Genomic DNA, 57,671 nt, shown 5'->3' with positions numbered 1-57,671 from the left:
ATGTGAGATAGATGAAGATGAGTGCTACTACAGCACTTCCTCCTAATATCAGATTCTTGGATTTTACCTTTTGATTTAAGTAGTAGAACACCAGGAATATCCCTCCAAAATAGGGAATATAAGAATAACGCTCTGCTAAAATTGCGCCCCCTACCGATAAGAATTGGAGTACCAAAAGTATGGTAAAGAAGAAAAAGAAAATGCCAAAGAATACTGCCTTCTGACGTTTATAAGCAAATACTCCCAAGCCCAAAATAATCAATGCCCAGATAGGTGCTGTAATAAACTGAACGGCATTATAATCGCCAGTGCCGGGATAGCTATAGAAGTTATGCTGATTAATAGGTACGAACATTTTAAAGATATACACCAGAAATCCGTAGAAACCGAATTTCAGTTTGGTACCCATATCAAATACATTGGCAATGGCCACATCGGCAGTCATTTTCTCAATTCTTCCGCCCAGGTTACCACCTCCTTGTATATGCACTGCCAAAGCACCAAATATCAAGGCAACAACAAAAAACGGAATTTTTGAAGTAATATTTTTAACCGTGATGAATCCTCTATCGAACCAATAATCTAGTAACAATAACACCAACGGTAGCACTACCGCCATCGCTTTAGATAAACAAGAGAGCACAAAGAAAACAAAGCAATAAATATAGTATTTGCGTTGGTTTTGCTCCAGATACTTTACATACTGAATACAGGCCAGAAAGAAAAACAAAGTATATAATACGTCTTTACGCTCTGATACCCAGGTAACTGATTCTACGTGCATCGGGTGGATACCCCAGAACAAGGCTACCAGAAAACTAACCAGCATATTATCTTTAGTAAGCTGACGCGTAAACTTGAAAATCAATAAAGTATTGGCTAAGTGAATGAGTGTATTGACTACGATAAAAGAACCTGCTGCTTTCCCAAATAAAGCTGAATTCAGCCATAAAGAGGCCATGGTCAATGGGTGGTAGTTCAGGGCACTTTCAACACCTAAGAGACGAATCAGGTTGGCAAAAGTAGGATTTTGCACCATGATGTTTTCTGTTACATACATATTATCATCCCAAAGCACAAAATCATTTGAGAATCCTCCCCAGAAGGCTATTAATACTGCTATTGCAATAATGATAGATGCTACAATCGGATTCAATGTAAAGCCATCACCAGGTGATTGATTCGGAAGAGTTGCCGTAGCTTGATTTGGTTTTGTTGACGGGGTTGGAGTACTAGGTCTAGGTTTTTGTTTATTCTTAGCCATGATAAATACTAATTGGAATCTCGTATTGGTTACCAAAGTAACGAAGATAGCAATTTCTTTGCCAATTCTACAAAACAAAATTGGTGGGCATTGTAACAATACCCACCAGTTTATAATTAAAATCCTTCTTTTTCTGCTTCGGCTTTCTTCTTGGTTTCTTCCTTTTTCTGCGTTTCGTCTTTCGGTACTTGCGCCAGTTTTTTAGGGTCTGTTTTCTTCTTGGCTGTTTCTTTGATACCTCTATAAGTTTCAAGGAACACTTTTCTGAAAAGAATAGCCTCTGAGTAGTCAACGGCAATTACCTGATAACTCTTGTCTTTTTTCTTCTCGCCTTTGGTTACCAAAGCATTGAAGGCATCATCAGAAGAGATAATCCCCATCTCCCCTTCTTTATAACCGAAATAGTACCAGTTTTCTCCTGAGATTTCCAGAAAGATATACATTTCATCGCCACCCACTGGGTTTTTACGAATCTCAACGTAGCCATCTACCATGGCATTGATGTCTGTTTCGCCAATGTTTGAAATACCCAGTTTTCCAACACTTCTGTAGGCATTCTGTTTAGGTTCCCATTGCAGTTTAAGATTACTGAATACCATTGTATTGATGAACTTAGGCGAGAATTTAAATAATGGCACATATTCTTTCGCCGAACGCATCTTGTAATCTTCAATATCTTTATCACCTACAATATGTCCGATTTTCGAGATTAACTCAGGTGAGTTCAATTCTATGGCAGCCTCATTTACGCCTGCATCCAGGTTAGTTTTCACAATCTTGGTAGCCATATTAGCCAGAATAGGTTGTGCAACCGGGAAGTTTACCTGCATCAGGGTATTAAACTCATGCTTAGCGGTATCTAAGCGTAATTTGGCAAAACCTGCCGTTTGCAGATATTGGGCAAGGTCTGGGCTGAGCAAGTTAAATTTACCTTCGAGATTAATTATTCCCTTATCTTCTATCAACTCATATTTATTGCTGATTGACGCTTTTTCACCATCCGGCTTAATGCTGAATAGTTTATTAGGTTCATCGCGGCGTAGCACTCCATTAGTAATGAAAACATCCTGGTCTTCATCTGTTTCTTTAGCAGAAAGGAATGTTGGATACAAGCCATTGCTGGTCGCCGTAGTTCTGAAATGCAGACCTGCAAAAAGCAATGATTCATTGCTTTTCAGATTCTTATCTACAGGAATTGCAACCTCTTCTGATTTATCGCCTTTATAAGGAATCCAATAACCACCCAATTTTGGATATTTTTTCAATACCGGCAATACAAATCCATCCAGACTTAAATTCTTGACAGGCGCCGACATAGCTATTTCTCCCTGATAAATGATTTTTGGTGATAAATACAAACTATCTCTTTCTTTAACCGTTGCATGAGCAAAGGTTGAGACACCTTTTTCTTTGGTTTTCTTGCCATCCGTACCTGTAATCAGGTTCACCTCTCTCAACTCAAAATCGCCCATTTTGATGTTGAATGTATCTTTCTTCACATTTACAAACTGGTAAGAGGCGTCACCGGTAAACTTGTTTTTAGAGACAATCTGAATATTACCATTGCGCAAATTATGATAAGCATTCAAGGTGTCTATTGTTAAACGGGCATTTTTGAAAGGAAGCATTTCTGCATTTCCGCGAATAGCCACCTGTCCTTTATCTGGAAGAATCTTGGCATCAGCTGACCTGATGAAAGGCACACCGCCAATATTGAAAGTCAGTTGCTCAATATCATACATGGCTGAACTACCATTAAATGCCAGTCCTTCTTGTGCTGTATTGGTTGAGGTAAATACCGAGGTAGCTACATCGCCTTTCATACTGATTTGCTTTTTCTTGATATTCCACTCAGCGCGGTCTATATTGGTTTTATAGGCAGCATACGGAAATTCGAAAGACGATTGTTGGGTGCTATCGTTGAAATTGCCTTCGTTGGTGGCAATGTTCACAATGCTTGTATTCACGTTGAAGTTCACATTTACGTTTCTACCTAAAAGCACTGATTTTGACGCCGCCGTTAACGATTTGATACTAAATTGAGACTTATCAGCAATAAAGCCTTCTTTATTAAATTTAAACTGGTCAGATCCCGTTTCAGAATCTGTACGAATCAATTGACCTAAACCGAATAACCCGCCTTTACGCACTAATACTCTTCCTTTTAACAGAGATGAACCTGCATAGAAATTGAATCCTTCTCTGGATGCAATCAGCATCGAATCAGCTTTTGGAATCCATTTTAAGGTATAGTCTTTGATTTCTACTTGCGGAAAATAAGCCGCTCCTGCCTTGTTGGTTTCAATCACTTTTCCTTGTTCTCCTTTAGCTAATAAAGAATCGGTAGAGAAGAAGATTTCTTTGGCAGTAAGAGTTGCGGCTAAGTGCTTAATGTCTCCTTCAGTATGTAAGCCGCTGCCATCCATCACGAGCGGCGAAGCAAATTTAATTGAGGTTTCGTTGCCGAATACAGGATAGGTTCCGGTAGGTGCTTTATGAGAAAAACCAATCGTTGTATCTGGCATGATACGCAGTTTTTCTTTGAAAGGCTTAAATATAGTACCCGAGAAGAACGTTCCGGCAAACTCCATGTCTCTCACGTTCAAGCTATCGAAATCAATCTTAGGTACTTCAAAGCGTACTTCTTTGTTATAAGCTTTTTTGCCTCTGAAATCGTCGTCGAAATACACAATAGTACCTTTGTCTATTTTCAGCATTGGGTATTGTGGTAGCGATTGTTTCCCAGATTTATTGTCAGGTTTATTCAGATACAATACTCCCGGATTATCATACTTGATTCGTCCACCTATTTCTCTTCTTCCGCCTTTAGCATAAACTGCCGGAGGGGTAAAGGTAATTGAGTCTATTTTAGGCAAGGTAAGCATATACTTTTCGTAATCGAACACTAACTCTTGTCCTGAGAAACGATAATTTTTGGCTTTGAACTGCCCGTTGAAAGTAAAGGTTCTGTTTTTGCCGATTTTAATGATTTTATCATAAGGCGCTATAAAAGCCCTTAAAGAGTCGCTTAGATTGAAGCGCTTGATTCCTCTGATTACCAGACTCTTATCGCTCAGATTCAAGGTAGCATTGGCCGTTGAGTCTTTGCTGGTACCATAAATAGAAGGGATTAATATTTCATCAAAATCTTTTTTGCCTGTATTGGCTAATATGTAATGTTGACCTTTAGGGGTTATATTATAGAGGTCGGTAGTTGGGTTATAATAAATAAAGCCCTGTTGTACCGCCACCATCAAGCCTGACTTCAGGACTTGTGGCGTTATTCTGTTATTATTGAACGCCGCAACATCGTCCACACTAAAAACAGGCTTATTATTCTTTTGAGCGAAGTTTGAAGCCACAACCAAAGGATTAAACCCTCCGCCATTGTTCAAACCTTTCAATCTATCAGCATCGAAGAAGTCTAAAGACTCAAATACAGCCGGAATCTGCGTTCTGCCTGATACAATATAGAAATCCATTTTACCCTCAACCAGGCTCCAGCGCATGGCATCACATTTAATGCTCATCTGGTGGTAGCTGTCAGTGAAAGTAGCATCTTTAAATCCACCTGCATCTACTTTATTCAATCTTAAAACACCATCAGCAGGTATGTAATGCAATTTGATAGCTGGGTGATAGATTGAATCTTGCCCAATATAAGTTACAAAGCTAGCCGTCTGTGCACTGATAAAAGCATCGTTGATTTCGAAACGGGTACTGGTAGTTCTAAAAGCAACCTTACCCTCTTGTTTTACAGTGATATTAGAATAACCGTTTTGCACCGAAGAGGAGAAAATACGCTTGCCTATGATAGAAAAACCACCTTTGTATTCAATACTCTTGTCAATATTTTTAATGAAAGCATCACTCTGGTATGACATAAAGCGCGGATAACTAGCCTGTGCATTTTTTGCACGTTTTTCTCCTTTAAATTCTAATATACCTTTAATAGGAGCAGTCAGACGTTCAGCATAAGTAAGGGTAACATCTTCGCCCACAAAACGTGGGTTACGGATTTCGAATGTATAATCACCTAATACCGCTGATATTTGTGGTAAGCCTAGGTTTTCCCAGGTTATAGTTCCACCTTTACCTACAAAAGTTCCCTCTTTCAAGGCAATTGCTCCTGAGGTTTTAGCAATCGTAGCTGAATCGCTGGCGGTTGCCATAATCAGGTCTACATTATTCAATTCTATAACTACGCCTCCTAAAACAGGCATCGGCTTCTTTACAATCGTTTCCAGTGCTTGAACGGCATTCGGTATCTCGGTTGTATTGGGCGTATCCCAACTATCTAATACTTTTGAGGTTTCAGCGGGAGCGGGTGTGGTGCCGTTCGCAGCAGGTTGTTGGGCAGGTGCAGTTTCAGGAGTTTTGTTATCCAAAAATTTGAAATCAAAAGTACCTCCTAAGGCATATAAACGGTTAAAGCCTGAAGCGTAAACCCTTCTTTTTTCCAGAAAATCTTTAATAGTCTCAAAAATCCGGGTAGCTGTTTTTAAATCATAAAGTTCCACCGATTTTTGATTCATGCTTAAGAAATTGTCCAGTTTGGCATCATCGTACTTTTCCTGGTCAATTACCTTATCTATAATCAAAAAGAAATAATAAAACTGAGCCATTTTATGGCCTTTGGTACCCATTTTCTTGGCCGTATTCATCAGAATAGTTTTCTGATTTGCACTAAAACGGCTTGTCCAGTACGACTCAAATTTATTGCCCATCGCAATGGCTATGGCGTTATTATCTGTCGCCATTACTGTTTTTATCTCGCTGATAAAGGTTTGCGGATTATCCGATAACCTGATTGACTGTGCTTTTGCAGAAAATGACAAAAGAATCCCACAACAGAAGATGATAGAAAGATGCCGCATAAGTGAAGGAGCAGCGAGTATTTCGCCTTTTTTAATTACTGATATTTAAAAACGACTGCCGCCCAGTTATTCTTGCTTAATTGGGCTACTTTTTTTAAACCCACAGACTCGGCAACTGTTTGAATATCAGCTATATCTTTTTCATAAAAACCACTCACAATTAATTCACCGCCTTGTTTGAGAAAAGTAACATAGGCAGGTATCTGGCTAATCAGGATATTCCGGTTGATATTAGCCAGCACAATCTCATATATATCTTTGGGTTCGTCCTCAATCGTTCCCTGTCTTACCGTCACATTAGATACATCGTTTAACTGGACGTTTTCAATAGTATTCTCAACCGACCATTCATCAATATCAAAGGCACTGATATGAGAAGCGCCTAGTTTTGAAGCTAATACCGCCAGGATTCCAGTACCTGTACCAACATCAAGCACTTTTTTGTTGGTATGGTCGATATTAAGCTGATGCTCCATCACCATTGAGGTAGTTTCGTGATGGCCTGTACCAAACGACATTTTAGGGGTAATGATAATCTCATATGGGAAAACGGGCTTAGGCTCGTGGAAATCTGCCCGCACATAAATTTGCTCTCCTATCTGGATAGGCTGAAAATTCTTTTCCCATTCTGCATTCCAGTTCTGCCGAACGATTTTCTTGAATTGATAAGAAATAGCTGTGCGTGCGGCATAATCTTCCAGCATTTGCTTGACAGCTATATTATCAAAAATTTCTTCCTGAACATAGGCTTCCAGACCATCTTCTGTTTCAACAAAAGATTCAAAACCTAATTCGCCTAATTCTGCCATTAAAATCTCGACAAAATCGGCATCTATCTGTAGTGTTAATTCTATATAATCCATGCCGTAAAGTTCGGAAATTCTTCCGGAATTACTATCAATGTCTGATCGGCACTTTTACTTCTGTATTTTCCCAACGCAGTATCATATCACTTCCACCTTCGGCAGGTGCAAGATTAATATTAAACTGCTCAATGGTTTCGGCTATTTTGCCTGCAGGTACATCAACTCGCATCACATCTTTTGATTCATCATACATTGTTCCCCACTGGCCTGTTTGCCCGTTAAAAATAATCGTCCATTTATCAGGATTAGGAATCGTCCAAAGGGTATATTTTCCTGCTTTCAATGATTTATCACCAATGGTTATATCTTGTTTGGTATCAAAGATGGTCGCTTCGTTGGCACCTGTACGCCATACTTTTCCATAAGGCACCAATTGCCCAAACACAACACGGTCTTTTTTATAGGGCTGGCAGTAATCTACTTGCACAGATACTCCATTATCATTATAAACAACAGTAGCGGCAGGGCTTTTACTTTTAGTGTAAGTTTTAAAACCAAAAAAGGCAAGGGCTAGAACCACTACACTAATTAGGATAATTTTTACAATTTTATTCATTTTTTATAGGTTTTATAGTTGAAATGCTAACATTGCTGTACAATAAAAAAGTTCGGTACGTATATAAACAAATTGTTTTGAAATCCGGCTCTTTTAAGAATGTTAAAATTAAATGAAATTTTTTGCTGATTTCAGTTCAGAAAACAACAATTTTGCGTTGGGAATATAGGAAGAGCGGTTTTTCAATGATAAATTTGTTATAAACTAAATCCAGAAATTGATAGTTTATTTAATTAGGGCTCAATAGAGCTACTACTGAAATGTCAGACTGATGGAACAAATTCCCTTTGAATTAAGGTTATTTAAGTAAATTTGAGCATTTAAAGGGCAAAAAATTAAGATATGTTAGATATTATTCATTTACTACCAGATTCTATTGCAAACCAGATTGCAGCAGGAGAAGTTGTGCAAAGACCGGCTTCAGTAGTAAAAGAATTATTGGAGAATTCGATTGATGCCCGCGCCAATACTGTTCAGTTGATTGTAAAAGATGCAGGCAGAACACTCATTCAGGTAATTGACGATGGCATAGGGATGTCGGCTACTGATGCTCGCATGAGCTTCGAGAGACACGCCACTTCAAAGATAAGAACGGCAGATGATTTGTTTGCCATTCGTACGATGGGTTTCAGAGGAGAAGCGCTAGCTTCTATTGCTGCGGTAGCACAGGTAGAGCTACGTACACGCAGACTGGTTGACGAGGTAGGTACGTCGATTCGGATTGAGGGTTCTGAATTTAAAAATCAGGAATCAGTTTCGTGTCCTAAAGGCACTAATTTTCAGGTAAAGAACCTATTTTTTAATGTTCCTGCCCGCCGCAACTTCCTGAAATCAAATCCGGTTGAAATGAAGCACGTGTTAGACGAGTTTCAGCGGGTTGCTCTGGCTCATCCGGAAGTTGCTTTCACACTTTACCATAACGATGTAGAGGTTTATAACCTTCCTGCCGGAAAGCTTAGCCGCAGGATTGTTGATATTTTTGGCAAAAACTATCGTGAACAATTAGCCAATTGCGAAGAAGAAACGCCCTTTGTAAATGTAGATGGCTATGTGGGTAAACCCGAATCAGCGAAGAAAGGACGTGGTGAACAGTTTTTCTTTGTAAATAAGCGTTTTATCAAGCACAATTACCTGCATCACGCGGTTCTTAGTGCTTTTGAGGCCACTATTCCTGAGGGAAGTAGCCCATTCTATGTATTGTTTCTGGAGATTGATCCTTCACATATTGATATTAATATCCATCCGACTAAAACTGAGATTAAATTTGACGATGAGCGGGCAGTATATGCAATCATCCGCTCGGCAGTCAGAAGAGCTATTGGAGTTTATAATCTTACTCCTACGATTGATTTTGAGTCAGATATAAATTTTGGTAATATTACCTCTACCAACCGATTCAATGATTTATCTACGCCGATTAATCCGGGTATAGCTGACTTTGAAAAATCTCGTCAGAGTTCGGGTGGCGGTACTGGCTCATCTTTGCCTCCGATAAAAGATGACTCTTTCAGAGATAAATCGAATACAGATAACTGGCGGAAGCTTTTTGAAGGTTTAGATAGTTTCAAACCAAATAATCAGGCTAACCTTGATTTTCATACCCCGGATTCCCCGAGAGATTTCCAGAAAGAAGAACCTCTTACTTTAGGCAGCAAGGCTAATGATATTGTGGATGAAAGCAAGCATCTGGCGGAAATTAAGGATATTAGTGCTATTCAGATTCAGAACAGGTTTATTGTAGCCCAGGCTAAAAGTGGCTTAATGCTGATAGACCAGAGGGCCGCCTATGAGCGAATTCTGTATGAGAAGTATTATAATAATCTAAAGAATAAAAATTCGTTTACGCAACAATTATTGTTTCCTAAAACCCTTGATTTACATCCGGCTGATTTCCAGTTGGTGATACAGATACAGGATGAAATTAAGGCTTTGGGCTTTTCTTTTGAAGAATTCGGGCAAAATACCATCAAAATTACCGGTGTACCACCTGAAGTACAAGAAGAAAATGAGAAAGAAATTTTTGAAGGACTAGTGCAACAATTCAAAACTAACCAAAGCGATTTGCAGCTTGATAGTGTTGAAAATGTGGCTCGTTCGTTCTCAAAAAAATCTTCTGCTAAATATATTGGCGAACTATCGAAAATTGAAATAAATTTACTGATTCATCAACTTTTTGAAACGGCTGTTCCTGGATATACTCCTAATGGTGAACCCATTATGACGATATTGCCGTTGGAGCGATTAGCCGAACTGATTATAAAAAAATAAAAGAAAAAGCTATGTTTTATTTAAGCCCGGTTGCACGTAATTTATTGATTGCCAACGTTGTCATATTTTTTCTATTAAGTTTTTTAAAAAACCAATACATTTTCGATTTATTTGCTTTTTATAATCCGATATTACCAGGAAGCCCCGATTTAATCAATCCAAATTTTAAATTATGGCAGCCTTTCAGCTATATGTTTTTACATGGTAGTTTCAGCCATTTGTTGGGTAATATGTTAGGTTTATTATTTTTTGCACCAGCAATCGAAACATTTTTCGGTTCTAAACGTTTTTTAATTTACTATCTGGTTACTGGCATTGGTGCAAGTTTTATTTATACATTGGCTAATGTTTACGGCATGATGCAATATTTGCCTGAAACAGGCGAGTATTTGCAGTTAGCAATGGGGTCGATGGTAGGAGCATCAGGGGCGATTTTTGCAATTCTGGTCGCATATGCTTATCTTTTCCCAAACAATGAATTGATAATTTTTCCGTTACCAATACCAATAAAAGCAAAGTATTTTGTACTTCTCTATGGGGGTTATCAAATTTACGGCAGTCTTTATGATACCGGTTCGAATGTTGCTTATTTTGCTCATATAGGAGGTTTAATAATAGGGTTCATTTTGTTAAGATTTTTTGGGTTTGGAAAACCTCAGTATTAATTTATTCGTAAATTTGTTTAAGGGAGAAAACGTGAGTGGCAAATTTTTTAGATGACATAAAAAATCCTTTCCGTCGTGGAAATACATTGGTGCAGCTTATGCTCATCAATGCGATAGTTTTTTTGTCTTTAATTGTAACAGGATTTATTTTATCATTTTTTCCGGAGGGGAATGTAATCAATTCTGCTATTACTGATAATATCGTGCTGATTGCTCCTATTAAGGAGTTTATCTGGAAACCCTGGACTCTTCTAACCTACTGTTTTGCTCATTATAGTTTCTGGCATTTATTGTTCAATATGCTTACCTTATTCTGGTTTGGCACATTGGTTCAGGAGTTTATAGGGAGCCGCAAACTGATGAATATCTACATTATCGGTGGTATTGTGAGTGGTTTAGTTTATATTGCTATCTACAATTTACTCTCACTTACGCCACAGGTAAATAATATTAACTCTACGGTTTTAGGTGCTTCTGCTGCAGTTTGTGCGGTTATGTTTGCCGCGGTTACACTCCTACCAGAATATGAGTTCTATTTCTTCGGTCTCTTTCTGATTAAAATCAAATACATTGCCTGGTTCTTTCTGCTTTTATCATTCATTGTGCCAAGTAGTGGTATCTCTCATCTGGGTGGAGCATTAGCCGGATATTCCTATATTTACCTTTTAAGGAAAGGCGTTGATTTAGGTAGTCCCATTGAAACCGTCGGTGATTGGTGGAGCAGTTTGTGGAGACCTAAGCCTAAAATGAAAATTCCTCAAAGAAAATACAGCGAATCTACTGTTTCGAGCAAAGGCAATAGTAGTACTAATCTTGACCCAAATTATTTTCCAGACCAGGATGAAGTGGATGCTATTTTAGATAAAATAGGTAAGTCTGGTTATGAAAGTCTCACTAAGGAAGAAAAGCAAAAGCTTTATAGAGCAAGTCAAAGAAAAGATTAATACGCGGTTACTGTTTTTTTTATACCTTTGTAAGCTTATCTGGCATCATACTTGAAAAGTATGATGTATATTCTGTCCCAGCCTAAAAAAACATAAATATTTTTGATACAATCAAACATTTTGAATTATGTTTGGTTTAGACAGAACCATTGACTTGTAATTTGCTTTAAAGATATGCTCATCACATCCGGCGACCTTCTGGAAAACATCAACGACCCATCCGATCTAAGAAAACTTGACCGATCAAAACTTCCACAAGTTGCCGACGAGCTACGACAGTTTATCATTGATATTGTCTCTGTATATGGCGGACATTTTGGTGCTAGCTTAGGCGTGGTTGAGCTAAGTGTAGCCTTACACTATGTATTTAACACCCCTGACGACCAGTTGGTATGGGACGTAGGCCACCAGGCTTACGGGCATAAGATTCTTACGGGTCGTAGAAAGCAATTTCATACCAATCGTTTCTATGGTGGTATCTCGGGTTTCCCTAAACGCAAAGAAAGCATTTATGATACTTTTGGCGTAGGACATTCGTCTACGTCTATCTCCGCGGCTTTAGGTATGGCCGTTGGCTCTATGCATAATGGAGACAAAAAACGCCAACATATAGCAGTGATAGGCGATGGTTCTATGACCGCTGGAATGGCTTTTGAAGCCATGAATCATGCAGGCTCATTGAAAGATGCGAACCTGCTGATTATTCTGAACGACAACTGCATGGCGATTGACCCGAATGTGGGCGCCTTAAAAGAATACCTGACAGATATTACTACTTCTCAAACCTATAACAGAGCCAAAGATGACATCTGGAAGCTATTAGGTAAAATGAGTAATTTTGGCAAAAGTGCGAGAGAAATTGTGCAAAAGGTAGAAAACGCCATGAAAGGCGCTTTATTGAGCCAAAGTAATTTATTTGAAGCATTAAATCTCCGGTATTTTGGCCCGATAGATGGCCACGACCTTGACCATATGGTGAGTGTATTGGAAGATTTAAAGAATATTCCCGGCCCGAAAATCCTTCATTGTTTAACCGTAAAAGGGAAAGGCTATGCGCCTGCTGAAAAAGACCAGACTAAATGGCATGCACCGGGTCTATTCGATAAGGTAACCGGAGAAATCAAGAAAAAGGTATATGATAAACCGATGCCTCCAAAATATCAGGATGTTTTTGGACATACGATAGTAGAGTTGGCCGAGGTGAATGATAAAATTATGGGGGTTACACCTGCCATGCCATCGGGCTCATCATTGAATATTATGATGAAAGCGATGCCTGACAGAGCATTTGATGTAGGCATTGCCGAGCAACATGCTGTAACATTTTCGGCTGGTATGGCTACTCGGGGCCTGGTAGTATATTGTAATATATACTCAACCTTTATGCAACGCGCCTACGACCAGGTGATTCATGATGTATGTATTCAGGAACTACCGGTTATCTTCTGCCTTGACCGTGCAGGTTTTGCAGGAGCAGATGGCCCTACGCATCATGGTGCTTATGATATTGCCTATATGCGTTGTATCCCGAATATGGTGATAGCTGCACCGATGAACGAAGAGGAACTCCGCAATATGATGTATACCTTCCAACTGGATGAAATACAGCAACTAAAAACGGCGTTCACGATTCGTTATCCACGCGGTGAGGGTGTTTTACCTGATTGGAGAAGACCTTTACGTAAAATGGATATTGGCAAAGGACAAAAGATAAAAGATGGAAGCGACATTGCCATTTTAACGATTGGCCACGTTGGCAACTATGCCGTTCAAGCCTGCGAAATGCTTAGGCAAGATGGTATCAGTGCTGCGCACTACGATTTACGTTTTGTAAAACCACTAGACGAATCCCTGTTACACGAAGTATTCCAACAATTCGATAAAATCATTACTGTAGAAGATGGTTGTGTGAAAGGTGGTATGGGAAGTGCCGTGTTAGAATTTATGGCTGACCACGAATACACTGCCAAAGTAAAACGTCTGGGTATTCCTGATCGTATAGTAGAGCATGGCGAGCAAATTGAATTGCACCGCGAATGTGGTTTTGACCCTGAAGGCATTGCTGATGCGGCAAGGGAAATGGTGAGTCATAAGATTTTGGTATATTAATATTCCGACAAATTTATGCGTATTATATAAGCGGCTACGGCCGCTTAATTCGTTTTATAATAGGAACTACAAGCCTGTATTTTTCGTTATTTTTTAAATAATCTCCCATAAATAGTGAGCGAAAAACAATTGAATGACATTGACCTGACTGGCTATGACCAAATAGAAGTTTTAGGAGCCAGAGAACATAATCTTAAAAATATTGATGTAAATATTCCCCGCAATAAACTGGTAGTTATTACGGGTATTTCGGGTAGCGGGAAATCTTCTTTAGCTTTTGATACCATTTATGCAGAGGGACAAAGACGCTACATGGAGAGCTTCTCTTCTTATGCCAGAAGTTTCATAGGCGACATGGAACGTCCTGACGTTGACAAAATCAATGGGCTATCTCCGGTAATCTCTATTGAGCAGAAAACTACCTCCAAAAACCCTCGTTCTACCGTTGGCACCACTACCGAAATCTACGACTTCCTTCGTCTGTTATTTGCTCGCGCCAGTGAGGCTTTCAGTTATGTGACAGGAGAGAAAATGGTGAAGCAGACACAAGACCAGATTATCGACCAGATTTTACAGCAATTTGAGAATCAGAAAATCACTTTACTAGCTCCTTTGGTAAAAGGTAGAAAAGGGCATTACCGTGAGTTGTTTGTGCAGATTGCCAAGTTGGGTTATAACAAAGTGCGCGTTGATGGCGAGATATTGGAGATTAATCCAAAAATGCAACTCGACCGTTATAAGATTCACGATATTGAGGTAGTAATTGATAGAATTGTTCCTAAATCGGAAGACCGTTATCGTTTGAATCAGTCGGTGAGTACTGCTTTGAAACAAGGTAAAGGCTCTATGATGTTGCTGGATGCGAAAGACAAAACGCAATACTTTTCTCAGAACCTGACAGACCCGCAATCGGGTATCTCTTACGAAGACCCATCGCCTAATAGTTTTTCTTTTAACTCTCCTTATGGAGCCTGCCCTACCTGTAATGGGTTAGGTACTATTGAAGAAATAACTGAGGATTCTATTATTCCTGATAAATCTTTGAGTATCAGCCGTGGAGGTATTGCACCTCTGGGTGAGTATCGTGATTTATGGATTTTTAAGCAGATAGAAATTATTCTGAAAAGCTTTAAGTCTAATATCTCTACGCCTATTGATAAATTACCGCCAGATGCTTTAAGAACTATCTTATATGGTAGTGAAGACCCTGTAGCTGTGCCATCCAAGAAATATCCGGGTACGGAATGGAATACGACTTTTGAGGGAGTGATTACCTTCCTGAAACGTCAGCAGGATTCGGATAACGATAAAATTCAGGAATGGGTACGAGACTTTTTAGTGATAAAAACTTGCCCTGATTGTGGTGGCTTGCGTTTGAAAAAAGAGTCTTTACACTTCAAGATTGACCATAGGAATATTGCCGAGTTGGCCGAGATGGATATTCGGGAAATTGGCGAATGGTTTGAAAATCTGGAAAGTCGAATCTCCGATAGACAGAATACTATTGCCCGTGAGATACTAAAAGAAATACGTAAGCGTATTGGTTTTCTTCTGGGTATAGGGTTGGACTACCTGACTTTGAATCGTCCTCTCAGAACGCTATCAGGTGGGGAATCACAGAGGATTCGTCTGGCTACTCAGATTGGTACGCAGTTGGTAGGTGTATTGTATATCATGGATGAACCGAGTATAGGGCTTCACCAACGAGACAACGTAAAGTTGATTCAGGCTTTAAAAGATTTACGTGATTTAGGCAATACGGTCTTGGTCGTAGAACACGACAAAGACATGATGCTTGAATCTGATTATATATTAGACATTGGCCCCGGCGCAGGTAGACATGGCGGAAGTATTGTGGGAAGAGGTACACCTAAAGAGTTTTTGGAAAACAGAAGTACTACTTCTGATTATTTGAGTGGGAGGTCAAGTATCGAAATTCCAAAAGAACGTAGAAAAGGAAATGGCAAAGCCTTGGTGATTAAAGGAGCGACAGGACATAATTTAAAGAATGTAACGCTGAAACTTCCTTTAGGCAAAATGCTATCTATTACTGGCGTGAGCGGTAGTGGAAAATCTTCTTTGATTCATGAGACCCTGTTCCCTATTCTGAATCGTCATTTTTATAATGCCAAGAGAGAGCCTCTACCTTATAAATCAGTAGAGGGATTAGAAGCCATTGATAAAGTAATTGAGGTAGACCAAAGCCCAATCGGACGTACACCAAGAAGTAACCCTGCAACTTATACAGGTATGTTCTCAGACATCAGAACGCTTTTTGCTGAATTACCTGAATCAAAAATCAGAGGATATAAACCGGGTCGTTTCTCTTTCAATGTAAAAGGTGGTCGTTGCGAAGATTGTGAGGGCGCAGGGATGAAGAAAATTGAAATGGAATTTCTCCCTGATGTACACGTAGCCTGTGAAACTTGTAAAGGTAAACGTTTCAACCGTGAAACATTGGAAGTGCGCTTTAAAGGTAAGTCTATTGCTGATGTACTGGATATGACAGTAGAACAAGCTATAGAATTCTTTGAGTTTCAGCCGAAGATTTTCAGAAGAGTACAAACGCTCTTTGATGTAGGTTTAGGTTATATTACTTTGGGGCAACATGCTACTACCCTATCCGGTGGAGAGGCGCAAAGGGTAAAATTAGCCGAAGAACTCTCTAAGAAAGATACAGGCAAAACACTTTATATTCTTGATGAGCCTACTACGGGTTTACATTTCCAAGATATTCAGAAATTGCTTGAAGTATTGCAGAAACTGGCCGACAAGGGTAATTCAGTGTTGATTATTGAGCATAATCTGGACGTGATAAAAGTATCAGATCATGTGATTGACCTTGGACCGGAGGGTGGCAATAAGGGTGGACAAATCATTGCCGAAGGCACACCCGAACAGGTGGCCAAAGTAAAAGGCAGCTATACAGGATACTTCCTGAAAGAAGAATTAAAATAAAAGTTTATAAGTAAAAAGAGCAATAAACGGGGTTTATTGCTCTTTTTGTTAATGAAACCTAATATTCATCTTCATTAAAGAAAAAGTCGTCTTTGGTCGGATAATCAGGCCAAATCTCCTCGATACTTTCGTACGGTTGTCCGTCGTCTTCTAATTCTTGTAAATTTTCAATAACTTCAATGGGTGCTCCCGAACGAATCGAAAAATCTATCAACTCATCTTTTGTAGCGGGCCACGGTGCATCCTCTAAGTATGACGCAAGTTCGAGTGTCCAATACATAGTTTATTCCTTATTTAATGTTACAAAAAATTTGTGGCTGCAAAAGTATAACAATTTTTAATTTGTCAAGTGTTTTGACCCAAAAATGTATTATCTGTCAAACGTTTTTTTTAGAAAATATTATATATTCTGTAAAAAAATATACAATCTCTATATCAATCTTTTGACTATCAATTATTTACAAAAATAAAAAAAACTCCTATTTAAGCAAATAAAAAGGAGTTTTTTTTATGCGATTGTGTCTAGTCCTGAAATAGTGACATATCATTTAAACAAAAGAGACCGATCTTTCAGAACGGCCTCTTTATTATTTCAGAAGTACTGTACTCTTACTCTCTGGTAATTTTACTAGCCCCGCTAGTATTTGAATTCAGATTTTTCACTCTTCCTAACTCTACGTGACTTGCACCAGTTGCTTCGGCTTTTACCTCATTAATCTCCATTTTTCTGGCGTCAATATGGCAAGCCCCTGTTATATCAATATCCATTTTATCAGCCGCTCCACGAAAATCAGCACTAGCAGCTCCGGTAGCATCTAAATTTACACTACGGGCATCTATATCTATGGCCGCCTTTACAGCACCTGTCAGACTGATGTCGACATCCTGATTTTTATCTTTAAAGCCAATCACTTTTACAGTTGAAGCACCTGACAAATCCAGACCTTCAAGCTTAGGCATAGTGATAATAATTCGGGTTCTTTCATTGCGGCGACTGAATGAGAATTTATCTCTATATTCAATCTCAAGGGTTTCGCCTTTTACATCTATGTCTAGATCGTCGATATTATCCTGGCTATCTGAATCTGCTATTACATTGAATGAGTCTCCCTGACGAACGGTTACAATAAAGGCACCACCTACATCTATTTTGCTGAAGTTACGCTCATCAAATTTTTTCTCAAACTGCCCTTTACCTTCAAATACTTCCATATCAAAAGAGTTGCCGTCTTCGTCATAGTGATCATCTCTATTTCTTAATGCTTCTCTTTCTTCCTGGCTTAGTTTAGGGCAGTCTCTACAAATCATACCAGAATCACGTTTCATCACAAAGGTGTATTTATCAACGTCGTCGCCGTTTACATCAAAGTTTGGATGGTCATTCCAGCGACCACGATACACATCGTAGAAGCTTCGGGTAAGTTTAAAAGGCTTGTCGAAAGGTATGAAGAGCGTCATATCAAGATCCTGGTCACGCAAGCGCGCTTTTTCACCCAAAATCAGATGTCTGTCAAAAACCAATGACGAATCTTTCTGTTTAATATTGTATATCACATTTTTAGCGTTGTTCTCAGCATCAGTTCTCGAACGTCCTGCGGCTCTGAATGTTTGCTCCAATTTTAAATCTGTGCCATCGTACCCTTCTAAATCTACATCTACATTGTCTCTGATAAGCATTCCGTCTTCATCTTCATAATTGTTGTTCGCATCTAGTATCAGAGTTTGGGCTGGTAAAGCAAAGTTTTTAGTTGCCTCTACTTTACCTCGGTTCTTGAAATTCAAGGCGTATTTTGTAGCCAGAATACCTGTGCCCATTAAACCTACTAACCATAGTCCTAGTAAAGAAATCCAGAAATTACGGGTACCTATCCGGCGGTTGGTCATGAATATCAAGCCTACAAACAATAGCGCTAAGAATGGGGTGAAGGCTGCCAGGAAGGCAAAGAAACCTACCATCGGGTTAATATCACCTGCAAAGACTCTGAAAGGCGTGTGGTCAAAGAAGTCGGTTCCTTCAAAACCAGTTACTACTCCAAAGAATGCCGCAACCGAGGCTACTACTGCCACCAACATGGCTAATGCAAAGAACATTAATACAATACCGGCCAGGACTCTGGCAACTGGCCCAAGGTTTTTCAGAATTTCACCTATTCCCTTGATAACGACCGCTACTAAACGGAAAGGGAATAATAAGATTTTGGTTAAAGCGTTTTCGGGTGCACTTTTATCTACTTTCAAGCCTTCTTTGATATTTGTTTCAATATTCGACAGGGTTACAGGCTCGCCTTTCATTTCCATTTTCTGTGTCAAGGTCTGAGCTTTAGGTGCAACGATCCATAGAATAATATAGGCCAGAATCCCTGTTCCAAAAAGCAATACACTGAGTACGAATAGTAAACGAATAACTGTAACATCTGCGCCGAAATAGGCTGCCAAGCCACTACCTACACCACCCAAGACCTTATTATCGTTATCGCGGTAGAATTTCTTGATTTTTTCGTCTTCTGTCAGCGTAGTGCTTGGTGGAAATACTATCCAGCAAATAAAGTATCCTAAGAATACAAAGCCTGAGAATGGCGCTAAATCATCAATCAACGGCGGAATACCTAGGAAGATGAACAGGAAGATGATTCGTATCCAGACAACATCCATATTGAAATAATGTGCCAGACCTGCTAAAACACCACCCAAAGCCTTGCGTTTCACATCGCGATACAGCCGTTTTGGCGGTGCTGTGGTAGTTGTTTGTTCATTGCCAAAGCTGGTTTTTTCTTCGGTTGGTGTTCCGGCAAAACTTGTGCTTTCTGCTTTGGTATGTGCTTTTGTTTTTAAATCTTCTTCTTCTTGAATCGCCTCAAAGTCTGCTACGCTACCCATTGATTTAATGAGGTCGTTTACGCCTTCAAGTGTAATTACCTGTGAAGAAACATCTGATTTATCTTTTGTCCAGAATTTCTCTGCAATCCTTGCTTCAATGTCTGAAACAATCTCCTGGCTCCCTTCATACGAAGCGAAGTACTGCTGAATGGAGCGCAGGTAGTTGCTCAATTTATCGTAGGCATCTTCTTCTATATTGAAAACTACGCCTGCTATATTTATTTGTATTGTCTTTTTCATTGTCTTAAACTGTAAATACCACACGTAAATGCCGTAGTGGCTCAATAAATGAAAGGTAAGTATTCTGTGTTGGTAGGTTATTTGGTTTTCTTACTGATAATCGTTGTTACCGAATCCGAAAGCTCATTCCATGTACTGTTAAGATTATCCAAAAACAACTGCCCTGTCTCGGTCAGCACATAGTATTTTCTTGGCGGTCCTGAGGTTGACTCAACCCATTTATAATCTAAAAGACCTGAGTTTTTGAGTCGGGTCAGCAGTGGGTAGAGTGTACCCTCAACGACCATGATTCTGGCATTGATGAGCTCGTCTAGGATTTCGGAGGCATAAATCTCGCCCCTCGAAATGATGTGTAAGATGCAGTACTCCAATATCCCTTTTCGCATCTGCACTTGGGCGTTTTCTAAATCCATTTGTTATATCGTTTAAAGCATTTCCAGCTGAATTAATGATACAAAGTTAATAAAAGGTACTATGCAATGCAAGATACTTGGCAAAAAAAATACCGTTATTAGGACAAACGGTAAAAAACCATGAGCAAATCGTGGTTTTCAAGGATGAAATTAAGCGAATTTTAACTATTCCTACCGTTTCTATTTGTATTTTTGACCCAATTAAAGATTTGTTGGTGAAAACGCCTGATTTTGAAGTTTTTATTGGCATCACAAAATTGATGCAGGCTTTAGGCTTACCTGACCCGCATTCGCCCGATTTTCAGCTATATAGATTCGAAGAGGCGTTGCGGAGCCGGCCTGTTATGAGCCCTGTATACCGGAGTGATTCTTATATTTTTGCTTTGGTAACAAGTGGGAAACTGGCGTTTAAAGTAGGTATTTCTGATTTTCTGATGCAAGAGGGCACCTTATACTTTCTTAGCCCCTGGCATCTGCATCAATATCATCGGCTGGAGGAATTGACTGGTTATATCTGTTTTTTCAACGAAAGCTTTTTTTCTTCTACACCCGAAAGCTTACAAGCTATTCGTGAGCTACCCATGTTTCAGCTAGAGGGTAGAGCAGTATTTAATTTATCTGCTGATGAGCAACAACCCTTTAAGGATTTATTTGAGTTGATGATTAAAGAGGTAAACAGCTCGTCTGCCTGCCGCTGGGAAATTATGCGACATCTATTGCATATTTATTTCCTGAAAGCTCAGGAAACCTATGAGGCTCATACACATATTTCTACTGAACACGCCAAGAATCCAAGATTAAGCAGGTCTTTTGAACGTTTATTAGAAGAACATTTTCTCTTACTTTCTAAAGGAAGAACAGGCAAAGTATTTACCGTGAATGAGTTTGCCGACCAGTTGAATGTGCATCCTAATCACTTAAGTAATACGTTAAGAAAAGAGCTTGGAAAATCAGCTAAGCAGCTGATCAATGAGCGTTTGATTTTTGAGGCTAAGTCTTTATTACATACAACCGAGCTGTCGGTCACTGAAATTGCTTATCGTCTACGCTTTGATGAGCCGACCAATTTCACCAAATTCTTCAAAAAATCTACAGGAATTCTTCCCAGAGAATACCGTATGCAAACGGCGTAGGCTTGTGTTGGTTATTTATACAAGTCTAGCATCTGTTTTTTAGCTAAAGGCAGTTAATTAATACGAATTATAACTACCATACTAAACCAGAGGTAATTGAACTACGAGACCCGTGGCAGGGATTAAAAAATCACAACACAAAAACATTTCATAATTAATCTTGGCATAATCCTATAATTAATCCTGTTTTAATCCCTGTATCTTCGATTTTTACCATTCTTCCTGCAATACTTACCGTGATTTTCTAACTTGTGAAATAGAACTTTGTAGCGTATTTTACCAATAAAATCTTCATGGAGGTTCTCAACAAACAATTTATTATTGGAGACACGCTGGCCGTCAACCGGATTGGCCTGGGTACCATGCGAGCTACTACAGGTGCCGGATCGTGGGGAGAACCCGCTGACCGACAAGCGGTGATTAAGGTAATAAGAAAAGCCTATGAGTTGGGAGTAAATTTTTTTGATACGGCAGATGCCTATGGGCCGGGTTGTTCGGAACTGATTTTAGCTGAAGCTATTGAACCTTTTAAGAAAGAGGTGATAGTAGCTACTAAAGGAGGCTCGGTTAAATATGCACCCGGAAAGATATTTGCCAGCGGCAAGCCCGGCTATCTGAAAACTACAGTTGAGGCCAGTTTGCGACGCCTGAATCTGGAAACTATTGACTTGTACCAGTTAGACCACGTTGACCCAGAGGTGCCTATTGAAGAATCGGTATGGATGCTGGCCACCCTGAAAAAACAGGGAAAAATCCGTGAGATTGGCTTGTCTAATATCACCCTGGAACAATTAAGGCTGGCACAAGGCATAACAAAAATTGCTTCGGTGCAAAATTCTCTGAGCATTGCCAAACAAGCACATCTGAAATTTGCCCAGACCTGTGCCAACGAAAATATCGCTTTCATAGCTTACTGCCCTACTGCTATGATAGATGCCGATAAAGCACCGAAATACCAACAGAAAGCTGCCGATATGGGTATCACTTTACCGCAATTATCATTGCTTTGGTTGCTCGAAAAGTCGCCCAATATTATTCCTATTCCGGGTACTTCTTCGGAAAAACATTTACATGAAAACTTAGCTGTTTGGAGTATGATGCCCTCGGTATTGAGTTAAGCAGCTATTTAAATATATACTAATACAAAAAACTAAATCATTCTTATGTGGATTGTTCGATTAGCACTCAATCGCCCGTATACCATTGCAGTCATGGCTTTTTTGATGATGCTCGGAGGTGTGATGGCAATCCGTTCCATGCAAACGGATATTTTCCCTAAAATTGACATACCTGTTGTAAATATCGTATGGGCATATCCGGGTCTTTCGGCTGAGGATATGGAGCGTCGGGTAGTAATTAACAACGAACGTGGTATTTCTTCGCAGGTGCAAGGGGTGTCGCGTATCGAATCAAGTTCTATTCCGGGTGTAGGTTTATTACGTGTATACTTTCAGGCAGGTACTGATTTAGGTCAGGCATTAGCCCAGATTTCAGCGGTATCCTCTACGGCTTTACGCCAGATGCCTCCTGGTATGCAGCCTCCGGTATTGCTTCCCTATAATGCCTCGAACTTACCTGTATTGCACATGATTATTTCGAGTGAGACAATGGGTGAAGATGCCGTGGCCGACTATACCAATAACTTCCTGCGCCTTCGCTTATTTACAATACCGGGATTACAGACACCGGGCGTATATGGTGGTAAACAACGTCAGATTAATATTGATATTGATCCTGCTCAACTGACTGCCAAAGGTCTTTCAGCAGCCGATGTTATCTCGGCCTTACAAAGTTCAAACGTTATTCTTCCGGCAGGTACTGCTAAAATGGGAGAAACCGAATACAATATTGCATTGAATGCCAGCCCAAGCTCAGTTGAGCAGTTTTATGATATTCCGATAAAAGTGATTAACGGACAGACAATCAAGGTTGAAGACATCGGTAAAATATCTGACTCTTTTGCAGATCCAACCAATATTGTGCGTATTAATGGCAAACATGCCAGTTATTTGAGTATTCTGCGTAAATCGAGTGCGTCTACTTTAACGATTGTGGAGGCGTCTAAAAACATGATTCCTAAAATCAAGGAAGTAGCGCCAGAAGGATTGGAAATCACAACCGATTTCGACCAAAGTATATTCGTACGTGCAGCGATTGATAACGTATTACACGAGATGGGTCTGGCTATCTTTCTGGTAGGCATCATGATTTTTGGTTTCCTGGGTAACTGGAGAAACGTATTTATCGTAGTAACCTCTATTCCATTAGCTATTCTGACAGCCATTATTGTCTTGCAACTTACTGGTAACTCATTGAATATCATGACGCTGGGGGGATTATCGCTGGCCGTAGGTATGTTGGTTGATGATGCTACGGTGGCCATAGAAAGTATTCACCGCCACCTGAGTATGGGTAAATCGTTGGTACGCTCTATTATTGATGGAGCTGCCGATATTGCCACCCCTGCATTAGTTGCTACATTGTCTATCTGTATCGTGTTTATTCCGGTATTATTTATTACAGGTCCGGCAGGCTACCTATTTGTACCAATGGCATTATCTGTGGTGGTAGCGATGCTTACATCATATATATTATCAAGAACATTGGTTCCTCTGCTATCTCGCCTGATGTTGAAAGCTGGTGCACATGAGGCACATGCCACAAAATTTGACCATTGGAGAGACCGCCAGTTTGAACGCTTACAAAATACATACGCCAGCCGCCTGCGCAAAACGCTGAAACAAAAGGGGCTTGTATTGATTGGGTCTTTGGTGATAGTTATACTAACAGTGGTGTTAGTAACACCACACGTGGGTACGGACTTCTTCCCTACTACTGATACAGGTTTCATGAAACTGCATTTTAGAGCGCCATTCGGTACTCGTATTGAAGAAACTGAAAAATATGTGGAGCGAATAGAGCAGGCTGTTAAGAAAATAGTCCCCCCCGAGGAATTAGGTACAATTAGTGCTAACATAGGTATTCCGATTTTCTTTAACCTGGCCTATGTGCAATCCGATAATGTGAACGGTATGGATGCCGAAATTATGATTTCGTTGAAAAAAGACCATAAACCAACTGAAATTTATCGGAACAAAATACGGGAAGTACTAGATAGCGATTTTCCGGGTACGCAATCTTATTTCCAGACTGCCGACATGGTGGGGCAGGTATTAAACTTTGGTTTGAGCTCCCCTATCGACTTACAGGTAGAGGTAAGTAATTATAACAAAGGTTATGATATGGCGAAGGTATTGAGAGATTCGCTGAAAAAAGTAGCCGGATTAAAAGATGTTACCATCAAACAGGTATTAGATTACCCTACACTTAAAGTGGATGTTGATCGTATCAGAGCTGCGCAAGTTGGTCTAAGCCAGAGAGACGTAGCCAGTAACCTATTGGTAAACTTATCTTCAAGTGGTTTGTTTGCACCCTCATACTTCCTTAACCCGGCCAATAACGTAAATTATACAGTCGTAGTAAAATCGCCATCTAGTAAGATACAATCGGTGAGTGATTTGCTGAATCTGCCATTGACAACCAGTGCCGCTGCCAGCGCTTTGAACAGCAACTCAACATTGCAACCAACAGATGTGCCCCGACAAATTGCACAGACCGTGCGCAATGTATCAGACATAAAACCAACAGTAATGCCAAGCCAGATTAATCACGAGAATATACAACGTGTATTGAATGTTTCGGCTAACGTGGAAGGCAGAGACTTGGGTTCAGTTTCGGCGGATATAGAACGCATTGTGAAAAACATGGGTACTCTACCAAAAGGATTTGCCATTACTGTACGCGGACAAGGGCAGGTAATGAATGAGTCATTTACCAATATGGCACAAGGGCTTGTATTAGCTATTTTGCTGGTATATGTATTGATGGTGGTATTATTCCAGTCATTAAAAGATCCATTGATTGTATTGGTAGCTATTCCAGGTGCGTTAACGGGTATTATCTTATTCCTTTGGGCAACAGGAACTACCATCAACGTAGTGTCATTGATGGGTTCTATCATGGCCGTAGGAATTGCCGCTTCTAATGCTACACTACTGGTAAGTTATGCCAACGATTTACGTGCGGAAGGCTATTCGGTACTGAAAGCTGTGATTGAAGCCGGAAGAACCCGCCTACGTCCTATCCTGATGACAGCGCTTGCTATGGTATTGGGGATGATTCCGATGGCGATTGGCTTAGGAGAAGGCTCTGAACAAAATGCACCTCTGGCACGTGCCGTAATCGGTGGTTTGATTATCGCTACCATTTTTACACTCTTTGTGGTGCCTGCTGTGTATGCAGGTTTATACAAAGGCAAATCGAAAGCCAAGGTAAGCCTATTGGAAGACCAAGAAGAAGATACTCATGTAGTGGCCTAAACGCAAAACCTTAGAAATATAACAGACATTCAAAAACAATTAAATATTATGAAAAATCAACAAAATCTTCGCCGAATCGGATTATTAGCTATAATCGCAGGAGTCGGGATTTTTGTGATAAGCTGTACTGGTGCTGCCGAACCTCCTGCTACAACCAAATCAGAAGGAGTAACGGTGAGTACTACTACCATCAGTCAGCAAAAATCTGGCAAAACCCTGATGCTTTCTGCCGAAGCACGTCCTTATCAGTCAGTAACCCTTTATGCCAAAATAAGCGGTTATCTACAAAAACTCTTTGTCGATAAAGGACAAGATGTAAAGGCAGGCCAAACAATTGCCATCATTGAGTCGCCAGATTTAGAACAAGAGAAACTGGCTTTAGAGGCTGACCTGAAACAGAAGCAAAGCTATCTGCAAAGAATAGAATCATTGCTTTCTAAAAAATATGTAACCGATCAGGAAGCAGATAAAGCCCGTGCAGATGTAGAAATGGCTAAAGCAAGATTAGATGCGCAAAAAGAGAAACTATCTTATACTACCATTAAAGCACCATTTGCCGGAAAGGTATCGGCTCGTTATGCTGATGTAGGCGCTTTGTTACAAGCGGCTACCTCTTCGCAAACCAGTGCTTTGCCCGTGATTACTATCTCACAGGTGAACCGTTTAAGGATTACTATCTTTGTTGAGCAGGCCGATGCAGGAACTGTTCGTCCGGGTACACCTGTCGATATATTGGTACCGGGTTCTTCAGATACATTACACGCGCAAATTACTCGGATGACAGGAGAGTTAGATGCCCGTACTCGTATGATGCTAGCTGAGATTGAGTATAATAATGGCAACAATCAGATATTAGCAGGTAGCTTTCTGAAAGTATTGATTCGTTTACCTGCCCAAGAATTCCTGAGTATTCCGGCACAGGCATTAGTAGTAAAAGGAGATAAATATTTTGCCCCTATCATCAAAGACAATCACATTTATTACCGACCAATTAAGATTGGTGCAGGCGACGGGCTACAATACAGAGTCTATTCAGGCTTGAACGAGGGAGACGTAGTAGCACTAAACGTCGGGAATTCATTGATAGATAGTTCACTTGTAAAAGTGGCAAACAAACCGATAAATAAATAATGAAAAAGGTTATATTGCTTTTAATTATCATGTGCTATGGGCTCAACCTTTTGGCACAGACTAAAGTACTAAGTTTCCAGGAAACCCTACAAATGGCTATTCAGCAGAATGTGGGAATCCGAAAAGCACAGAATATTATTGAGTCGGCTAAGTGGGACGTGTACGGCAGTAAGAATATGTTTTTGCCCAATGCGACTTTCAACGGTGGGTTTACCTTTCAGTCAGGAAATAACTTGCTGACAGTAGCTACGCCTTCATTAGTGGGCAGTACTTATACAAACCTTAACTTTCAGGCCAACAGCAACTATGTGCTAGCTGATGGTGGTGCCAGAAAAGCCCAGGTACAGGTTTCAGAAAAAACCGAACAGGCTGCTAATTCTCAATTGAAATTTACCCGTCAACAAGTAGTAAATGACTTAAGTCTGGCGTTTTTGCAATTATCTCTAGACAGAAGACTGATTGAGATTACTACACAGAACTGGCATCTTTCGCAAGAAAGAGATACTATCCTGACCGATCTGGTAAAAGCAGGTTTAAGATTGCCAAACGAACTCTACCAGCAACAGGCACAGACACGTCTGGATGAGCAACAGGTAATAGCGGCCAAAAATACCTTACAGAATCATAAGATATTTCTGATTCGACGTTTGAACCTACCTGCCGGAGATTATGATTTTCAGGATTTGCCGGAAGAAGGATTGGTTAGTTTTACAAACCAAGACCTAATAGGTTCTGCTTATACCAAGCGTTATGATTTGTTGACTTTAAAACAACAACGTGAGACTGTTGCTCTAAGAACACCAATTATTAAATCTGCTTTAAAACCTCAACTGGTAGCTACGGGAGGTTTTACAACCGCAGGCAGATATTTATTTCAGCAGAATATCAATGGCAATGATGCCCTGAAAACTATTGAGCAACGAAATATTGTCAGACAATTAGGCAATCAGATTAACGTCTATGCAGGTTTAAACTTAGTCTGGAATATCTTTGACCGGAATCAGACCAAAACGGCTTTGGCTAAAAACCGGATTGAAGAAGCTAACCGGGAACTAGATATCATAGACAGACAAGACCAGATACGCGCTGAAATCAATCAGGCCTTGACCGATTACGAAACTGCGCAACAACAATTTACAACGGCACAAGCACAGCTATCAGCCGCACAAGCAGCCTTTGAATTACAGCAAGGTCGCTTCCAGAATGGCTTAGCTCCATTAGTTGATTTATTTGTAGCTCAAAGTGCATTAGCCTCTGCCAAAATCAATGTGGCTCGTGCAAGTATACAGGTACGTTATCAACAGAAACTTATACAGTTCTACGTCGGAGACGGACAGGAATAAGAAAATTGAAGAGGGAAGCGAGGGCTTCCCTTTTTTAATGGCTTTTTGGCTCCTATCCACGCTTTTGTACTTCATGTAGATGCTTTCCCAGATTTCATCAGAATCTCCTACACCTTATCATTTTTTTTCGTTACTTAGTTCTGCAATAGGCACTTACATATTTGTCTTGATAATCCGCATACCTTACAATCTCAGAAAACCAATCAATCTTAATTATTAATTCAAACATGAAAAAAGTTCTTTTTTCGTTGCTACTGGCATCTGCAAATGCGGTAGCACAAAATGTGGCTTCTTCTAAAGAAGGTTTGCCACCTCTGGTAAATTATACCGACCAGCAAATGCGGGAAAACATGATGCAGCAACTGGGCATCAAACGCATGAGGCCCGGCTATAGTGGCAATGAGTCTGACCCGAATCATGCCAATTATGATGAATCAGTGGCTAATCCCTGCCCCAATCTACCTGATGCATTGACGCTTAAAAACGGCAAAAAAGTAACCAGCGCTGATGACTGGTGGAACAAACGACGCCCAGAATTAGTGGAAGACATTGAAAGAGAATTATACGGCAGGATTCCGAAAAATGTCCCCAAAGTATCATGGATAGTTAAAATCACAGATAAGGAAGTTGTAGGCCGAACACCAGTAGTAGCCAAACAATTAATAGGGCATGTAGATAATAGCGAGTATCCCTTGATTAATGTTGATATAAACATGATGCTAGTAGTGCCGACTAATGTAAAAGGTCCTGTTCCGGTGCTGATGATGTTTGGCAGACCGTCCTTTCCTGCTCCTGCGCAACCAAGCCCCGAGCACATGGAAAAACTCAATGCTTCGTTTAAAGATATGATGATTAAACATGACCCTTCGCTGAAAGCTATATTTGATCAATATCCTGCTTATACGCCTATTACTCGTCTACCTGGCCCTAATTTCTTTGCTCCGGCAACCAATGGAGAATCGCCATCAACTGAACAGTTGCTTGCCGCAGGCTGGGGGTATGTAACGATTGACCCTGCAAGTATTCAGGCTGATAATGGAGCCGGATTAACCAAAGGAATCATTGGCTTAGTCAATAAAGGCCAACCCAGAAAACCAGAAGACTGGGGCGCCTTAAGGGCGTGGGCATGGGGAGCAGCTCGTGGACTTGACTATTTAGAAACAGAACCGACTGTGGATGCGAAACGGGTAGGTATTGAAGGTGTATCTCGTTATGGTAAAGCCGCTCTAGTCACTCTTGCTTTTGAGCAACGCTTTGCCATAGGCCTGATTGGTTCTTCCGGTAAAGGAGGTGCGGCTCTTCATCGGAGAGTGTTTGGAGAAGGCGTTGAAAATCTTTCAGGAGGTTTCCATTATTGGATGGGGGGCAATTATATGAAATATGGAGCAGAAGAAGCTGGTTTTGGCAAAAAGACAGGCTGTGACTTACCTGTGGATTCGCATGAACTCATTGCCCTTTGTGCACCTAGACCTACATTTATCAGTTATGGTATACCCGAAAAAGGTGATGCCAAATGGCTTGATCAACAAGGAAGCTATATGGCCACAGTGGCGGCAGGCACGGTATTTAAACTATTAGGTGCTAAAGACATTGGGGTATCTAACGATTACAAGACAGAGAAAATGCCACCTTACAATACCGATATGTTGAATGGACAATTAGCATGGCGACAACATGATGGCGGGCACACCGATGCACCTAATATGCAGCACTTTATTCCGTGGGCTAGTAAAATGCTTAAATATGAGAAGTAATTTATTGAATAGGCTAATCTAATTATGCTACAAATAATCAAACAAAGCCTTTGGAATCAGATGGGTGCAAGCATGGATATGATCGAAGATTCAATTTTGCTATGTCCGGAAAAGGAATGGGATACAGATTGGAAATTCTGGTATCAGGCTTTTCATGCCTTGTTCTTTCTGGACTATTATCTAACTATGGAGCCAAAGAATTTTGTGCCACCCAGTCCATTTACTGAATCAGAGTTTGAAGACAGCATGCCTGAAAGAACCTATACAAAAAAAGAGCTAATTGATTATTTGTCTTTTTGTAGAGAAAAGTGTAGAACTCTAATTGAAAATCTAAGCAAAGAGCAATTGGAGTGTCGTTGGATTAACTCTTCAGGTTCTATGGATTATTCAGTCTATGAAATAATTATCTATAATATGCGGCATTTGCAACACCATGTAGCACAACTCAATTTACACTTGCGCCACACCATTGATAATGCACCTGAATGGGTGTTTCAGGCAAAAAGTAGTGTATAATGGATATCCATTATACACTACTAATCGTATTTCTATGACCAATAAATCAAGCCTTTCTATCAACTTTTATAAAATATTACTCATTCTACCCAAATCTACTCTTGAATAAGTTGAAAATACCCATTTAGCTATGGCACAGTTTTTTACGTTCTTATAAATGTTAAGCGTATACACAATAAGCGTTTAGCTAAAGCTTATTTATTCCACATAATAGTAAAATATAAACTTATGAACCTTAAAAGAACCTTTGGAGCAATACTTACTGTGTTAGGTATAGTTGGGCTTATTTATTCGGCCATTATATTTGTCAATACTTCAGGCGGTGCAAAAAACATTAAATCTCTGATTATCTACGGTATTATCGGCTTTGTCTTTTTTCTTTCAGGTATCAACCTGATTCGTACTACTAAAGATGAAGCTTAGTGGCTCTACAATTGCTTACTAATCTTTTAAATTAAATCCGATTTTAAGTTTACTAAGAAGGTTTCACAATCTGTTAATTGTGAAACCTTCTTTATTTCTACTCTCCTATCTAGTTCTGTCTACACTTCTGCATAATTGTATCAGAATTTCGGCGTATAGTACTATTAATCAGCGTATTCAGATGAGTATTCCTACTTAGTCATTTAATTTGTTTTCGTTTTTAGCGGGCTTAGTTATATTTTATCAGATTCAGCATTGATTTTTCTAAAAATATACTTTATTTGTAGCCCCCAAGTATTTCAAACTGTCATGTGAAGTAAAAAATGAATTCACAAGAATTATACACCAATACGCCAACCGATTCTCAACTCTGGCAACAGTTGAAAAGCGGCAGCGAACTGGCTTTGGGGAAATTGCTCAAAAAATACTTTAATCTTCTTCAAAACTATGGGTATAAGTTTGTCCGCAAAGAAGATTTTGTAAAAGACTGTGTACAAGAAGTCTTTGTAGAAATCTGGACCAGGCGAAATACTATAGCCCAACCTGATAGTGTAAGAGCATATCTGCTAAGTTCAGTTCGTAAGAAAATCCTGCGTGAGAGTGTGCGACAGAAAATTAATCAGGAAAGTGAGATAATTGATATTGAAAACGATTTGAATTTTGTAGAGTTTTCGCCCGAGTTGCAGATTATCGAAGAGGAAAACACACAGGAAAACATCAAAAAGATTTCTACTCTACTCAACTCTCTCCCCAAACGGCAACGAGAAGTAATATATCTGAAGTATTATCAGAATCTGGAACGTGACGAGATTGCCGAGATTATGGGTATTAATTCTCAATCAGTTTCTAATCTTTTACAAGTGGCATTCCAGACGATTCGTGAGAACTGGTCGGGGCTTTTCATCCACTACTTATTTCTGATAAATTTTATTTTATAAAAAATATCACTCGAATACAGTATTTATAATCATCTATTGGCATCTTACAAATATTACTTCCTTTTCGCTGATGAACTTAGAGTACAGAAACTATAACTTTGAAGACTTTAGCCGGGATGAATCATTCCAGCGATGGGTTCTCAATCCAGACAATAAGAGTGAATTATTCTGGACCAATTGGGTGGCCCAGAATCCTGACTGCATTGAACAAATCAATTCAGCCAAGGCATTTCTATTGGCTTTGCGTGAGAAAGATATAGCGTTGGAAGAAGAAGAACTGGATATTATCACAGCTAGAATTATTCAGGAGAATGTAGTTAAGTTACCGTTCTGGAGAACGCAGGTATTCAGAATTGCCGCTTCAATTGTGCTTGTTTTAGGAATTGGATTCGTGGGCATAAGATATTATTCAGAGAAACAGCAAAACGCTTTTCTTGAAAAGATTAACCCAAACCTGACCACTAATTATATTGAAACTGAAAATCAGGATTCAGAAATACAAAAGATAAACCTCGAAGATGGGAGCGTTATTGCGCTTTATCCTAAAAGTAGAATCCGTTATCCAAAACAGTTTTCTGATGCGAAAAGAGAAGTATACCTGATAGGTCAGGCATTTTTTAATATCACTAAAAACCCTAAGCGTCCATTCTGGGTCTACACCAATTATGTTTCTACACAGGTTTTAGGAACCAGTTTTATGGTAAAAGCCTTTGATGATGATAAAAACGTGAAAGTAGAAGTACGGACAGGAAAAGTTTCGGTATATAGCCGTAAAGATCTTGAAAAAGCCAATTTCCAGAAAAATAATGAATTGGCTGGAATCATCCTGACGCCCAACCAGGCCATTGATTATTCTATTGCCGACTCACGCTTACTCAAGTCAATCAGTAAAAAGCCTGAATTATTGATTGCTGAATCTCCTGAAAGTTTTGTTTTTGACGAAGCGCCCATTGCTAAAGTTTTTGAACAACTTGAAAAAGCCTATGGCATCCATATTATCTACGACGAAAAAAACATGGAGAACTGTTATTTAACAGCTTCCCTATCCGACGAATCATTGTTTGAGAAATTAAATCTGATTTGTAAAATTACGCATTCAAGCTACGAAATAGTTGATGCTCAGATAGTTATACATAGCAATGGCTGTTAAGAATGATTTTTTTGCATTATTTCAAAAAAAAATTTAATAAAAACAAGTATCTGCCGAATTTCTCTGCCATCCATAGATAAAACCACAATTATCTATGAATGGCATCCTTTACACTCGTAACCCTTCAAAAATAACATTTGAATTACCCTCAGCTTGCTCGTTGTCGCTATCACTAAGTGTCTTTAGTGGCTAGTTTGCTGTTGATTTTTTCTACAAGAAAAAATAAAATATTTCTATCCATCCTTTGATAAAAAACATTTTAACCCTAAATTTTATCTCATTCTGATGAAAGAGTTTTTCTCTCCCCTATTTTTAAAGAAACTTATGAGGGTTTCATTTGTACAGATAGTATTAAGCTTGATTGGACTAGGTATGTCGTATGCCCACTCGGTTGTTGGACAAGAGGTGCTTGAACAAAGAATTAGTGTCAGAGCATCAAATGATAACCTTAAATCAATGCTCAATTTGATTGAGCATAATGTAAAAGTAAAGTTTGTTTATAACCCCAGAGAAATCAACATTGGTCAGAAAGTTTCTTTTGAAGCAAAGAACGAAACACTGAAAACAGTTTTAGAGAAAATCTGCAAGCCCCTACAAATTGCTTTTGAAGTAAATGGCAAACAGATATTGTTGTACAAAGAAACGATTGGCCTTGTAGAAGAAACTAAATTAATTTTACCAGGCACGCCCACTCCCAGAGAAGAAGAGAAACCCCTGAAGATTGTTTCAGGAAAAGTATCGGACGAAAAGGGAGAAGGTATTCCAGGAGTAAGTATATTAATAAAAGGGACAAATAAGGGTGTTACTACTGATGTGGATGGTGTTTTTCGTTTAGACGTACCAAACGAATCTACCATTCTGGTTTTTAGTTATGTAGGTTATGTTACGAAGGAAATTGTGGTCGGAAACCAGACAATGATTGAGATAAAACTTACGCCTGACGATAAAGCATTAGATGAAGTAGTAGTAGTAGGTTATGGTGAGCAAAAAAAGAGCGATTTAACAGGAGCCGTATCTTCTGTACAATCAAAGGACATTATAAGAGCTAATCCTATTTTGGCCTCAAAAGCTATTCAAGGCCAGGTAGCAGGTGCAACCGTTACAAAAACAGATAACCGTCCGGGTAGTTCGTATAATATCACTATCAGAGGTGAAAATACTATTAATAACTCAACTGCTCCTTTGGTGGTTATAGATGGTTTGATGGGTGGCGATATTAATAACCTGAACCCAAACGACATCCAATCGATGGATATATTAAAAGACGCTTCCTCTACTGCTATTTATGGGGCCAGAGGTGCTAATGGAGTAGTAATTATCACTACTAAAAAAGGTTTATCAGGTAAGCCAAGAGTGAGCTATGACAGCTACGTAGGTGTAAAGATTCCTGCGCACTTACCTAAATTGATGAATAGTGAGGAGTTTTATAAGGCTACTTATACCGACAGAATTCTAGAAGGCGCAGCAGAAACGAAGTTTACTACAATAGAATTAGATAATATCAAGAATGGCCGTACCACAGACTGGGTTGACTTAATTACAGCGCCGGGTGTGCAAACCAGTCAGAATTTAAGTTTAGCGGGAGGTAACGATAAAACGACTTACCGTTTTGCAGGTGGTTTTCTGAATGAAGATGGTAACGTATTAAGCACCAATTTCAAGAGATATAATCTGAATGCTGGTCTTGACAGCAAACTAGGCGATCACTTTAAAGTTGGCTTTACTTCGTATGCTACTTACTCAATCCAGAATCTGGGCTCTCAGGAATCTTTAAGAGGGGCTTATCGCGCCAGACCTACCGGAGTTGCTTACTTTAAAGACTTACCAAATCCGTCTGAAAACCAGGATTTTGATGTCAATGGGACAGCTTTCTGGATGGGTATTAATGATAAACAGGTACCTAATCCTTTAAGCGATGTTGACCCTAACCAATCGAAATTACAAACGACGGTTTCGAGCATTATGGCCAATGCTTATGTAGAGTACTCACCTATTAAAGGTCTGAGTATCCGTTCTTCTTTATCGACTAATTACGCTACAACAAAGGTTGGAGATTTCAGAGGAACCTGGACTAAATCTCAGATTGGTGCAAAACCAAGAGCGCAGCTAGATAACCGCCTTCTGGGAAGTTATACACTTGATAATATCATTACCTATAACCTGAATTTAGGTCAGCATAAAATCAATATTACAGGTTTACAAAGTGCGTTTTATCAACGCAATGAAGCCTCTTCTATTGCAGCCAAAGACTTACCATTTGATTCAGATTGGTACGCCCTCAATACCGGAACAGTTACAGCGTATAGTAGTTCGTTAATTGAGCGTTCGTTGTCCTCTTATATGGGTCGATTGAATTATACTTTCCGGGACAAATACTTCTTAACCTTAACGGGCCGTTCAGACGGAGCATCTCAGTTAGCGGCGGGTAATAAATGGGCGTTCTTCCCTTCAGTAGCTTTAGCTTGGAGATTAATTGACGAATCATTTGTGCAACGTGCCAAAGTTCTTTCAAACCTTAAATTAAGACTGAGCTATGGCGAAGTGGGTAACTCAACGGTTGCACCATATAGCACACAAGCCGGACTTTTGAACACAGGATATGATTTTGATGGTACGGCTGCTTATGGTTTTGCTCCTTCTAACCTCGGCAATAAAGACTTACGCTGGGAAAGAAGTAGAGAACTAAACCTTGGTTTAGATTTTGGTTTATTTGGCAATCGCATTTCTGGGAGTGTAGAATTATATGACAGAAAAACAAATGATTTGATTCTGAACCAAAAAATCCCAACTACTTCTGGTTTCTCTCAGGTAACTTCAAACGTAGGTAAAATCCAGAATAAAGGGATTGAAATTTTATTGAATACCGTCAATATAGCGACATCTGATTTCTCATGGAATACTACGCTGACCTTTACCAAAAATAATAACAAGTTACTCGAATTATATGGCAACGGACAAATGGCCGATAAAGGAAATAACCTTTTTGTAGGCTATCCAATCAGAGCCAATTTCGATTATAAATTTAACGGTATATGGCAAACAGCTGATAAAGATTTAGCAGCTAAATATGGACAGGTTCCAGGTTCGGTGAGAGTAGTAGATCAGAATAATGATGGTAAAATCTCTTCTACTGATGGCATTGACGACAGAGTTTATCTGGGTTCTGAATTACCTAAATTTATTATGGGTATGACTAACCGTTTCAGATATAAAAGTTTCGATCTATCATTCTTCGCTTATTATAGAAACGGAACTTTGTATAATAACAAAACCTTATCGGGCACGTTCGGTGAACTTACGGCACAACGCTACAATAAATTGGCTGATTTGGATTACTGGACAAGCGAAAACCCATCCAATACATATTTCGGTGTAGCTGCAGCTAATCCATATCGCAGTGCTATTAATTATCAGGATGCGAGTTTCTTGCGCATTTCAGACATCACTTTAGGATATACCATTCCTAAAGGCTTGATGGATAAATGGAAACTCTACAACGCAAGAGTATATACTCAGGTAACTAACCCGATTATTACTTCAAAATTTGTTGGATTTGACCCTGAATTCAATTCAGCAATTTATCAGGACGACGTTCCGTCTGTGACTATCAGTCTGGGAGTTAACCTTAGTTTCTAATCTTTTTTATTCGAACTACAATGAACGCTATATATTCAAAAACTAAATTTTTGCTTGTCGCAGGTTTATTACTTGTTTCGATGAGTTGTAAAGATTCTTTTCTGGACGAAAAGCCTAAATCGACCCTTACCACAGACGTTTATTATAAAACGGAAGCAGGTTTTGAAGATTTGATAAGAGCTTGTTATCCTTTACTAAGAAATATTCACCAGAACAGAGTATTGGGGCTGAATGGTACTGACCTCTTCTCTTCACAAAGTGGCTGGAATCCTTCGGCAGTGAATGGCAAAGAAACCCCAACAAGCTTATATGATGTATATGATAATCGTTTCAATGCCACATTGCCCGAACTCCAAAGTCTTTGGGCTATGCTATATGCCGAAATTGCTCGTACAAATACTGCTATCAGCCGTGCCGATGGTATTACAACAATGGCTGCTGCCTTGAAAGACACCAGAGTTGCAGAAGCCAAGTTTTTAAGAGCCTTGTGTTTCTTTTACGCAGTACAGAACTGGGGTGATATTCCGATGCCTTTAGCTGAAATCACTACGCCACAGAAAAATTTCCCAAGAGTAGCATCTGCCGAAGTTTATAAACAAATCATTGCCGATTTGCTTGATTGTGAAGCTAAATTACCTGCAGTTGCTTCAAACTATGGACGTGCTACCAAGGGAGCGGCTCAATTCTTGTTAGCAAGAGTTTATCTAACCAGAGGTTGGAACTTCAACAATGCTTTGGGTGGTACAAGCGCTGACTTTGATGCAGCATTGCAATATGCCGACAAAATTATTGATACGTATCCATTAGCAGCCAGCTATAAGGATTTATTCCCGAAACGCTCGGATAATCCATTGACACAATACACAGGAGCCCAGAACGATAAAAATGCTGAGATTATTTTTTCAGTTCAATACAATGGCGATGTATTGACGAATAAAACTGACCCGGCATTTACACAGGATGCGGCTGGTGGAAATGACCTGCATTCTAAATTCGGACCAAGCGGTGAGGGTTTCATTGGCAGCAAAGGTCGCACAAGTGATTATAATCGTGGTACAGGTATTCATCAAATCAATGCTGCTACCTATCGTATGTTCGATCCCGATATTGATACCCGTTATGCGCATAATTTCGTAAGCGTTGGTTACGCTCTTTCGGCAGTAAAAGACTATAAACCCCTGCCACAAAGCAATCCAAATCTGAAAATCAATTTTAACGTAGGTGATACTGTTTTAGTGAACCGTCCTTGGAACAACCCTACCACTACTTTAGCAGAAAGAGGTGTTGATTTAGGAGGTACTAAAAATTATGCTGTGGTAAATACTTACGAATATGGGGGAGGATATCCGATAGATAATTCAGGTTTGAATGTACAAGGGCCTATGATGTGGAAATTCTGGCAACCAGGTATTCCTTATGGAGATGCTTATGGTACATTTAATGAAGCTGTTTTCAGATCAGCCGAGGCTTACCTGATTGCTGCTGAAGCTATCGTAAAAGGTGCTAAGGGCGGGAAGTTAGGTACAGCAGAAATTTATTACAACAAAGTCCTTGACCGCGCTTTGGGCGCTAAACAAGGTACAGAGCCCAAACGTGCCGCAACTCCTGAAGACCAGAAATCGCTTGATGCTATTTCATATCGTGCCACTGCTGCCACTATAAGCATCGATTTGATTCTGGATGAAAGAGGCCGTGAATTGATGGGCGAATATGGTCGTTGGTTTGACTTGAAAAGAACAGGTAAATTAGTTGAACGTATAAAAAAATATAATCCTTGGGTAAAAGGACAGTCAATCACAGACAAGCACAATCTAAGACCGATTCCTCAATCTGAAATTGACCTTTCTTTCCCTAAGATGACACAAAATCCTGGATATTAACCCCACACCCCAATGGCAGCGGCCGACCGTCCCTCTCTCCAACAGTAAGGAGAGAGGCTTTCCCTCCCTTTCCCACTTTTGGGTCAGACCGCTGATGCGGAAGGGTCGAGGATGGGATTCATCTATTTAACCTAACCACTATGATTCAATTAAGTAAAGTAGCATTCTTCGGAATGCTACTCTTAAATTTCAACTCACAAGCCCAATGGAAAGACCTTTTTAATGGAACAGATTTGAAAGGGTGGACCAAATGCAATGGAACTGCCGAGTATAAAATTGAAAACAAAACAATTATTGGTGTTTCAAGACTAAATACGCCTAATTCATTTATTTGCACAGAGGCTGTATATGGCGATTTTGTATTAGAATTAGAAGTAAAAGCTGAGTTAGGTTTAAACTCCGGTATTCAGATTCGTAGCATTAGTGACCCTAAAATAATGGATGGGAAGGTACATGGCTATCAGGTAGAAATAGACCCGGGCGACCGTGCCTGGAGTGGAGGTATATTTGACGAGTCCAGAAATAACTGGTTGTACCCACTTTCAGTTAATCCACAAGGACGAAAAGCTTTCAGAAATGGACAATGGAATCAATACCATATTGAGGCTATCGGTAATAATATCAGAACCTGGATTAATGGTATCCCTTGTGCAAATCTGTTTGACTCCCAAACAGCCAAAGGACTGATTGCTTTACAGGTTCATAAAATCAAAACCCCAGCACAGGAAGGCTTGACAGTACAATGGAGAAATATCAGAATTGCTACTGAAAACCTAAAAGACGTAGTCTGGAAAACTGAAGCGGCACCAGAAATAAGTTATCTGCATAACCAACTCACTGAAAATGAAATCAGAAAAGGTTGGAGATTACTATGGGATGGCAAGACATCAGCAGGTTGGAAACTAGCCAATGGCAATTCTTTCCCGAAAGCTGGCTGGGCGATAGAAGATGGGGTATTGAAAGTACTGGGCTCTAAAAAAGACAGTGTTCGCAAAGGTGGCGATATAGAGACAGTTCAGGAGTTTTCAGATTTTGAATTGGAATTAGATTTTAAACTGACTACAGGGGCCAATAGTGGTATAAAATACTTTGTTGTAGACGACCCCAAGAAAAAAGAAGGCACAGGCGCTGGTCCTGAATTTCAGTTATTAGATGATAAGGTTCATCCTGATGCTAAAGCAGGGGTAAATGGAAACAGAACCACCGCTTCTTTATATGATTTAATCACATCTGAAAACCTTTCAGAAGGAAGTAGCGACAAAAGAATCAATGGGCCGGGAAAATGGAATAAATTGAGAATTGTCTCTAAAAACGGCCACGTAGAGCATTGGCTTAATAACCTGAAAATGGTAGAATATGACCGTTATTCACAGATATTCCGCAATCTGGTAGCTAAGAGTAAATACGTTACTTATCCCAATTTTGCCCTGGCTCATGCCGGACATATTTTATTCCAGGATCACGGTGATGAAGTACATTTCAGAAGTATAAAAATAAGAGAATTATAAGTTGACACTCCATCAACAAACCCCTAAAAATTAACCCAACTCATGAATAGACGGACATTTGTACATACAGGTTTTCTTTCGGTTTGTTCAGTACCTTTTTTAACAATTAACGCTCACCCTACAAGAATCGAGAGCAAACCGAGCTGGCTGTTGGAATGGATAAAAATACATGACCAGAATTTCCCCAATTTTAAATCGCTTAAAGTAACTGATGCTAAAAGCAAATATTTTGGAGGGTATACAGATCATGTAGAAATACCAAATCCGCATACAACCGCTGGTTTTATTATGGAAGCCTGTATGTTGATGTCCTGTCCTGAATCGACCTATTATCAGTCAAAAGAAGTATTACGAGAAGTGGAAGAAGCAGCTAATGCCATGCTCAAATTCCAACATTCAGATGGCACGATTGATTTATTAGCAACCAATTTCCACTCAACACCAGATACAGCCTTTATCCTGGAGAATATAGTTCCAGCCTATAAATTCCTTAAGCAATCTCAAACCAAAGGTTCTGAGAAAGCATTGAATTCATTACAAATTTTTCTAAAAAATGCGGGTGAGGGGTTAATTGTCGGAGGTATCCATACCCCTAACCATCGTTGGGTAGTATCCGCAGCACTCACCAAATTAAATGAGTTATTTCCTGACAAACGATATATTGCCCGCATCGACCAATGGTTGGCCGAACATATTGATCTTGATCCGGACGGGCAGTATACCGAAAAAAGCACGAATAGTTATTCCCCAATCGTCAACCGCTCCTTGATAATCATGGCGAGAGGCCTCAACAAACCTGAATTATTAGATGCTGTTCTAAAAAATTTAGAGATGACACTTTACTATGTTCATCCGAACGGTGAGGTGGTGACTGAGGCCTCTAATCGCCAGGATAAAGGCACGATTGGCAATATGTATAAATATTACTATTGTTATCGCTTCATGGCCATTCAAAAAAACAATGGCGAAATGGCAGCCATGAGCCGACAAATTGAAAAGACGAGTACCAAAAATGAATTAGCGAGCTATCTGGATTATTTCCTGGAAGACCCATCTTTATGGAAAGAACTACCGGCTGATAAACCCCTGCCAACCAGCTATGCCAAAGCCTTTCCATATTCTGGTGTAGTCAGAATCAGAAGAGGCAATTGGGATTCTACCATCTTATCAAACAATCCCGGCTGGCTTACTTTTCATAAAGGCAATGCCGTTTTGCAAGCCATGCGTGTTGCGGCATCATTCTTCGGTAAAGGTCAGTTTCAATCAGAAAAAATAGAAAAAGAAGGAAATACCTGGGTTTTAAAAAATCATCTGGAAGGACCATATTACCAGCCATTGGATAAAGATAAAATCTCACCTGATGGTGATTTGGATAAAATGCCCCGAACACTCAGGAAGCAAAGCGAGATTCAGAAATTAGATACCGTAGTAAAGATTCAGGAGTCTAATAATGGTATAGAAGTAGAAATTAATATGACAGGCACCGAGGGCGTACCTGTCTCACTCGAATTGATTTTCAGACCAGGAGGTACATTTGCAGGAGTTACCAATCATCCTACTAATACCAAAGCTTTTCTTTTCTCTGGACAAAGTGGTTCGTATGCTTTGGGTGGTGATATTATTCAGTTTTCATCCGGTAGAATCGAGCATAAAAACATCCAGTTAAGAGGCGCCTTACCCGCATCAGACGCTCCAACTGTCTATATCACAGGCTTTACCCCTTTTAAACATACCATTCTGTTATCCTAAAATCTGTTTCCAAACTTAACCTAAGATGAAGAAAATAGCAGCAAAGCTATTTGTGTTTACTTTACTATTCACAAGTGCCATTGCCCAAAGTACAAAAAGTGTTTGGTTAGATGATTTACCCATCAAATCATTTTCAGAAGGCATTCCTGCGGTATTACCTAAAACCAATGCTGCGGGAGATTCGATAAAAATTAATGGGTTGTATTATGTGCATGGTGTAGGTGTCAATTCTACCAGTGTACTCTCATTTTATCTGAATGGTAATGCAACTGAATTTTCAGCAATGGTAGGGGTAGATGATAGAGGAGTAAAGGATTTATCACACAAATTTTATGTAATTGGTGATAAGAAGATTTTGTTTGAAAGTGGAGAAATGAAACTGGGAGATGCGTCTAAATCAGTGAAGGTAAATGTAAGTGGTATTAAACGACTTGGGCTATTAGCCGTAGTTGATATGAGTGTGAATAAAACTTATTCGAATTGGGCAAATGCTCAGATTATAATGAAGAATGAGACACTTCCGCAAACTTTACCAAATAAAGATGAAAAATATATATTAACACCCTTACCAGATAAAAAACCTAAGATCAATTCGGCAAAAATATTTGGCGCAAGACAGGATAATTCATTTCTCTATACAATTGCCGCCACAGGAGAAAGACCCATTTCATTTTCAGCTACAAACCTACCCAATGGACTTTCAGTCAATGAAAAGAACGGAATAATTTCGGGAAAAGTTGACAAAAAAGGCACATATAAAACCATTATAAAAGCGAAAAATGCTTTTGGCGAAGCACAGAAAGAATTAAGAATTGTTATTGGCGATACCATTGCCTTAACCCCTCCTATAGGCTGGAATGGATGGAATTCATGGGCCAGAAACATTGACCAGGAAAAAGTAATAGCTTCGGCTGATGCGATGGTAAAAATGGGTTTGAATCAGCATGGGTGGACATATATCAATATAGATGATGCCTGGCAAGGGAAACGAGGTGGTGAGTTTAAGGCTATCCAGCCCAATGAAAAATTTTCAAAATTTAAAGAGATGATAGATTATATACATGGCCTTGGCTTAAAGGTAGGTGTATACTCTACGCCAATGATTACAAGTTATGCCGGCTACACAGGAGGCTCATCTGATTTTGAAGATGGCAGAATTACGGATTCGATTATCAATAATAAAAGAGCTTTCCGTTATATCGGTAAATACAGATTTGAAGAAAACGATGCCAGACAAATGGCCGCATGGGGTATTGATTATCTGAAATATGACTGGAGGATTGATGTTAGTTCTGCCGAAAGGATGTCAGTTGCTTTAAAAACATCAGGCAGAGATATTATCTATAGTATATCCAATTCTGCACCTTTTTCTAATGCCAGAGATTGGGCAAGACTAACCAATACTTTCCGAACCGGCCCTGATATTCGTGACAGTTGGTTAAGTCTTTATCATTCAGCGTTCACTTTAGATAAATGGGCAGCTTTTGGTGGTCGTGGGCATTGGCTTGACCCAGATATGATGATTTTAGGGAACGTTACCACAGGTTCAACCTTACATCCTACCCGACTTACGCCTGACGAACAATACAGTCACGTAAGCCTTTTCAGTTTACTATCAGCACCTTTACTCATCGGCTGTCCCATTGAGCAGTTGGATGCCTTTACTTTGAATTTATTGACCAACGATGAGGTAATCGAAATTAATCAAGACCCATTGGGAAAACCCGCCAGATTAGTTAAAAAGGAAAATGGCGTGCAAATCTGGCTGAAATCTTTAGAAGACGGCTCTTATGCAGTAGGTATTTTCAATATTGCACACTTTGGCGAAAGTCCACAATCATATTTTCATTGGGGTGATGAAAAAGCCATCAATTATAAGTTTGATTTCAACAAAGTTGGTTTACAAGGCCATTTCAGATTGAGAGATGTATGGCGGCAAAAAGACATTGGTATTTTCAGTCAGTCTTTTCCAACGGAAATCAGACACCACGGAGTCTTATTGTTAAGAATGTTTCCTGTAAAGTAATAGAGAGATTGTAATCATGAAATTAAATAAGCACTTAACCACTATTTTTATATATCTGTCACTAACTACATCCGCTCAAAATACAAGAGCGGTGTGGTTAGATGACTTGTTAATCCAGACATATTCTGAAGGCATACGCCCTGTTCAGGCGAAAAGAAATTATTCAGGAGATACTTTACGCATCAACGGTAAAAAGTTTGAAAGAGGTTTAGGAGCACAATCTCCTTGCGTATTAGCCTTTTTATTGAATGAGAAAGCCAAACATTTCTCGGCATTAATTGGTGTTGATGACTTAGGCAATAAAGATATCCCATTGAATTTTTATGTATTAGGCGATGGTAAAATATTGTTTGAAAAAACTGATATGAAGATCGGTGATGAAGCTATAAAAGTTGAAGTAGACTTAGCGGGCATCAAACAATTAGGCCTTTTAGTAACGGATAAAGTAGGCGGAATCAACAATAAAAGAACCTATTGCGATTGGATAGATGCACAAATCGAAATGATTGCAGATAACATACCGGAACATGTAATAAATGTAGACAAGAAGTATATTTTGACTCCAAAGCCCTCTGCAAAGCCAAAAATCAATTCGGCAAAATTATTTGGAGCAACACCGGGGAATCCGTTTTTATATACTATTGCCGCCACCGGGCAAAAACCTATGAGCTTCTCAGCCGCTAATATGCCAAAAGGATTAAAATTAGATAGCAAAACAGGTATTATTACAGGGAATATCGGCGAAAAAGGCACCTATAAAACAACACTTAAAGCCAGAAACGCGCTTGGTGAAGCGACTAAGGAATTAACTATCAAAATCGGTGATACCATTGCCTTAACTCCACCCATCGGCTGGAACGGATGGAACGCTTGGGAGGCGAATATTGACAGAGAAAAAGTAATCGCTTCAGCTGAGGCAATGGTAAAAACAGGCTTAAAAGACCATGGCTGGACTTATATCAATATTGATGATGCCTGGCAAGGGAAGCGTGGAGGGGCGCATGATGCCCTTCAGCCTAATGAGAAATTTCCAGACATTAAAGGTATGTTTGATTATATCCATTCGCTTGGACTAAAAGTGGGTTTATATTCTACACCTTATATTTCGAGCTATGGGGGGTATACAGGGGCATCTTCTGATTTTGAAAAGGGAGGTGAAACACATGAATCAATTATCGTGAATAGAAGGGCCTTCAACAGAATTGCCAAGTATAGATTTGAAGAAGCAGATGCCAGACAAATGGCAGAATGGGGCGTGGACTTTTTAAAATATGACTGGCGGATAGACGTAAACTCTGCCGAAAGGATGCAAAAAGCATTGAAGCAATCAGGGAGAGATGTTGTCTTTAGTTTATCCAATAATGCTCCTTTTGAAAAAGTGAATGACTGGGTTCGTACTTCAAATATGTATCGCACCGGACCGGATATTAAAGACAGTTGGACAAGCCTTTACCTCACTTCTTTTTCATTAGATAAATGGGTCCCTTACACAGGTCTTGGGCATTGGGCTGATCCTGATATGATGATTGTTGGTAAGGTTTCCATTGGCCCTGTGATGCACGACACCCGTCTCACTGCCGATGAGCAGTATAGTCATGTAAGTATGTTCAGTTTATTAGCAGCACCTCTGCTGATTGGCTGCCCAATTGAGCAATTAGATGCCTTTACGATTAATCTGCTCTCTAATGACGAAGTGATAGAGATTAATCAAGACCCTTTGGGAAAAGGAGGCAGATTGCTTTATAATGAAAATGGTGTTGAAGTATGGCAGAAACCGTTGGAAGATGGCTCTTCGGCCATTGGGTTATTTAATACAGCCGATTTTGGTAAAACACCTCAATCTTATTTCCATTGGGGTAATGAAAAATCAAAGGAGTTCACTCTGGATTTCAATAAAATCGGATTGGAAGGTAAATACAAATTTCGTGATACATGGCGACAAAAAGACCTGGGTGTGTTCGGTAAATCATTCAAAACCGAAATCCGACATCATGGAGTCGTTTTACTTCGTGTGTTTCCAGTTAAATAATAGAAGTAGAAATTCCTTAACCTTAAATCAAGGTCAGATGCAAAAGAAATTTATCAGTTGGTTTGTAATTCTAGTCGGAACGTTGGGCTTTTTATCTATAAAAGCTCAACCGAACGATGCTGTTTATACCCAAAAATATACTTATCAAACGCTCTCTGCCTATCAAAAAAAGCTATTCGACACTTTTCTTGAAAGCGAGATACCCGCGGGCACTGTAACCGAAAATACTTTAACCAATGATGTAAGTTTACGTTCCAAAACCAGAGTAGCGCAAGCCTTACTATTTAGAAATGCGGCAGGAGATAAAGAAAAAGCCATCACTATTCTGAAATGGGTTCTGAAAAACCAGTATCAGGATGAAAACGACAAATGGTATGGTATCTGGAAAACCTCTGTCGATAATGATAGATTTGACCAAAACTGGCGGGAATTTATTGGCTGTGATCTGATAATCATTCTTCATAAATTCAAACCTCTGCTTCCACAATCATTGATTAAAGACATAGAAACAGGTCTTATTCATGCAGCCAAAGGAGCATTTAAAAGAAATGTTGGCGCTGACTATACCAATATTTCCATTATGAGTGCCTTCCTGATGGAGTATGTGGGGACAAGGTTCGGCATTGGATCTCTCAAAAATGCTGGCATTGTCAAAGCAAAACAAGTTTTCAATTTATATCAATCTCATAAAACATTCAGCGAATATAATTCTCCTACCTATTATGGGGTAACACTCATCGGGCTTGCTTTGTGGAGAGAATTGGCTTTCTCTAATGAGATTCAGGAAATGGGAAAAGCACTTGAAAAAGAATTCTGGCATGAAATCGCTAAGTCTTACAACCCCAATCTCAAAAATATGCCTGGCCCTTATTTCAGAGCTTATGGCATGGATATGACCAAATATTTCGCCATCACAGGTATCTGGATTGCATTGGCTTTGGATGACGAAAAAAAGGCACCTTTAGCGCCTGCCAAAGACCCTAAGTATGGAGAAATGAGTAACCTCCCAACTATTCTGAATGTAGGTTTAGTGATTCCGAAAGTCGATTTAAAAGCGCTACAATCATTCTCAAAACCTCAGTTGATTACTGTTGATGTGCCCAATAATTATAAAGGCGATAGTATCAAAAAAGTAAGTATCTACCTCAATAAAGACTGGATGATGGGCGGTTTATGGGGGAATAAACGAGTTTGGGAGCAAATTAAAATCGGCACTATTCATTGGAAAGCCAGTAATGGAGATATAGGCTGGCTAGCCATTCTGGGTGATGGGAATACGAATGTAAAAGTAAATCAATCTTCTCTACTTATTTACACAGGTAGCTCTTCTGCTTATAAACTTGAGGTTTTAGTGTATGCGCCAATGATTGAAAAAGAAGTATTTGAAAAGCAGGTATGGGAATTAGCAGGTATAAAACTAAACACTAAATCCTCTCTTACACCTGCTCAAATTGAAAGAATCAGTAGTAAAGAAGGCAGTAATAAATATGCAATTTCTGATGCTATTCCTTACTTCTATAAAGTAGTATATGAAATTCCGGCTAATTGGAATAGTAACAAACCTTTAATTGAAATATCACCTAACCAATAAATTTAAATACTCTGATAAAAATGAATTCTCGTAGAAATTTTATCAAAAACACAGCTTCTGCCATCGGCGGTTTAGGTCTGATGGAATTTTTGCCATTAGAAGCGCTTGCTTCAATGAGAAAAAAGATTGCGCCCAGCGATAGAATCAATGTAGGTCTGATTGGGGTCAAAAATCAAGGCTTTAATAATATCCGTGCTTTTTTGAAGATTAATGAGGTAAACCTGAAAGCTATCTGCGATGTAGACGATGACCAGTTGGCCAAACGCAAAGCAGATTTAACCAAAGCCGGAGTGCAGAACCTGACTACTTACAAAGATTATCGCAAAATGCTCGAAGACAAAGAGTTGGATGCTATAATAGTAGCCACTCCTGACCATTGGCATTGCTTGCAATTAACCGATACTCTTTCAGCCGGAAAACACGTATATGTCGAAAAACCAATTGCCAATTCTATTGGTGAAGCCAAAGCTATGGTTCGTGCAGTAGAAGCATCGGGCAAGGTAGTTCAGGTAAATCAATGGCAAAGAAGTAATAAGCATTTTCAAGATGCGGTTGCCTTTGTAAAATCTGGCAAACTCGGTACAATTATCAATACCAAAACCTGGATGTATCGTAGCACTCAGCCTTTACCAACCCTCCCTGATACATCAGTTCCAGCAGGAGTCGATTATGATATGTGGCTTGGCCCAGCGACTAAACGCCCATTCAACGCCAATCATTTTCATTATGAATTTCGTTGGTTCTGGGATTATGCCGGAGGTTTGATGTGCGACTGGGGCGTGCATCTGATAGACATTGTTCTTTGGGGAATGGGTGTAAATGAACCACTCTCTGTTTCGTCTGTAGGCGGAAAAAGAATCTTACAAAATGATTCGCGTGAAACACCTGATTATATCAATGTCACTTATGATTTTGGTAGTTTTACTAATACCTGGGAGCACTATATGGGTACTGGAGCCGGACAATATGGCAAAAACCACGGTATAGCTTTTATTGGTACAAAAGGAACGCTGATAGCAACGCGTAATGGCTGGGAAGTAATACCTGAACGAGAAGGGCAAAGTTTCAGAATGGAAGCAGTGCCTCTCATTGAAAAATCAGATATTGGGATGGATTTACATATACAGAATTTTATTGCGGTTATGAAAAACGGTAAACTAGACCAACTAGCCTGCCCTATCCATGCCGGAGCAACTGTGGCACTCAATGCTCATATGGGTAATATCTCGCTCCGAAGTGGAAACAAAATTCATTGGGATGCAGCCAAAGGAAAATTTGACAACAAAACAGCCAATTCATTAATAAAACCGACCTACCATAACGGCTTTGTTTTTCCAAAGGTATAATTTCGGGCATTCGTAATCTGGGTAAAATCCAGATTACGACCCATCTTAATTTTATGAATAAAATTCTTTCAGGCATACTGTTCATCGTATTGTTTTTTGAAGCAAAAAGCCAGGTACCTTTTCGATTACGGTCTGATTTATTACTCAATACTGATCAGGTATATCAAAGTGGGATTCCGACCAGTGAATCACTTGAATCTGCTGTTAATCAAAAGCAGCAATTCCAGTTTGCCTATATCAGCAATAAGCAACCGCACTTTAGTTGGGAAGTGGCTAATGCAACAGTAAGTGCTTATAGAATTTTATTCGCTTCCAATGCCCAGTTATTAGACCAGAACAAAGCAGACCTATGGAATACACAAAAAGTTAAATCAACTAAAAACAAAGCAATATATAATGGTACGCCTTTAACGTCTGGTAAAGTTTATTACTGGAAAGTACAGGTCTGGGATGATAAGGGTCGGACTTCCGGTTTTTCAAAAACTTCCTCTTTTTATCTTGATACACCCAATGAAGCCGAACCCTTTTCCCATCAACCATTATCTGCTGAAATTCAGGAACCTGTTCAAATCATAAAAACGGGGTCAGATGCTCACTTTCTGGATTTTGGGAAAGATGCTTTAGGGCAATTAACCTTGCATCTGACAAGTCCTGAAAGTGATTCTATCTGGATTGAAGTAGGTGAAGCCTTAGAGAGTCCGGCTCATATTCATAAAAATGCCGGGCGCAATATCCGTTATTTAAAACTTCCTCTTTTTATTAAATCGGGTACTCATGATTATGTGATCAATTGGCCAATCAATGAAAAACGTAATACTCGTAATCCGATACTTATGCCCGATTATATTGGTGAAGTTTACCCTTTCAGGTATGTAAGTATTCAGAATTTCAAGGGCATCATTGATAAACAATCTATCAAACGAAAGGCTGTTTTCTATCCTTTTGATGAAATGGCTTCCAGTTTTGCCTCAAGCGACACTGTTCTGAATCAGGTCTGGGATTTATGTAAATATTCGATGAAAGCCACCAGCTTTACAGGCTACTATATTGATGGAGATAGGGAAAGGATTCCTTACGAAGCCGATGCATTGATTAATCAGTTGTCTCATTACGCAGTAGACGCCGAGTACAGCATCGGGCGACGCTCGATGAACTACCTGATTTATCACCCAACCTGGCCGACTGAATGGAGTTTGCAGAATGTTTTGATTGCCTGGAATGACTATCAGTACACAGGTGATACTACCCTCCTGAAAAATTATTACACCCACCTGCGAAACAAAGCATTAATGCCACTAGCGGGAAAAGGAGGTTTAATCAGTACCCGTACCAATAAGCAAACCGATGAGTTTTTAAAGACTATCTATATCACCAAAACTTTCGATAATAGACGGGGTTTACATGATAATGTTGATTGGCCTCAAACCGGAGATTTCATAGGTAATGAAAAAGAATATAAGGGCGAAACCGATGGTTTTGTATTCAATACTTATAATGCAGTTATCAATGCTTATTATTATCGAAACCTTGTTTTTCTGCAAAAAATAGCTCAGATTTTAGAAAAAAAAGAAGATGCGATAGAATATGAGAACAAAGCTAAAGAGGTTAAAAACTCCTTTCTTCAAATATTTCAGGATGCTCAAACGGGTTTAATTAAAGATGGAGATAGTACCAGCCATTCTTCTTTACACGCTAATATGTTTGCGCTGGCATTTGGGTTGATTCCCAAAAAAGATGTAAACAAAGTGGTTGAGTTTATCAAAAGCAGAAAAATGGCTTGTAGTGTCTATGGCTCTCAGTTTCTGATGGATGCCTTATATGAAGCAGGAGAAGCTGATTATGCACTTGAATTGCTCTCATCAACTGCTCAAAGGAGTTGGTATAATATGATTCGTATTGGCTCAACTATATCCCTGGAAGCATGGGATAAGGTCTATAAGCCCAATCTTGACTGGAATCATGCCTGGGGCTCAGTACCCGCTAATATTATTGTCCGGAAATTAATGGGTGTAGAGCCCATCAGTCCCGGCTTTGAGACTTTTCAGATTAAACCACAGCCAGGTAAACTGGCTTTTGCCAACCTTAAAACCCCGACTATTAAAGGTGCAGTTTCGGTTTCTTTTAACAAAGGCAATACCTCTGCAACGATGGAAGTTGTTGTTCCGGGGGGTACGAGTGCTAATATCTATATGCCTGCTGATTATAAAAGCACCAATCTTACTATCAATGGGCAACGCAGCAATATTAAAGTGCAAGACGGCTACTATTTATTACCTGAGGCAAAACCGGGTAAGTATATATTCGTATTGAATTAGTAAAATTGATTATAAAATGCAATAAACATGAAGAAGAAATACATTTTAAGTATTCTCATTTGTTGGAATATTTTCTCGGTAGGGTTTGCTCAGAAAAGACCGAATATTGTTTACATACTGGCCGATGATTTAGGTATCGGCGATGTATCTTCTTATAACCCGAACGGAAAGATACAAACCGAAAACATTGATAAATTAGCAAAGACTGGTATTCGGTTTACAGATGCCCACACTACCTCGGCGGTTTGCACACCTACGCGTTATAGTATTATGACAGGCCGCTATAACTGGCGGACTACCATGAAAAAAGGTGTTTTACATGGCTATGATACGCCGTTAATCGATGTCAGAAGAGAAACTGTGGCTTCGTTTCTGCAAAGACAAGGCTATAAAACAGGGGTGGTAGGAAAATGGCATCTGGGCTGGACGTGGAATAATATTGAAGCCGGAGAGAAAAAAGTAGACTTCTCTAAGCAAGTGACCAATAATCCTAATGCCAAAGGTTTCGATTATTCTTTCTGTATTCCGGCATCGTTGGATATGCCGCCTTATGCCTACGTCGAAAATGGTTTTTGTACCACTATTCCTAAAGATACTTCTGTAGCCAGAAAAGGCATAGAATTATTCAGAGCAGGTATCATTGCCCCTGATTTCCAACCAGAAGAAGTGATTGGCAAGTTTACTGAAAAAGCACTAAGTTTCATTGATCAGAATGCCAATAAAGACAAGCCTTTCTTCTTATATTTTCCGTTGGCAGCGCCACATACGCCTGTTTTACCAATTGGCGAGTTTGTCGGCAAAAGTAAAGTTTCTCCTTATGGCGACTTTGTGTTGATGGTGGATAATGTAGTAAAAAAAGTGGTGGCAACACTTAAGAAAAACGGGATATATGACAATACCATTATTATTTTTACCTCTGATAATGGCTTTGCCAACTCTGCCAATTTACAGGCGCAATTATCCAAAGGGCATAATCCATCAAGCGATTACAGAGGCTTGAAAACCGATATTTTTGAAGGAGGACATCGCGTGCCTTTTATCGTCCATTGGAGTAATGTAATCAAAAAAGGCAAAGTTTCAGAGCAGTTGGTTTGTAGTACAGACTTTTTCAGAACGGTTGTTGAATTGAACAAGGCACAATTGAGCGACAATGTGGCTGAAGATAGCTATAGTTTTTTAAGCCAGTTAACTGATAAAAAATCAAATTTTGAGCAACGCGCTTCTATTATTCATCACTCATCTAATGGATTCTTTGCTATCCGAAAAGGACAATGGAAACTCATTATGTGCTCACATTCGGGTGGAAATGGTAAACCTAAAGAAGAAAGTGAAGAAGCGAAGTCACTCCCTCCCATTCAATTATATGACCTTAAAAACGATATAGCCGAAACTAAGAATGTGTATGCTGAGCATCCTGAAATTGTGAAAGAATTAACGGCATTACTCACGAAACACGTGCAGGATGGCAGAAGCACCAAAGGGAAAATCCAGACCAATGACGGCCCAGCGTATTGGAGCCAGTTGAATTGGCTGGGTAAATAATGTTTTCTATAAATTGAAAATTTGCATGAACAGATTAAAATATTTCATTGGTTATCTCATCAGTTTTTTCATTGTAAGCACCTCTTTTTCTCAAAAACTAAGACCCGTTGATATGGTTTATCCCTGGGTGGATGCGGCGAATTCAAGATGGTTCTTTTTTAACTCGGCCTCTCGTCCATTTGGCATGGTTAATTTGAGTCCTGATACGGGCGTAAATTCTGATTGGGGCTCAGGCTACCGCTATCATTCTGATAGTATCAAGTGCTTTAGCCATTCACATGACTGGCAGTTATCAGGTATTCCTGTTATGCCAACCACTGGTGAATTCAAAGGACATCAGGGGAATGAGAAATACGGCTCTTTGTTTTCTCATAACAAAGAAATCGTGAAGGCGGGTTATCATAAAGTTGTGTTAGATGCTTATCATATCACTGCCGAACTGACCTCTACTACGCGTGTAGGTTTTCATAGATATACTTTCCCAAAATCTGACCAAAGCCATATTTTGTTTGATTTTTCTACTTTCTTAGGGCCTTCAGATACCCAAAAAGGATACGTAAAGAAAATCAATAATCAGGAGATTGAAGGCTATGCCATTATGGCCCCGACTATCCGCCGCCCTAAAGCTTTGACAGTCTTTTTTGTAGCCGTTTTCGATAAACCTTTTGAGACTTTCAAAGGCTGGAGAAAAGGGCAATTAGAGGAAATAAAAGATGCCATTGAGGGTGAAAAAACTGGCGCATACGTCAGCTTTAAAACTAATCAGGGAGAGATAAGAAAAATGAAAGTAGCCATTTCGTTTGTGAGTGAACAACAGGCAAGGCTTAATCTTAAAACTGAATTAGCGCACTGGGATTTCGACAAGGTGGTGACTGATAGTCAGAATGATTGGAATAGCTGGTTAAGCAGAATTGAAATTCAGGGTGGAACACCGACTGAACAAAGCCGCTTCTATACTGATTTATGGCATGCGCTATTAGGGAGAAGAATCATTTCGGATGTCAATGGAAAATACTCAGATATGACTGGCCCTGAACGACTGATTAAACAGATTCCATTAGATGCTACTGGTAAGCCCAAATTCAATTATTATAATTTTGATGCCATGTGGGGTGCACAATGGTCGCTCAATACGCTCTGGCATCTGGTTTACCCAGAAGTAACCGAGTCTTTCATCAATTCCATGTTAGCCATGTATGATGATGGAGGACTTATTCCACGTGGACCTGCCGGAGGCAATTATACGTTTGTGATGACAGGTGCCTCTTCTACCCCATTTATTGTGAGTGCTTATCTGAAAGGCATCAGAGGCTTTGATATTAATAAGGCTTATGAGGGCATGAGGAAAAACCATTTCCCGGGTGGATTGATGAGCAAAGCAGGTTATGAACATAAGACCATGAAAGGTGGTGGAATTGAGTATTATATGGAAAGAGGATATGTTCCTCATCCATTAAGTAGTACGAAATATGGTTTTCATCAGGATGGCTCTACCCAAACACTTGAATATGCCTATCAGGACTATACCTTAGCGCAAATGGCACAGGCATTAGGCAAAACTGACGATTATCAGCTATTTATGAAACGTGCTGAAAATTATAAAAATATCTGGAATCCAGAAATTGGTTGGATGTGGAACAGAACATTGGATGGTAAATGGGCAACACCTGTGGATATTCTACGCTATGATAACGGCTGGGAAGAAGGCAATGCGGCCCAATATACCTGGTTTGTGCCGCATGATGTACAGGGTTTAATCAATCTGATGGGTGGAAAAGACGCTTTTACAGCAAAATTAAACTCATCATTTGAAAAGGCTCAAAAGCATGATTTTGTATCGGGGAAATCTCACGACAAAGAAGCACTTGAAGAATTCCGCAGAGTATATATTAATTATGGAAACGAACCCTGTATGCAAACGCCGTTTTTGTTTAATTTCTCAGGCTCGCCGTGGCTGACTCAATACTGGACCCGCCAATTGATTGATAAAGCTTATAGTGGCCTTTCGCCAGATTTAGGCTATAGTGGTGACGAAGATCAGGGGCTGATGGGGTCTCTGGCAGTTTTATTGAAAACAGGTATCTTTTCTACTAACGGTGGTACTACACCAAAGCCTTTCTATGAAATCAGTAGTCCGCTTTTTAATAAGATAACTTTCCATCTGAATCCGAAATATTATAAAGGTAAACAGTTTGTGATTGAAGCTAATAATAACTCTGCCAGTAATGTGTATATTCAGTCGGCACAGTTGAATGGTAAGCCGATGAATAAGCCTTGGATTCTGCACGAAAGTGTAATCAACGGAGGAAAACTTGTATTGAATATGGGTGCAAAACCTAATAAAGATTGGGGGAATAAGGCAGAAGATGCTCCTGCTTCTATGTCGTCCAAAAATTAATCTGAATTCTCCAATTGTTGACAATAAACATAATTTATAAAACAAAGAAACGGCTATTCGTATTAAATATGATAGCCGTTTCTCTGTTTTAGTAAGACTATTTGTTCCATCTTTTTAGAACTATTGCTTTATATTCTTTAACCGATGGAAGACCAATACATTGTCTGTAAACATCTACCTCTTTAAGGTTCTTTTTAAAAACAATATCAATATACCTTCCGTTTTCGTCTTTAACAACGTCATCAAATTGCGTTGAAAATCCCTGTTCTGTATTTTGATTTACTGCAACTCTATCAAATAGATAAGCATAATGTAGCCAAATACCTGAATCCTCTACTAATCCTTTTCCCATAGCTTCCAGGCACTTCTTTTGAAATGATAAATCCTTATCAGCATGCTGAACAATCAACCATATGCCATTGAGCCCGTCAGTACCCACACTTTCTATACCAGGCCATTTGTTATTAATTTCGCCTAATAAAGTGTTTAGCTTTTTTCGATTTTCAAAATCAATGTGGTCTTGCAGGGCATTCAGAGAATCTAGAGAAATATGAAAGCTTTTTGCTAAGCTATCTGATTCATGAGGAGGTTTTCTGTATTTCTGATCCTCTCTTTTTAGTTCAAGAATCTTGTAAGATAGGACTGCGTTTATGCCTAATAGCAACTTTTTATTTTTCTCATACAAATCTCTGATTTTCTGAATCTTTTTATTAGATTTTAAATAATTCTGAAGAGAAGGGTCACTGTCAATACTATAATTCCCTGGAACATATATAGGCTTATTAAAAGCCCATTTCAAACTATTATATCCTTTCCGAAAATTACCCTTTGCTAATTCGCAATGGCCTTTTTTTAATCTAAACTCCTGTTTAAAAGAATTTATTCTGGTATTTCTGATGAGGTCAACGTAAACTGGTAATGCACTTGCATATAGTTGGCTCAGGTAAAGAGAATCTGCTAAAATTTTTTGTTTACAAATACAAGGGTCTAATATCACCTTTTGCGCAAAAGTGGTATTATAAAAAATAAACCAACTTAGTATACTAAGAATTAGCGTACGAATCATTGTGATACTTTTAAAATTCATCTATTTATATAGAAAAACTTATTTTCTTCTTAATGCAAATCTGAATCATGGTTATTAATAATATTTTCTTGAAATATTACCATTCAATAATTAAATAATAAGATAGGGGTTTATATCACTCAATAATAATATATTTGCTTAAAATTAAATTTTATAATTAAATTAATGATTATGGAAAATGCGCTAATTCAAAACAATCAAGACACCAACACAGACGGTTGGGTAAAACCTGAAGTTAAATTGTTTCAAATTACCGAAGAAACCTTAGGACAGGGTGGTGCCGGATTCGACTTTGCAAGTGAGGCAAGTTAATTTAAATGAGGTGTTTTATAGGGAATTTTATTCCTAATAAAACACCTCATTTTTTAGGCTATTTGAATAAGACCTATCGTATGCATATGTTCAAGATATTGAATAGTGTCTGAAGTACATACATCAGCATCAATGTTATATTTTTCAACAAGTTTCTGAATAATATCTTCTACCGAAATTGGCGGTTCAATGTATTGCCATATAATATTTCCGGTTTTGTTCAGATTGATATAATTTCCTTTTTCAATATCCATCATAATCAATTCGTCATCAAGAATGGTAGTCGGTAGGTTATTATTTTTTCCTACGATAATAGTGGCATTGGTAATATTATGTGGCATGAACTATTTATTAAGTGTATTTCTGAAAGCAAAGATAAAAATAATCAGATAAAATTAGTTCAAAAAGTGTATGTTTAAATACTGGGGATTCGGGTTAAAAATATTATCTGAAATTGAGTTTCCTGAGTTATTCTCATTTGACTTTGAGGTACAGGACATTACCATTACGTTTGGATTAATTCCACCAGTGTCAGAAAGTATACAAACCGGACTAGGCAAAATAGCTCATACGCCTGATACTTTTTTATTGGATATAGAACCTGTCGCCAAATATTTTGCAATAAATGGAAATAGTATTCTGATTGAACCCTACACTGACGAAATAGAACCTCGTTCAGTTAGAATATATGCGTTGGCTACAGCTATGGCAGCTATTTTAGCACAACGTAGTTTGCTTCCTCTTCATGCAGCAAGTGTTTTGATAAATGACAAACTCACGCTGATAACAGGCGAGTCTACTGCGGGTAAATCTACTTCAATAGCGGGGCTAATCAAAAGAGGGTATAAAATTTTCAGTGATGATGTATTAGTTTTAGACCAACTAGGGAATGACCAGATAGGTGGTATAGCTTCATATCCTATGATTAAACTATGGGAAGATGCAGTAGATAAACTAGAGTCTGAAATATTCGAAGATAAGAGTTTTAGAGTCAGAGGTGACCTGAGTAAATTCGGTTTCTTTTTTCATGATCATTTTATAACAGACTGTCACCCGATAGAGAAAGTTATTGTGTTGTCTAAAAGTAATACTAAAGCTATTTCATATACACAACTGAAAGGATTTGAGGCATTTAGTGTACTACAAAAACAGATATATCGACCTTTTTTATTTCAGACCAATAGGCTTCAGTTATTACAGTTTGATAGAATAAGTAAGTTGGTTAATAATTGCGTTGTTTATAAAGTTATCCGCCCTAATGTATTCGATTCAGAAGATTTACAGAAATTTATTATAGAGCTTATCAACGATTAAAGGTACACGTCTTCAAAGGTATCCACTTGTGGTTGAATTATAGCCATCTCTGATAGTCTCAAGAATCAGATAAAATTCCAGTCTTCTGAAAAATAGTTCTTCAACAATTATTACAGCAAGTAAATATTGCCTTT

At 39.2% G+C, this 57,671-nt stretch carries 37 protein-coding genes (1 of these 37 only partly in view); 28 read left to right on the top strand and 9 right to left on the bottom strand.

Going from position 1 to position 57,671, the window contains the following annotated elements; genetic code table 11:
- The 4 genes from ACYVFA_RS07835 to ACYVFA_RS07820 all read right to left on the bottom strand — a co-directional run.
- A protein-coding gene (locus ACYVFA_RS07835) for a tetratricopeptide repeat protein (protein WP_460471258.1) crosses the window boundary here: on the bottom strand, positions 1–1,264 show its 5' portion. Its footprint begins 632 nt before the window's first position; the window shows 1,264 of its 1,896 coding nt (coding positions 1–1,264); the start codon lies at positions 1,262–1,264; its stop codon lies beyond the left edge, outside the window.
- Positions 1,265–1,380: 116 nt separating this feature from the next.
- A complete protein-coding gene (locus tag ACYVFA_RS07830) occupies positions 1,381–6,141 on the bottom strand; it encodes a hypothetical protein (protein ID WP_460471257.1) in 4,761 nt (1,586 codons plus the stop codon).
- Positions 6,142–6,176: 35 nt separating this feature from the next.
- The gene (gene prmA / locus ACYVFA_RS07825) at positions 6,177–7,004 is read right to left on the bottom strand and encodes a 50S ribosomal protein L11 methyltransferase (RefSeq protein WP_460471256.1); all 828 of its coding nucleotides are present in this window, start codon (positions 7,002–7,004) and stop codon (positions 6,177–6,179) included.
- Between the two features lie 34 nt (positions 7,005–7,038).
- Positions 7,039–7,563 (bottom strand): DUF2911 domain-containing protein, encoded by a 525-nt coding sequence (locus ACYVFA_RS07820; RefSeq protein ID WP_460471255.1) that lies wholly within the window; start codon positions 7,561–7,563, stop codon positions 7,039–7,041.
- Positions 7,564–7,905: 342 nt separating this feature from the next.
- Here ACYVFA_RS07820 and mutL point away from each other — a divergent pair, with 342 nt between their 5' ends.
- From mutL to uvrA, 5 genes are all read left to right on the top strand, one after another.
- Entirely contained in the window at positions 7,906–9,831 is a 1,926-nt protein-coding gene (gene mutL / locus ACYVFA_RS07815; RefSeq protein WP_460471254.1) for a DNA mismatch repair endonuclease MutL, read from the top strand.
- A gap of 11 nt (positions 9,832–9,842) precedes the next feature.
- Positions 9,843–10,496, top strand: coding sequence for a rhomboid family intramembrane serine protease (locus tag ACYVFA_RS07810; protein ID WP_460471253.1), 654 nt, complete (start codon positions 9,843–9,845; stop codon positions 10,494–10,496).
- 35 nt (positions 10,497–10,531) lie between these two features.
- Complete coding sequence (locus tag ACYVFA_RS07805; protein ID WP_460471252.1) at positions 10,532–11,440, top strand: rhomboid family intramembrane serine protease; 909 nt, start codon at positions 10,532–10,534, stop codon at positions 11,438–11,440.
- A gap of 174 nt (positions 11,441–11,614) precedes the next feature.
- Positions 11,615–13,549: a 1-deoxy-D-xylulose-5-phosphate synthase gene (gene dxs, locus ACYVFA_RS07800; RefSeq protein ID WP_460471251.1), complete on the top strand. Its 1,935-nt coding sequence runs from the start codon at positions 11,615–11,617 to the stop codon at positions 13,547–13,549.
- A gap of 114 nt (positions 13,550–13,663) precedes the next feature.
- Positions 13,664–16,507, top strand: coding sequence for an excinuclease ABC subunit UvrA (uvrA, locus tag ACYVFA_RS07795; RefSeq protein WP_460471250.1), 2,844 nt, complete (start codon positions 13,664–13,666; stop codon positions 16,505–16,507).
- Positions 16,508–16,565: 58 nt separating this feature from the next.
- Here uvrA and ACYVFA_RS07790 read toward each other — a convergent pair whose 3' ends face one another.
- The 3 genes from ACYVFA_RS07790 to ACYVFA_RS07780 form a co-directional block, all read right to left on the bottom strand.
- Positions 16,566–16,787 (bottom strand): DUF2795 domain-containing protein, encoded by a 222-nt coding sequence (locus ACYVFA_RS07790; RefSeq protein WP_015028821.1) that lies wholly within the window; start codon positions 16,785–16,787, stop codon positions 16,566–16,568.
- A 329-nt stretch (positions 16,788–17,116) separates the two neighbouring features.
- Positions 17,117–19,624 (bottom strand): PspC domain-containing protein, encoded by a 2,508-nt coding sequence (locus ACYVFA_RS07785; protein ID WP_460471249.1) that lies wholly within the window; start codon positions 19,622–19,624, stop codon positions 17,117–17,119.
- A gap of 77 nt (positions 19,625–19,701) precedes the next feature.
- Positions 19,702–20,037 carry a PadR family transcriptional regulator gene (locus ACYVFA_RS07780; protein ID WP_460471248.1) on the bottom strand — a complete coding sequence of 112 codons (336 nt, stop codon included), beginning with the start codon at positions 20,035–20,037 and terminating at the stop codon, positions 19,702–19,704.
- Between the two features lie 77 nt (positions 20,038–20,114).
- Here ACYVFA_RS07780 and ACYVFA_RS07775 point away from each other — a divergent pair, with 77 nt between their 5' ends.
- From ACYVFA_RS07775 to ACYVFA_RS07675, 21 genes are all read left to right on the top strand, one after another.
- Positions 20,115–21,170, top strand: coding sequence for a helix-turn-helix domain-containing protein (locus ACYVFA_RS07775; RefSeq protein WP_460471247.1), 1,056 nt, complete (start codon positions 20,115–20,117; stop codon positions 21,168–21,170).
- A 293-nt stretch (positions 21,171–21,463) separates the two neighbouring features.
- Positions 21,464–22,288 carry an aldo/keto reductase gene (locus ACYVFA_RS07770; RefSeq protein ID WP_460471246.1) on the top strand — a complete coding sequence of 275 codons (825 nt, stop codon included), beginning with the start codon at positions 21,464–21,466 and terminating at the stop codon, positions 22,286–22,288.
- Between the two features lie 45 nt (positions 22,289–22,333).
- Positions 22,334–25,549 (top strand): efflux RND transporter permease subunit, encoded by a 3,216-nt coding sequence (locus ACYVFA_RS07765; RefSeq protein WP_460471245.1) that lies wholly within the window; start codon positions 22,334–22,336, stop codon positions 25,547–25,549.
- A gap of 48 nt (positions 25,550–25,597) precedes the next feature.
- On the top strand, positions 25,598–26,680 hold the full coding sequence (locus ACYVFA_RS07760; protein WP_460471244.1) for an efflux RND transporter periplasmic adaptor subunit: 1,083 nt from the start codon (positions 25,598–25,600) through the stop codon (positions 26,678–26,680).
- Positions 26,680–28,023, top strand: coding sequence for a TolC family protein (locus ACYVFA_RS07755; protein WP_460471243.1), 1,344 nt, complete (start codon positions 26,680–26,682; stop codon positions 28,021–28,023). Before ACYVFA_RS07760 ends, ACYVFA_RS07755 begins: the two co-directional genes overlap by 1 nt.
- A gap of 227 nt (positions 28,024–28,250) precedes the next feature.
- Entirely contained in the window at positions 28,251–29,777 is a 1,527-nt protein-coding gene (locus ACYVFA_RS07750; RefSeq protein ID WP_460471242.1) for an alpha/beta hydrolase, read from the top strand.
- 24 nt (positions 29,778–29,801) lie between these two features.
- Positions 29,802–30,293 carry a DinB family protein gene (locus ACYVFA_RS07745; protein ID WP_460471241.1) on the top strand — a complete coding sequence of 164 codons (492 nt, stop codon included), beginning with the start codon at positions 29,802–29,804 and terminating at the stop codon, positions 30,291–30,293.
- 228 nt (positions 30,294–30,521) lie between these two features.
- A complete protein-coding gene (locus tag ACYVFA_RS07740; protein ID WP_460471240.1) occupies positions 30,522–30,716 on the top strand; it encodes a hypothetical protein in 195 nt (64 codons plus the stop codon).
- A gap of 323 nt (positions 30,717–31,039) precedes the next feature.
- Complete coding sequence (locus ACYVFA_RS07735; protein WP_460471239.1) at positions 31,040–31,654, top strand: RNA polymerase sigma factor; 615 nt, start codon at positions 31,040–31,042, stop codon at positions 31,652–31,654.
- A gap of 70 nt (positions 31,655–31,724) precedes the next feature.
- Positions 31,725–32,804 (top strand): FecR family protein, encoded by a 1,080-nt coding sequence (locus ACYVFA_RS07730; RefSeq protein ID WP_460471238.1) that lies wholly within the window; start codon positions 31,725–31,727, stop codon positions 32,802–32,804.
- A gap of 324 nt (positions 32,805–33,128) precedes the next feature.
- On the top strand, positions 33,129–36,440 hold the full coding sequence (locus ACYVFA_RS07725) for a TonB-dependent receptor (RefSeq protein WP_460471237.1): 3,312 nt from the start codon (positions 33,129–33,131) through the stop codon (positions 36,438–36,440).
- A gap of 20 nt (positions 36,441–36,460) precedes the next feature.
- On the top strand, positions 36,461–38,320 hold the full coding sequence (locus ACYVFA_RS07720) for a RagB/SusD family nutrient uptake outer membrane protein (RefSeq protein WP_460471236.1): 1,860 nt from the start codon (positions 36,461–36,463) through the stop codon (positions 38,318–38,320).
- Positions 38,321–38,460: 140 nt separating this feature from the next.
- Positions 38,461–39,828, top strand: a complete 1,368-nt coding sequence (locus tag ACYVFA_RS07715; protein ID WP_460471235.1) for a 3-keto-disaccharide hydrolase — start codon at positions 38,461–38,463, stop codon at positions 39,826–39,828.
- 42 nt (positions 39,829–39,870) lie between these two features.
- Positions 39,871–41,577, top strand: coding sequence for a hypothetical protein (locus ACYVFA_RS07710; protein WP_460471234.1), 1,707 nt, complete (start codon positions 39,871–39,873; stop codon positions 41,575–41,577).
- Positions 41,578–41,602: 25 nt separating this feature from the next.
- Positions 41,603–43,603 carry an NPCBM/NEW2 domain-containing protein gene (locus ACYVFA_RS07705; RefSeq protein WP_460471233.1) on the top strand — a complete coding sequence of 667 codons (2,001 nt, stop codon included), beginning with the start codon at positions 41,603–41,605 and terminating at the stop codon, positions 43,601–43,603.
- 16 nt (positions 43,604–43,619) lie between these two features.
- Positions 43,620–45,632, top strand: a complete 2,013-nt coding sequence (locus tag ACYVFA_RS07700) for an NPCBM/NEW2 domain-containing protein (RefSeq protein ID WP_460471232.1) — start codon at positions 43,620–43,622, stop codon at positions 45,630–45,632.
- Between the two features lie 37 nt (positions 45,633–45,669).
- The gene (locus tag ACYVFA_RS07695) at positions 45,670–47,223 is read left to right on the top strand and encodes a hypothetical protein (RefSeq protein WP_460471231.1); all 1,554 of its coding nucleotides are present in this window, start codon (positions 45,670–45,672) and stop codon (positions 47,221–47,223) included.
- A 20-nt stretch (positions 47,224–47,243) separates the two neighbouring features.
- On the top strand, positions 47,244–48,569 hold the full coding sequence (locus ACYVFA_RS07690) for a Gfo/Idh/MocA family protein (RefSeq protein ID WP_460471230.1): 1,326 nt from the start codon (positions 47,244–47,246) through the stop codon (positions 48,567–48,569).
- 53 nt (positions 48,570–48,622) lie between these two features.
- Positions 48,623–50,884, top strand: coding sequence for an alpha-L-rhamnosidase-related protein (locus ACYVFA_RS07685; protein WP_460471229.1), 2,262 nt, complete (start codon positions 48,623–48,625; stop codon positions 50,882–50,884).
- 27 nt (positions 50,885–50,911) lie between these two features.
- Positions 50,912–52,426, top strand: coding sequence for a sulfatase family protein (locus tag ACYVFA_RS07680; RefSeq protein WP_460471228.1), 1,515 nt, complete (start codon positions 50,912–50,914; stop codon positions 52,424–52,426).
- 25 nt (positions 52,427–52,451) lie between these two features.
- Positions 52,452–54,824, top strand: a complete 2,373-nt coding sequence (locus ACYVFA_RS07675) for a GH92 family glycosyl hydrolase (protein ID WP_460471227.1) — start codon at positions 52,452–52,454, stop codon at positions 54,822–54,824.
- A 97-nt stretch (positions 54,825–54,921) separates the two neighbouring features.
- Here the strand turns inward: ACYVFA_RS07675 and ACYVFA_RS07670 are convergent, their stop codons facing one another.
- Positions 54,922–55,890, bottom strand: a complete 969-nt coding sequence (locus tag ACYVFA_RS07670) for a DUF6624 domain-containing protein (protein WP_460471226.1) — start codon at positions 55,888–55,890, stop codon at positions 54,922–54,924.
- 192 nt (positions 55,891–56,082) lie between these two features.
- Here ACYVFA_RS07670 and ACYVFA_RS07665 point away from each other — a divergent pair, with 192 nt between their 5' ends.
- Positions 56,083–56,223 carry a hypothetical protein gene (locus tag ACYVFA_RS07665; protein ID WP_460471225.1) on the top strand — a complete coding sequence of 47 codons (141 nt, stop codon included), beginning with the start codon at positions 56,083–56,085 and terminating at the stop codon, positions 56,221–56,223.
- A 53-nt stretch (positions 56,224–56,276) separates the two neighbouring features.
- Here ACYVFA_RS07665 and ACYVFA_RS07660 read toward each other — a convergent pair whose 3' ends face one another.
- The gene (locus ACYVFA_RS07660) at positions 56,277–56,564 is read right to left on the bottom strand and encodes a PqqD family peptide modification chaperone (RefSeq protein WP_460471224.1); all 288 of its coding nucleotides are present in this window, start codon (positions 56,562–56,564) and stop codon (positions 56,277–56,279) included.
- Positions 56,565–56,634: 70 nt separating this feature from the next.
- Between ACYVFA_RS07660 and ACYVFA_RS07655 the strand changes: the two genes are divergently transcribed.
- Positions 56,635–57,537 (top strand): phosphoenolpyruvate carboxykinase (ATP), encoded by a 903-nt coding sequence (locus tag ACYVFA_RS07655; protein WP_460471223.1) that lies wholly within the window; start codon positions 56,635–56,637, stop codon positions 57,535–57,537.
- Positions 57,538–57,671 lie beyond the last annotated feature (134 nt).

It is taken from the genome of Emticicia fontis (assembly GCF_054779675.1).
Note: the sequence above shows the minus strand (reverse complement) of the source record. Positions and strands in the feature narration are given on the sequence as shown.

Excerpts from the sequence above, each read along its gene's own strand:
- ACYVFA_RS07830 (WP_460471257.1), bottom strand. The coding sequence starts at position 6,141 with ATGCGGCATCTTTCTATCATCTTCTGTTGTGGGATTCTTTTGTCATTT.
- prmA (WP_460471256.1), bottom strand. The coding sequence starts at position 7,004 with ATGGATTATATAGAATTAACACTACAGATAGATGCCGATTTTGTCGAG.
- ACYVFA_RS07820 (WP_460471255.1), bottom strand. The coding sequence starts at position 7,563 with ATGAATAAAATTGTAAAAATTATCCTAATTAGTGTAGTGGTTCTAGCC.
- mutL (WP_460471254.1), top strand. The coding sequence starts at position 7,906 with ATGTTAGATATTATTCATTTACTACCAGATTCTATTGCAAACCAGATT.
- ACYVFA_RS07810 (WP_460471253.1), top strand. The coding sequence starts at position 9,843 with ATGTTTTATTTAAGCCCGGTTGCACGTAATTTATTGATTGCCAACGTT.
- dxs (WP_460471251.1), top strand. The coding sequence starts at position 11,615 with ATGCTCATCACATCCGGCGACCTTCTGGAAAACATCAACGACCCATCC.
- ACYVFA_RS07790 (WP_015028821.1), bottom strand. The coding sequence starts at position 16,787 with ATGTATTGGACACTCGAACTTGCGTCATACTTAGAGGATGCACCGTGG.
- ACYVFA_RS07785 (WP_460471249.1), bottom strand. The coding sequence starts at position 19,624 with ATGAAAAAGACAATACAAATAAATATAGCAGGCGTAGTTTTCAATATA.
- ACYVFA_RS07780 (WP_460471248.1), bottom strand. The coding sequence starts at position 20,037 with ATGGATTTAGAAAACGCCCAAGTGCAGATGCGAAAAGGGATATTGGAG.
- ACYVFA_RS07770 (WP_460471246.1), top strand. The coding sequence starts at position 21,464 with ATGGAGGTTCTCAACAAACAATTTATTATTGGAGACACGCTGGCCGTC.
- ACYVFA_RS07765 (WP_460471245.1), top strand. The coding sequence starts at position 22,334 with ATGTGGATTGTTCGATTAGCACTCAATCGCCCGTATACCATTGCAGTC.
- ACYVFA_RS07760 (WP_460471244.1), top strand. The coding sequence starts at position 25,598 with ATGAAAAATCAACAAAATCTTCGCCGAATCGGATTATTAGCTATAATC.
- ACYVFA_RS07755 (WP_460471243.1), top strand. The coding sequence starts at position 26,680 with ATGAAAAAGGTTATATTGCTTTTAATTATCATGTGCTATGGGCTCAAC.
- ACYVFA_RS07750 (WP_460471242.1), top strand. The coding sequence starts at position 28,251 with ATGAAAAAAGTTCTTTTTTCGTTGCTACTGGCATCTGCAAATGCGGTA.
- ACYVFA_RS07745 (WP_460471241.1), top strand. The coding sequence starts at position 29,802 with ATGCTACAAATAATCAAACAAAGCCTTTGGAATCAGATGGGTGCAAGC.
- ACYVFA_RS07740 (WP_460471240.1), top strand. The coding sequence starts at position 30,522 with ATGAACCTTAAAAGAACCTTTGGAGCAATACTTACTGTGTTAGGTATA.
- ACYVFA_RS07735 (WP_460471239.1), top strand. The coding sequence starts at position 31,040 with ATGAATTCACAAGAATTATACACCAATACGCCAACCGATTCTCAACTC.
- ACYVFA_RS07730 (WP_460471238.1), top strand. The coding sequence starts at position 31,725 with ATGAACTTAGAGTACAGAAACTATAACTTTGAAGACTTTAGCCGGGAT.
- ACYVFA_RS07725 (WP_460471237.1), top strand. The coding sequence starts at position 33,129 with ATGAGGGTTTCATTTGTACAGATAGTATTAAGCTTGATTGGACTAGGT.
- ACYVFA_RS07720 (WP_460471236.1), top strand. The coding sequence starts at position 36,461 with ATGAACGCTATATATTCAAAAACTAAATTTTTGCTTGTCGCAGGTTTA.
- ACYVFA_RS07715 (WP_460471235.1), top strand. The coding sequence starts at position 38,461 with ATGATTCAATTAAGTAAAGTAGCATTCTTCGGAATGCTACTCTTAAAT.
- ACYVFA_RS07710 (WP_460471234.1), top strand. The coding sequence starts at position 39,871 with ATGAATAGACGGACATTTGTACATACAGGTTTTCTTTCGGTTTGTTCA.
- ACYVFA_RS07705 (WP_460471233.1), top strand. The coding sequence starts at position 41,603 with ATGAAGAAAATAGCAGCAAAGCTATTTGTGTTTACTTTACTATTCACA.
- ACYVFA_RS07700 (WP_460471232.1), top strand. The coding sequence starts at position 43,620 with ATGAAATTAAATAAGCACTTAACCACTATTTTTATATATCTGTCACTA.
- ACYVFA_RS07695 (WP_460471231.1), top strand. The coding sequence starts at position 45,670 with ATGCAAAAGAAATTTATCAGTTGGTTTGTAATTCTAGTCGGAACGTTG.
- ACYVFA_RS07690 (WP_460471230.1), top strand. The coding sequence starts at position 47,244 with ATGAATTCTCGTAGAAATTTTATCAAAAACACAGCTTCTGCCATCGGC.
- ACYVFA_RS07685 (WP_460471229.1), top strand. The coding sequence starts at position 48,623 with ATGAATAAAATTCTTTCAGGCATACTGTTCATCGTATTGTTTTTTGAA.
- ACYVFA_RS07680 (WP_460471228.1), top strand. The coding sequence starts at position 50,912 with ATGAAGAAGAAATACATTTTAAGTATTCTCATTTGTTGGAATATTTTC.
- ACYVFA_RS07675 (WP_460471227.1), top strand. The coding sequence starts at position 52,452 with ATGAACAGATTAAAATATTTCATTGGTTATCTCATCAGTTTTTTCATT.
- ACYVFA_RS07670 (WP_460471226.1), bottom strand. The coding sequence starts at position 55,890 with ATGATTCGTACGCTAATTCTTAGTATACTAAGTTGGTTTATTTTTTAT.
- ACYVFA_RS07665 (WP_460471225.1), top strand. The coding sequence starts at position 56,083 with ATGGAAAATGCGCTAATTCAAAACAATCAAGACACCAACACAGACGGT.
- ACYVFA_RS07660 (WP_460471224.1), bottom strand. The coding sequence starts at position 56,564 with ATGCCACATAATATTACCAATGCCACTATTATCGTAGGAAAAAATAAT.
- ACYVFA_RS07655 (WP_460471223.1), top strand. The coding sequence starts at position 56,635 with ATGTTTAAATACTGGGGATTCGGGTTAAAAATATTATCTGAAATTGAG.